Genomic DNA, 57,671 nt, shown 5'->3' on the forward strand with positions numbered 1-57,671 from the left:
GGTGCGCGTCCTGAACGAGGCCGGCGACGTCCTCCTGGAGCAGGCCGTCTCCACCGGTGACATCTTCCGGATGTGCCAGGCCAAGGACGCCCCGATCCGCGACTGGGTCAAGCTGGCCGTCAACCGCGCCCGCGCGACCGGCTCGCCCGCCGTGTTCTGGCTCGACGAGACCCGCGCGCACGACGCGCAGCTCATCGAGAAGGTCAAGGCGTACCTGCCCGAGCACGACACCGACGGTCTGCAGATCGAGATCATGTCGCCGGTGGACGCGACCGCGTTCTCCCTGGAGCGCATCCGCCGCGGCGAGGACACCATCTCGGTGACCGGCAACGTGCTCCGTGACTACCTCACCGACCTGTTCCCGATCCTGGAGCTCGGCACCAGCGCCAAGATGCTCTCGATCGTTCCGCTCATGAACGGCGGCGGCCTCTTCGAGACGGGCGCGGGCGGCTCCGCCCCCAAGCACGTCCAGCAGCTGGTCCGCGAGAACTACCTGCGCTGGGACAGCCTGGGTGAGTTCCTCGCGCTGGCCTCCAGCTTCGAGCACCTCGCGCAGACCACGGACAACGCCAGCGCCCAGGTCCTGGCCGACACCCTCGACCGCGCCACGGCGACGTTCCTGGAGAAGGACAAGTCGCCGACCCGTCGCCTCGGCGGCATCGACAACCGCGGCAGCCACTTCTACCTGGCCATGTACTGGGCCGAGGAGCTGGCCAAGCAGACCGCGGACGCGGAGCTCGCCAAGGAGTTCGCCCCGCTGGCCAAGACCCTGGTCGAGCAGGAGCAGACGATCGTCGACGAGTTGAACGGCGTCCAGGGCTCGCCCGCGGACATCGGCGGCTACTACCAGCCCGACGAGGCCAAGGCGGCGTCCGTCATGCGCCCGTCCGCCACGCTGAACAAGGCGCTGGGTCTTCTCGGCTGAGACGACCCCCGGCTGACACAGGCCCGCCCCGGCAGCGAACTCGCTGCCGGGGCGGGCCTGTTCGGGCTTCCCGGGGATCGATCCGGGAGGATCGGGATCATGTCGCGATCACCGAGTACGTTCCCCTGGCCCGCCACCCTCACCACGGACCGCCTCGTCCTGCGCCCGATCGAGGCGGGCGACGTCCCCGCCATGGCGCGGCTCTGGACGGACGAGGCCGTCCGCCGGCACCTCGGCGGACCGGTCGACAAGGAGACACTTCGCGTGCGTGAGCAGCACTGCGTCGGTGCACGCGGCGCCTTCAGCGTGACGCTGCGTACGGCCGGGGCGGTGATCGGCGTCGTACAGCTGGAACCCGACTCGCGGAGGGCCGGGCGGACCGAGGTGTCGTACCAACTGCTGCCCGAACACTGGGGGTTCGGATACGGCCGTGAGGCGGTGGCCGCCGCGGTCGCCTGGGTGCGCGAGGCGACCACCTCCTCCGAAGGTTCGGAGGAGGTGGTCGCGGTCACTCAGGAGGCCAATGCCCGCTCGCGTCGCCTGCTCGAGTCGATCGGCATGGAGCAGACGGAGACGTTCGTCGAATGGGGCGCGGCGCAGGTTCTGTACTCCGCGGGCGACCCGCGGGCCTAGCCGAGCGTGCTGGGCACGCTGCCGCCGGGCCGGACACCGAACCATCTGCCGCTCACGCACCCGCAGTGCACGACGCTTACGTCACCTCCATTCCCTATTTCTGCAACGCGTTCTACTGTGTGCGCCGTCAAGCCAAGCCCGGAGAGCGAGCCAGCGAAAGCAGGAGGGGCCGTGCACCTCGAATACACGCCTGAGCAGCGGCAGTTGCGCACCGAGCTGCGCACGTACTTCGCCGAGCTGGTGCCCGACAACGCGTACGCCCGATACGCCGACCCCGCCGCCCAGAAGCAGTTCTACCGGGAGACCATCCGCCGCCTCGGCTCCGACGGCTGGCTGGGCGTCGGCTGGCCCAAGGAGTTCGGCGGTCGCGGGCTCTCCCCGATGGAGCAGTTCATCTTCTTCGACGAGGCCGCGCAGGCCGGCGTCCCGCTGCCCCTGATGGCCCTGAACACCGTCGGGCCGACCTTGATGCAGTTCGGCACGGAGGAGCAGAAGGCGTACTTCCTGCCGAAGATCCTCTCCGGCGAACTCGACTTCGCGATCGGCTACAGCGAGCCGGACGCCGGCACGGACCTCGCGGCCCTCAAGACCAAGGCGGTGCGCGAAGGCGACGAGTATGTCGTCAACGGGCAGAAGATCTGGACCACCAACGGCGACACCGCCGACTGGGTCTGGCTCGCCGTCCGCACCGACCCGGACGCCCCGTCGCACAAGGGCATCACCATGCTCCTGGTGCCGACGAGTGACCCCGGCTACTCCTGCACCATCATCAACACCCTCGCCTCGCACGACACCACGGCGAGCTACTACGAGAACATCCGCGTCCCGGTGTCGCGCCGCGTGGGCGAGGAGAACAAGGGCTGGCGGCTCATCACCAACCAGCTCAACCACGAGCGCGTCACGCTCGCCGCGCACGGCACCATGGCGATCCGCGCCTTCCACAACGTGCAGCGCTGGGCCGCCGACACCAAGCTCGCCGACGGCCGCCGCGTCATCGACCTCGGCTGGGTCCGCCAACGTCTGGCCAGGACGCACACCAAGCTGGACGCGATGAAGCTCCTCAACTGGCAGATGGTGAACGCCGTCCAGGAGGGCACCCTCACTCCCCAGGACGCCTCCGCCGTGAAGGTGTACGGCTCCGAGGCGCGCAGGGACGCGTACGCCTGGCTCATGGAAGTCGTCGGCTCGGCGGGCTCGCTGAAGGAAGGCTCCGCGGGCGCGGTCCTCCACGGAGAACTGGAGCGCGGCTACCGCAGCGCCGTCATCTTCACCTTCGGCGGCGGCAACAACGAGATCCAGCGCGAGATCATTTCCTGGATCGGCCTCGGGATGCCGCGCGTGCGCCGCTGAGCCCGCGGCTGTGTGTGGGGGTGGCCCCGAGACCTCGCCGAGGTCTCGGGGCCACCCCCACAGCTGTTACCTCCAGATGTATTGACACGGCCCGAGGGGCGGGCGAGCATCACTGCCAAGTTAATTAACTATCTAGTGCGTTAACTACGTCCCCTCACAGCCTGCCCCTCCCGCAGGGCATGGCTGCTCTCCCCGAGGAGTTCACGTGTCCGCTCACCCGCAGGCAGACCAGCCTCCGGCTACCCCGCCCCAGGGCCGGCCACGCAAGGCCGCCTTCGCCGCCTGGATCGGCAGCGCGCTCGAGTACTACGACTTCTTCATCTACGGCAGCGCCGCGGCCCTCGTCTTCCCCAAGGTCTTCTTCGACCCGGACGACCCGGCCACCGCCACCCTCATCTCCCTCGCGACCTTCGGCGTCGCCTACGCGGCCCGCCCCCTCGGGGCTCTCGTCCTCGGCCACTTCGGTGACCGGCTCGGCCGCCGGAAGATCATGGTCTGGACGCTGATCCTGATGGGCCTCTCGACCTTCCTGATCGGCTGTCTGCCCACGTACGCGCAGGTCGGCACCGTCGCTCCGGTGCTCCTCGTCCTGATGCGGGTGTTCCAGGGCCTGTCCGCGGCCGGTGAGCAGGCCAGCGCCAACGCGATGACCCTCGAGCACGCGCCGGAACACCGACGCGGCTACTACACGAGCTTCACCCTCAACGGGACCCAGGCCGGTCAGCTCCTCGCGACCCTGGTGTTCCTGCCGGTCGCCGCCCTGCCGGACGAACAGCTCTACAGCTGGGGCTGGCGTATTCCGTTCCTGCTGAGCGCCGTCGTCGCGGTCGCCGGGTACGTCATCCGCCGCACCCTCGACGAGACCCCCGTCTTCCAACAGGTCTCCGCCGACCGGGAGGTGGCCAAGATGCCGCTCGCGGAGCTGCTCAGGGACCACTGGGCCGACGTACTGCGGGTGGTCGCCGCCGCGCTGATCGCGACCGTCAGCACCATCTTCTCCGTCTGGGCACTGTCGTTCGCCACGAGTGACGCGGTCGGCCTCGACAAGACCGGCATGCTCTGGGTCGCAGGCAGCGCCAACGCGGTCGCGCTGCTCGCCATCCCGCTCTGGGCCAGGCTCTCGGACCGGATCGGCCGCAAGCCCGTCTTCCTCGTCGGGGCGCTGGGCAGCGGGGCCATGATCTTCGTCTACCTCTGGGCGATCTCCACCGGCAGCTACCCGCTGGTCTTCGTGACCGGAGTGCTGCTCTTCGGTGTCGTCTACAGCGCGGCCAACGGCATCTGGCCCTCGTTCTACGGCGAGATGTTCCCCGCCAGGGTCCGCCTCTCCGGCATGGCCATCGGCACCCAGATCGGCTTCGCCATCGCGGGCTTCGCGGTCACCTTCGCGGCCCAGATCGACGGCCCCGAAGGCGACGGCTGGGTCGGCGTCGCGATCTTCACCGCCGCCTTCTGCGCGATCTGCGCGATCGCCGTGGCCACGGGGCGCGAGACGCACCGGGTGCCCACGGACGATCTCGGTGTGCGCGGCAGTGCGGCGAAGGCGCCGACGACCCGGCCCGAGGCCGCCGCTCTCTGAGACGTCCACCCCCGCAGCGACCTCGTGAACCACCCCGCCAAGCCGACCCACAGGAACTCTCGATGACCTCGTACCTCACCGGCCTGATCGGCTCCGGTATCGGCCCCTCCCTGAGCCCCGCACTGCACGAACGCGAGGCGGACCGGCACGGTGTGCGCCTGATCTACCGCACCCTCGACATCGACGTACTCGGCGTCGCTCCCGAGGCCGTCGGCGAGCTGGTGCACGCCGCCCGTCGCCTCGGCTTCGACGGGCTGAACATCACCCACCCCTGCAAACAGCTGGTCATCGAGCACCTGGACGAGCTCGCCCCCGACGCCGCCGAACTCGGCGCGGTGAACACCGTCGTCTTCAGGGACGGTCGCGCCATCGGCCACAACACCGATGCCGCCGGCTTCGCCCAGTCCTTCGCCCGCGGCCTCGCCGACGCGCCGACCGGTGACGTCGTACAGCTCGGCGCGGGCGGCGCCGGCGCCGCGGTGGCGCACGCCCTGCTGAACCTCGGGGTCGACCGGGTCACCCTGGTCGACACCGACCCGGCCCGCTCCGCCGCCCTCGCCGCCGGGCTCGCCTCGCGCTTCGGGCCGGGACGCGCCGTGTCCGCGCCGACCGACGAGATCGCGGGACGCGTCGCCGCGGCGGACGGTCTCGTCCACGCCACGCCGACCGGCATGCTCGCGCACCCGGGCCTGCCGTTGCCAGTCACGCTGCTCAGGCCCGGTCTGTGGGTGGCCGAAGTCGTCTACCGGCCGCTGGAGACCGAGCTGTTGCGCGAGGCGCGCGCCATCGGGTGCCGCACCCTCGACGGTGGAGGCATGGCCGTCTTCCAGGCTGCCGACGCCTTCCGGCTCTTCACCGGGCTCGAACCGCACACCGGACCGATGCTCGCCGACCTCGGCGATCTGGCCGCCTTCCCGGCGGCCTGACGTCCCGGCCCGACAGCCGAAGCCCGACAGGAGGACACCATGCGCACATCGATCGCCACCGTCTCGCTCAGCGGCCCGCTGTCCGAGAAACTCACCGCCGTCGCCACCGCCGGATTCGACGGCGTGGAGATCTTCGAGAACGACCTGCTCGGCGGCCCGCTCAGCCCCGAGGAGGTGCGCCTGCGCTGTGCGGATCTGGGGCTCGGCATCGACCTCTACCAGCCGTTCCGCGACTTCGAGGCCGTCCCCGCCGATGTACTCGCCCGCAATCTGCGGCGCGCGGAACGCAAGTTCGCCGTGATGGAGCGCCTCGGCGCGGACCTGCTCCTCGTCTGCTCCAGCGTCGCCCCCGAGTCGGTCGACGACGACGCGCTCGCCGCCGAACAGCTGCGGCTGCTCGCCGACCGGGCCGCGGCCCACGGCATCCGCATCGCCTACGAGGCCCTGGCCTGGGGGCGGCACGTCAGCACGTACGACCATGCCTGGCGGATCGTCGAACAGGCGGACCATCCGGCCCTCGGCACCTGCCTCGACAGCTTCCACATCCTCTCCCGCGGGTCCGACCCCAAGGGCATCGCGGACATCCCCGGCGAGAAGATCTTCTTCCTCCAGCTCGCGGACGCGCCCCTGATGGCGATGGACGTCCTCCAGTGGAGCAGGCACTACCGCTGCTTCCCCGGCCAGGGCGGCTTCGACCTCGCCCCTCTGGTGGCCGCCACCGTACGGGCCGGATACCAAGGGCCGCTCTCCCTCGAAGTGTTCAACGACGTCTTCCGGCAGGCGGGCGCCGCCTCCACCGCCGTCGACGCGCTCCGCTCCCTGCTCCTCCTGGAGGAGTCGGCCGGTCTGTCCGCGCTGCCCGCCGCCGCCGCGCCCTCCGGGTTCGCCTTCGCCGAGCTGACCGCGGCCGACACCGAACCGCTGCGCGGAGTCCTCAAGGCCCTCGGCTTCGCCCACACCGCACGGCACACCTGGAAGCCGGTCGAGCTGTGGGAGCAGGGGGGCGCCCGGATCCTGCTGAACACCGGTGTGGGCGTCGGCGCCAGTGTCGGCGACCGTCGTCAAGGCCCCGCGCTGACCGCGGTCGGCGTGGAGACCCCCGACCCGGAGCGGGCAGCACGGCGTGCCGAGGCGCTGCTCGCCCCCGTGGTGCCCAGGCGCAGGGGGCCGCGGGACGCGCCCCTGGACGCGGTGGCCGCGCCCGACGGCACGGAGTTCTTCTTCTGCCGCACGGAGCAGTCCGATCACCCGAGTTGGACGGGTGACTTCACCGGCGTCGGATCGCGCGCGCTGCCGGGGGAGGGGGCAGGTGAACCGGCCAATGCAGTCCGCCGCATCGACCACATCGCCCTCACCCAGCCCTGGCACCAGTTCGACGAGGCATCGCTGTTCCACCGGGGCGTGCTGGGCCTTGAGGCCGACGACAGCCACGATCTTGCCGACCCCTACGGCCTCGTCCGAAGCCGGGCCGTCGCGTCCCCAGACGGCGGTGTGCGCATGGTCCTCAACATCGCGCCGGCGCCGGACGCCGAGGGCAGCCGCTTTCAGCACATCGCGCTCGCGACGGACGACATCGTCGGCGCGGCCCGGCGCGTCCGGGAGCACGGCACGGGCCTGCTCCCGATCCCCGCCAACTACTACGACGACCTCGACGCCCGCTACGAGCTCGACCCCCAGCACCTGGCCACCCTCGCGGAGCTCGGCATCCTCTACGACCGCGACGAGAGGGGCGAGTTCCTCCACTGCTACACCGCCACGGTCGGCCGGGTCTTCTTCGAGTTGGTGCAACGCACGGGCGGATACCGGGGATACGGAGCGCAGAACGCAGCGGTCCGGCTCGCGGCCCAGCATCTTCACCAGCATTAGACTGACCGGCGCCGATGTATCCGCCCTGAGGAGCCGCATGGCCGCCGCTGTCCCCCCGCCGTCCCCGCCCGTCAAGCGCACCCGGGACGCGGCCCGTACGCGGGGGGAGATCCTCGACGTGGCCACCGAGGAGTTCGCCCGCATGGGATACGCGGGAGCCAGGGTGGACGAGATCGCCGCCCGCATGCGGACCACGAAGCGGATGATCTACTACTACTTCGGCAGCAAGGACCAGCTGTTCACCGCGGTCCTCGAGCGGGCGTACAAGGTCATCCGGCACGAGGAGCAGCAGCTCGACGTCGGGCATCTGGACCCGGTGTCCGCGATCAGGCGGCTGGCCGAGCTCACCTTCGACCACCACGAGGCGCACCCGGACTTCATCCGTCTCGTCAGCATCGAGAACATCCACGAGGCGAAGCACATCGGCGCCTCACCGAGTCTCGCCTCCCTCAGCTCCCCGGCGATCGACGTCATCGCCTCGATCCTCGAAACCGGGCGCGAGCAGGGCGTGTTCACGGCCGAGGTGGATGCCGTCGACCTGCACGCGATGATCAGCTCGTTCTGCTTCTTCCGGGTCTCCAACCGGCACACCTTCCGTACGCTCTTCGGCCGCGACCTCACCGAGGCGCCGCGCCGTGAGCACTACCGGACGATGCTGGGGGACATGGTCATCTCCTACCTGACATCGGATCTCCCTCGTACGGGCCGGAGTTGACCCTTCAGCGCTATCGGACCGGCACCACCATCACCTCGGTGCCGGACGCCCGGATCGCCCGTACCTGATCCGCCGCCAGGCCGTCGTCCACGATCAGCAGATCGAAGTCGGTCAGCGGCGCGAGCGCGTACAGACCGTCCTTGCAGAACTTGGTGTGGTCCGCGACGAGCACCCGCCGCGCCGCGCACTCCATCATCGCCCGCTTGACCTGCACCGTCTCCGGCGAGGTGTGGTAGCAACGGCCGTTGGTGACGGCCGTCGTGGACATGAAGAGGACATCGGCGCGAAAGGCACGGACCGCGTCCGCGGTGTGCAGGCCCATGAACGCGTCGTACGCCGGGAAGTACGCGCCGCCCAGCGTGATCAGTGAGATGCCGGGTTCCTTCGCGAGGGTGGTGATGGCCGGCAGTGAGTTGGTGAGCACCGTCAGCGGGGTGTGGTCGGTGACCTGGTGGGCGAGGAGCAGACAGGTCGTGCTGTCGTCGAGCAGCACCGTCTGGCCGGGCACGAGCAGCGTCGCCGCTGCCCGCGCCAGGAGCTGTTTGGTCTGCGCCATGGTGGCCATCCGCTCCGCGACGCTGCCGTGGAACTGCGCCGACGGCAGCCCGGTCGCGCCGCCTCGGACCTTGCGCAGCCAGCCCTGGGCCTGAAGGGCGTCCAGATCGCGATGAGCGGTCATCAGGCTGATGCGGAACTCCTCGGCGAGATCGGCGGTGCGTACGAAGCCGCGGCCGATGACGGCCTCACGCATCTGCCGTCGTCGGTCCTCCTGGGCCTCGACCCGGTCCATCGCAGCGCTCCTTCCGGTGTCCGCGCCGTGGGCTGTACGCGGCACGTGTGTGAACTCGCCGCGTTATGTTCGCACGAATTTAACGCGCCTCCGCCGAGGAGAGCGGCGTCCGCGACTGGCTCCGGTACGACGCAACACGGCAGGTCGCCGCCCCGATGGGAAGATTCCGGCCGCCATTGACTCGCCTTTCCGGCCAGCTGTTCCATCGGCTCGTCCGTCCCTTACGTCCCCGCCGCAGAATCCTGCCCCCGCCGCAGAAAGGGGAGAGTCGATGCCGACCCCTCCGTCCCCTGCTCCGCGTTCGCCGATCACACGCCTTGGCATCCCGCCGACCCTCGCCTGGGGCTACCTCGGGCTGCTTCTCTTCATGATCGGGGACGGGGTCGAGTCCGGCTATCTCTCGCCGTACCTGATCGACGAGGGCATCTCGCAGCCCCGCGTCGCACTCCTGTTCACCGTCTACGGAGGCGCCGCGGCCATCGCGGCCTGGCTCTCCGGAGTGCTGTCCGACCTGTGGGGTCCGCGCCGCGTCATGTGGACCGGTCTGGGCATCTGGGCCGTCTTCCAGCTCCTCTTCCTGGTCCTGGCCATCCCCATGACCAGCTATCCGCTGATGATGCTCGGGTACGGCCTGCGCGGCCTCGGCTACCCGCTGTTCGCCTACGGGTTCCTGGTCTGGATCGCCTCGGTGGCACCGCGCGCCCGGCTCGGCACGGCCATGGGCTGGTACTGGTTCGCCTTCACCGGCGGACTGCCCACCTTGGGTTCACTGGTCGCGAGCGGGCTCATCCCGCGGATCGGCGCCTACGCCACGCTGTGGTCCGCGCTGGTCCTCGTGGCGGCGGGTGGTCTCATCGCCCTGCTGCTCGTCCGCGACGACCGGGGCGGGAAGCAGCCGCGCGGTGCGGGGGAGGGGCCGCTCGCCACGCTCGTCGGCAGCGTCACGGTCCTGTGGCGCAATCCCCGGGTCGGCGCGGGCTCGCTCGCGCGGGTCATCAACACGGCATCGCAGTTCGGCTTCTTCGTGATCATGCCGATCCACTTCACGAAGACGGTCGGCTTCAGCCTCACCGAGTGGCTGCATCTGCTCAGTGCCATGTTCGCCACCAACATCTTCGCCAACCTGCTGTTCGGGGTGGTGGGCGACCGGGTCGGCTGGCGCAGGACCATCGCCTGGTTCGGCGGCGCAGGATGCACCGTCAGTACGTTGCTGCTCTTCTACGTCCCGGAGGCGGCCGGCGACAACTTCCCGCTCGCACTGGCCGCTGCCGCCCTCTACGGGGCTACGCTGGCCGGATATGTACCGCTTTCGGCGCTGGTGCCCTCGCTGGAGCCGCGGCACAAGGGGCAGGCGCTCGCCGCGCTCAACCTGGGCGCGGGCGCCAGCACCTTCGTCGGGCCCGCGGTCGTCACCGTCTTCGTCGGGCCGCTCGGTGTCACAGGGGTGGTGTGGATTTTCGCGGGGATGCATGCGGTGAGCACCGTGCTCGCACTCTTCCTGAAGCTGCCGGACGACGCGGACGGAACAGCGCCGGCCCCCACCTCGGGCGTAGTGACCACCGCCTCGGCCCCGGCGTCACTCCGGCGTGACTCCGGCGTGAAAGGACTGACCTGATGTCCGTACTGACCATCGACGTCGGCACCACGATGATCAAGTCGGTCGTCTTCGACGACCAGGGCAGGGAGATCGCGGTCTCCCGGCTCGTCACCGAAGTGCTCCGGCCCCACCCCGGCTGGGCCGAACAAGATATGGACGCCGTCTGGAACGCCGTGGTCCACACCGTCCGCAGCGTGCTGTCCGGACTCGCCGACCCCGTCTGGCTGGTGTCCTTCACCGCCCAGGGCGACGGAGCCTGGCTCGTCGACGCGGACGGGCGCCCCACCGGGCCCGCGATCCTGTGGTCCGACGGCCGGGCCGGTGACCTGCTCACCGCCTGGGAGCGGGAGGGCGTCCTCGAAGCGGCCTTCCGCCGCAACGGCTCGCTGACCTGCGCGGGCATGCCGAACGCGCTCTTCAGCTGGCTCGCCGCCCACGACCCGGACCGCCTCGCGCGCTCCCACACCTCGCTCACCGCCGCGGGCTGGCTCTTCCTGCGCCTCACCGGCGTCCTCGCCTGCGACGAGTCCGACGCCTCCGCCCCGTTCCTGGACCACACCACCGGGGACTACGACCCGCAGATCCTCGACCTGTTCGGCCTGAGCGCCTACCGCAGGCTCCTGCCGACCGTCCTCGGCGAGTCGGAGCGGATCGCCGAGATCACCGGCGACGCCGCGGGTCAACTGGGTCTCCCGGCCGGCCTTCCCGTCGTGATGTCCCCGTACGACATCGCCGCCACCGCCCGCGGCGTCGGCGTGGTCAACCCCGGGCAGGCGTGCAGCATCCTCGGCACCACCCTGTGCACGGAGATCGTGCGCACGGACGTGGACACCAGCGGGGAACCCTCCGGCATCAACATCGCCTACCGGGGCCGCGAGCGCGTACTGCGTGCCTTCCCGACCCTCAACGGCGCCGAGGTGCTGGGCTGGGCCGCGCGGATGCTGGGGCTTCCCGGGCCGCCGGACCTCGCACGCCTGGCCTTCGAATCGGAGCCGGGCGCCCGCGGGTTGCTGTTCCTGCCCTATCTCTCCCCGGCAGGCGAACGCGCCCCGTTCCTCGACCCGCACGCCCGCGGCTCCTTCTGGGGGCTTTCCCTTGAGCACTCGCGCGCCGACATGGCCCGCGCCGTCTTCGACGGCCTCTCGCTGGTCCTGCGCGACTCGCTCGCCGCGGCCCGCACGGACGTGAGCGAGCTGCGGCTGTGCGGCGGCGGCGCCAACAGCGACGCGTGGTGCGCACTGATCGCCGACGCGACGGGCGTGCCCACCGCCCGCTCCGGCGACACCGAACTGGGCGCCAAGGGCGCCTTCCTCACCGGTCTCGTCCGCTCCGGCGCCGAGAGCAGCATGCACACGGCAGCCGCCAAGTACGTCCACATACAGACCAGTTGGGACCCAGACCCGGAACGCGCCCAGTTCTACGCCGCCTTGTACGAGGATTTCACCGGCCGCCGGTCCATCGTGCGCGAGGCGGGCTGGAGCGGTGGTGCGGTCTGGCGGGGGAGCGACACCCCGGGGCGGGGCGATACCACGCACGACACCTCGCACGACGCTGACAGCATCTCCGCCGACCTGGGAGAAGACCATGTCTGAGGCCCGCCCCACCGAGCACGCCCCCGACCCCCTCGACGGCATCTGGCTCGGCCTCGACCTCGGCACCCAGAGCGCCCGTTGCGTGGCCGTCGACGGCACCGGGCAACTCCTCGCCGCCGCCTCCCGGCCGCTGACCAGCCACCGGGACGGCGTGCGCCACGAGCAGGACCCTGAGGAGTGGTGGACCGCCCTGTCCGCCGCCTGCCGCGAGGCCCTGGCCGGGCTCGACGTGACGCGCATCCGCGGGCTCGCGATCGACGGCACCTCCGGCACGATCCTCCTCGCCGACACGGAGGGACGCCCGCTCACCCCGGGCCTGATGTACGACGACGGGCGCGCCGCCGACCAGGCGGTGACCGTCAACGAAGCCGGGGCAGCGGTCTGGCGGGAGCTCGGCTACCGCAGCATGCAGCCGTCCTGGGCGCTGCCCAAACTGCGCTGGCTCCTCGACCATGAGCCCGCGGCATCCGGTGCGGGCTGCCGGCTGCTGCATCAAGTCGACCTGGTCACCTGGCGTCTCGCCGGGCATCAGGTCGCCGCCGACGCGAGCCACGCCCTCAAGACCGGCTACCACCTGGTCGAAGAGCGCTGGCCGGACAAGGTCATGGCCGAACTCGGTGTGCCGGAAGGCCTGTTGCCCGACGTCGTACGTCCCGGCAGCGTGCTCGGCGCCGTGTGCGCCGCCGCGGCGGAGGCCACCGGCATCCCCGAAGGCACCACCCTGGTCGCCGGAATGACCGACGGCTGCGCCGCCCAGATCGGCGCCGGAGCCCTGGAACCCGGCGCATGGAACTCGGTGCTCGGCACCACCCTCGTGCTCAAGGGCAGCAGCCCGCATCTGGTACGCGACCCGGCGGGCGTCGTGTACTGCCATAGAGGGCCCGGCGAGAGCTGGCTGCCAGGTGGCGCCTCCAGCAGCGGCGCGGGCGTCATCTCCCGGCACTTCGCGGGTGAGGACCTGGACGACCTCACCGAGAGGGCCGCGGCGCTCGACCCCGACGCGGTCACCTACCCCCTGGTCTCCACCGGAGGCGAGCGCTTCCCCTTCCGGGCCCCGGAGGCAGAGCCCTTCACCCTCGGCCACGTCCCCACCCGAGCCGCGGAGTTCCACGCCCAGCTGCTCGGCGTCGCCTGCCTGGAACGGCTCTGCCTCGACTATCTCGACCACCTCGGCGCCCCCGTCGACGGACCACTCACCCTCACCGGGGGCGGCGCCCGCAACCGCTACTGGTGCCGCCTGCGCGCCGAGGTCGTCGGACGTCCCGTACGCCTGCCGGAACAGGCCGAGGGCGCCATCGGCATGGCGGTCCTCGCCGCCACATCCTCCGGTGCGAGCCTCCGGGAAGCGGCAACGGCCATGGTCCGGATCGGGGAGGAGATCCACCCGTCGCCTGCCCGCACCGCCCGCTACCTCCCCCTCTACCTCCGCTTCATCGACGAACTCACCCGCCGTGGCTGGCTCGACCAGGCCGTGGCCGACCACGCCCGCAGGAGGGCAGCGCGATGACCGACTTCATCCTCGTACGCCATGGCGAAACCGTCTGGCACGCCGAGAACCGTTACGCGGGACGCACCGACGTCCCCCTCACTCCGCACGGGCTCGAGCAGGCCGCCGCGCTCGCCGAATGGGCCCAGGGTGCGGGGCTCACGGCAGTGTGGAGCTCCCCCCTCTCCCGCGCCCGGCTCACCGCCGCCCCCGCAGCCGAAGCCTGCGGCCTCACCCCGCGCGTCGACGAGCGGCTCTACGAACTCGACTTCGGCGAGGGCGACGGTCTGACCAGGGACGAGATGCGACAGCGCTTCCCGGAACAGCTCGCGGCCTTCCTCGACGACCCGGTGGAGCACCATCTGCCCGGCGGCGAGGACCCGCGCAAGGCAGCCGCACGCGCCGCCGAATGCCTGGCCGACATCTCCCGCGAACAGCCGCACGGCAGAGTCCTGATCGTCGCCCACTCCACGCTCGTACGCGTTCTGCTCTGCCACCTCATCGGCATCCCCCTCGCCGACTACCGCCGCGTCTTCCCCCACCTGCTCAACGGCGCCCTCACAGAGATCCGCGTCGAAGGCGGGCAGACCGCACTGCTGCGTCTGAACACCCCCGCGCTCCACTGACCTGCCGCCCTCCACCCACACCGCCCGCACCACCCGCGTCACCCCTCAGGAGACACCACCCATGAGCACCACCGTCCTCGCCGCCGGCAACCACTTCATCCGCCCGAGCCTGTTCGCCGAGGCCGTGCGCACGGCCGCCGGGCAGCTGCCGCTGGACGTCCGCGAGCTCCAGTTCCCCTGGCCGCACACGCCGTTCGGGCCGGTGGCCGAGGTCATCGAGGCATCCGGCAGCGAGGACGAGATGATCGAGGCGCTCCAGGGAGTGGACATCTGCCTCACCGAGCACGGCCCGCTCACCGAACGCATCCTCGCCAACTGCCCCGACCTGAAGCTGTTCTGCACCAGCCGCGGCGGCCCGGTCAACGCCAACCTCGAAGCCGCGACCCGGCACGGCGTGGCGGTCTGCTACGCCCCCGGTCGCAACGCCACCGCCACCGCGGAGCACACCCTCACCCTCCTGCTCGCCGCCGCACGCGGCGTCGGCGACACCCACACCGACCTGCGCGAGGGCACCTGGCGCGGCGACTACTACGACTACGACAACTGCGGCATCGAGATCGACGGAGCGACCGTCGGCCTGATTGGCTACGGCGCCATCGGCAGCCGGGTCGCCCGCGTCCTGCGCGCGATGGGCGCCGAGGTCCTGGTGCACGACCCGTACGTACGACCCGAGACGCTCGCCGGTGTGGCGGAACAGGTCTCCCTCGCCGAACTGCTGCGCCGCTCACGCATCGTCTCCCTGCACGCCCGGGTCACCGAAGAGACCAAGGGCATGATCGGACGCGCCCAGATCGCCGCCATGCCCCGCGGTTCGATCCTGGTCAACTGCGCCCGCGGCGCGCTCCTCGACTACGAAGCGGCCTGCGACGCCCTGGAGTCCGGCCACCTCGCGGGCGCCGGCTTCGACGTCTTCCCCGAGGAGCCGCTGCCCGCAGGATCCCGGCTGCTCACCGCCCCCGGCGCCGTCCTCACCCCGCACATCGCGGGCGGCAGCCAGCAGGTCGCGCACAAGGCCGCGCGCATCGTGGCCGCCGAGGCCGGCTGCTTCCTGCGCGGCGAGCCGCTGGAGCACTGCGCCAACCCCGAGGTGCTCAAGGCCGGTTGAGACGGGCTATGCGGCGTAGCCTGCGTCCAGGAGGTGGTTGTATGGCCGACCCGGGACTCTTCGGACCCTCGTCCGTGACCTGGCAGATGCACGGCGACCCGATGATGTGGGTCGCCGGGATCCGCGCCCTGTATCTGCAGGCCCTGCACCCCCGCGCGGTCCGCGGCGTCATGCAGAACTCGGACTTCCGCAAGGACGCCTGGGGCCGCCTCATGCGTACCGCGAACTTCGTGGGCACCATCACGTACGGCACCACCGACGTCGCCGAACACGCGGGCGCGCGCGTGCGGAAGATCCACACGATGCTCAAGGCCACCGACCCCGACACGGGGGAGCGGTACGGCGTCGACGAGCCCGAGCTGCTGATGTGGGTGCACTGCGCCGAGATCGACTCCTATCTGCACGTCGCACGCCGGTCGGGGTTCCGGCTCACGGACGAGCTCGCCGACCGATACGTCGCCGAGCACCGCGAGAGTGGCCGGCTCGTCGGCCTCGACCCCGCCGACATACCGGCGTCGACCGCCGAGCTCGCCGCGTACTTCCAGCGGGTGCGGCCCGAACTGGCCGCCGGGCCGGAGGCGCGCGACGTCGACGACTTCCTCCAACGCCCGCCGACCCACCCGCTGTTGATCCCGGCACGCGCCCTGCTGTGGCGGCGCGTGGCGAATCTGGCGTACGCCTCGCTGCCGCCGTACGCTCACGAGTTGTACGGCAGGACGGCCCCGCCGCCCGCCACCGTGACCCGGCGGCTCGTCACCACCGGCACCATCCTGCGCACCGTTCCCGCACGTCTACGCTGGCAACTTCCCCCGAAGCACATTCTGCGCGCCATGGCCAGGCTCGGGCCCGGCGCCCGGCCTGCCCCGTACAAACTCGACAGGCGGGCAGCCATACTGGACGGGCCGGGGAGGGCGAAGCGAAGCAACGGGGGCGACGGCGGGAGATGGCGGACACCAGGCTGATCCAGGGCCGGTACCGGCTACTGGACCTGATCGGACGCGGCGGCATGGGCGAGGTGTGGCGTGCCCGCGACGAGTCGCTCGGGCGCAGGGTCGCAGTGAAATGCCTCAAGCCGATGGGGCCCCAGCACGACCAGTCCTTCACCCGCGTGCTGCGTGAGCGGTTCCGTCGCGAGGCGCGCGTCGCCGCCGCGCTGCAACACCGCGGGGTGACCGTCGTCCATGACTTCGGGGAGCACGACGGCGTCCTGTATCTGGTCATGGAGCTGCTCGAAGGACGCAACCTCAGCCAGCTCCTGGAGGAGAACAAACAGCATCCGCTGCCCGTCGCGGACGTCGTGGAGATCGCCGACCAGGTCTCCGCCGCGCTCGCGTACACCCACGAACAGGGCATCGTGCACCGGGACCTGAAGCCCGCGAACATCATGCGGCTCACGGACGGCACGGTGAAGATCTGCGACTTCGGGATCGCCAGGCTCGGCCACGACATCGGCTTCACCTCACGCCTGACCGGCACGGGCATCGCGATGGGCACCCCGCACTACATGTCGCCCGAGCAGATCAGTGGCGCCCAGGTCGACCAGCGCAGCGACCTGTACTCCTTCGGATGCGTGCTGTACGAGATCGCCACCGGCGCGCCGCCGTTCGACCTGGAGGACGCCTGGGCGGTGCTCGTCGGCCACCGTGACACGCCGCCCGAGCCGCCGCGCACGCACCGCGACGAGCTGCCCGAGTACTTCGAGAAGATCGTCCTCGACCTGCTCGCCAAGGAACCGGACGAGCGGCCGAGCGACGCACGCGAACTGGGGCGCCGCATCGTCACCGGCCGCACCGTGCCCGCGTACGTCCCGACCGTCGTCACCCCGCCCGTCCGGCGCCCCGAGCAGCCGCCGTCGCGCGAGCCGCGGCTGCCCTCGTGGACCCGCGGCATGACGACCGGGCACAAGGCGAACGGCGCCTCCGAGCTGCGGACGACGCCGCCGGACGCGGCGGCGGGCCTGACCGGCGAGTGGATCCCGCGCACCGACGCGCGCCGGGCCGCGACCCCGCGCAGGCCCGAACGGCCCACGCCCTCACCCGAGGTGGTCGCCACCCTCGTCAGCAGGCACAACGCGGGCCTGAGCCTGGGCCGCCTCGGCCGCTGGGCCGAAGCGGGGGAGGTGCACCGCGCGGTGGCCGCCGAGCGGGAGCACGCGCTCGGCCCCGACCACCAGGACACCCTCGCCAGCCGCTACGAAGTGGGCTTCACGCTCAGCCGCACCGGGCGCGCTGCCGACGCCCTGCGCGAGTACGGGCGCGTCGCCCAGGGCCGGGAGCGCACCCTGGGCCCCGAGCATCCGGACACGCTGGCCGCGCGGCAGGAAATGGCGTACGTCATGGGGCAGTTGGGGCGGCACTTCGAGGCCCACCAGATGTACACCTCCGTGCTCGCCGTCCGGGAGCGGACCGCGGGCGCCGACCACCCCGACACCCTGCGCTGCCGGCACAACCTCGCGTACAACCTCAGCAGGCTCGGCCGCCTGGAGGACTCCTACCAGCTGGCACGCGAAGTGGCGCTGGCGCGGGCGCGCGTCCTCGGCGCCACGCACCCCGACACCCTCGTGACCCGCTACGAAGTCGCGTACGCGCTCGGTCAGTTGGGCCGCTGGCCCGAGGCGCTCCAGACGTACCGCGAGGTCGCCGACGCGCGGGTGCGGGCGCTCGGCGCCGACCACCCCGACACCCTCGCCGCCCGCTACGAGGTGGGCATCAGCCTCGGCAGGCTCGGCCGCAGCGGCGAGGCCCTGGAGCTGTACCGCGACCTGATCGACGACCGCACCCGCGTGAGCGGCCCCGCCGACCCCGAGACCCTGCGCGCCCGGCACGGCCTCGGCGTCAACCTCGGCCGCCAGGGCCGCTGGGAGGAAGCCCTTGCCGAGGCCCGTGACGTCTGCGCGATACGCGAACGCGTCCTCGGCGGTGACCACCCGGACACCCTGGTCAGCCGCCGCGAGGTGGCCGTGGGGCTCGGCTGGCTCGGCCGCTGGGCGGACGCCCTGACCGAGTACCGCCGCGTCGCCGCCGCCCGCGAACAGGTCCTCGGCGTTGACCACCCCGACGCCCTGGCCAGCCGCAACGACGAGGCGCACTGCCTGGAACAGCTGGGCCGCGGCACGGAGGCGGTCGAGCTGTACCGCCGGGTGGCGGCGCTGCGCCAGCGTCGGGCTACCGGAGGGCATTGACTCGCGGGGCGCCGTTCGCTGCGCGACTTCGGTGGATGGCCGACTGCTGACGCGTCGTGGCTGGTCGCGCAGTTCCCCGCGCCCCTTTGGGGCGCGTCTCGCCCGGTGGATGGTCGACTGGCGGCACCTCGTTGCTGGTCGCGTCGCTCCTCGCACCCCTTTGGGGCGCTCCGCGTGTTACCAAGGGCTATGCCTCCTCGCGATCGATACGACGCAGTCATCGTCGGCGGTGGTCACAACGGACTCGTGGCCGCCGCCTATCTCGCCCGCGCCGGACGCTCCGTCCTGGTCCTGGAGCGGCTCTCCGGGACCGGCGGCGCCGCCGTGTCCAGCCGGCCCTTCGCCGGCGTCGACGCCCGGCTCTCGCGCTACTCCTACCTGGTCAGCCTGCTCCCGCGGAAGATCGTCCGGGACCTCGACCTGGACTTCCGTGTGCGCACCCGCAACGTCTCCTCCTACACGCCGACCGAACGCGAGGGGCGTCCGACCGGACTGCTCGTCGGCGGGGGCGACGCGCGCACCAGGGAAGCGTTCGAGCGGCTGACCGGCGGCCCGCGCGAGTACGAGGCCTGGCGGGAGTTCTACGCCATGACGGGGAACGTCGCCGAGCAGGTGTTCCCCACGCTCACCGAGCCCCTGCCCACACGCGAGGCCCTGCGCGAACGGATCGGTGACGAGACTGCCTGGCGCGCGCTGTTCGAGGAGCCGATCGGCGCCGCCATCGAGGAGCGCTTCGCGGACGACCTGGTGCGCGGCGTGGTGCTCACCGACGCCCTCATCGGAACGTTCGCCGACGCCCACGACCCGTCCCTGCGGCAGAACCGCTGCTTCCTCTACCACGTCATCGGCGGCGGCACCGGCGACTGGAACGTGCCCGTCGGCGGCATGGGCGCCCTCACCGGCGCTCTCGCGGCATCGGCCCGCGCCGCGGGCGCCGAACTCGCCACCGGCCACGAGGTCACCCGCATCGAGTCCGACGGACAGAGCGCCGAGGTCACGTACCGCACCCCCGAGCGCGAGGCCACTGTCGCCGCCCGGCACGTCCTGGTCAACGCCTCACCGCAGGAGCTCGCCGCCCTGGTCGGCGACGCGCCGCCCGCCCCGGCCGAAGGCGCCCAGCTCAAGGTCAACATGCTGCTCGAACGGCTCCCGAGGCTGCGCGACACCTCGGTCGACCCGCACGAGGCGTTCGCCGGCACCTTCCACATCGGGGAGGGCTACGGGGAGTTGGGAGCCGCGTACGCCCAGGCCGCGTCCGGGGAGCTGCCCGCCGCGCCGCCCTCCGAGATCTACTGCCACTCCCTGACCGATCCCAGCATCCTCGCCCCCGAACTCGTGGAGCGCGGCTGCCAGACCCTCACCCTCTTCGGCCTGCACACGCCTGCCCGGCTCTTCGCCCACGACAACGACACGGTACGGGCAGAACTCCTGAAGTCGACCCTGGCGCAGCTGGACGCGCACCTGGCCGAGCCGCTCGCCGACTGCCTCGCCACCGACGCCGAAGGGCGCCCCTGCATCGAGGCCAAGACGCCGCTGGACCTGGAACGCGACCTGCGCCTGCCCGGCGGCAACATCTTCCACCGCGACCTCGCCTTCCCCTACGCCCAGGACGGCACCGGCCGCTGGGGCGTGGAGACACGGCACGCGAACGTCCTGCTGTGCGGCGCGGGCGCCGTGCGCGGCGGTGGGGTCAGCGGCATCCCCGGGCACAACGCGGCGATGGCCGCGCTGGAGGAGTAGGGCGGCTGCCCCGGCGGCCTCTGCCCCGGCGGCCTGTCCTCAGTCGGCCGACGGGGCCCACCCCACCGCCTCGATGCGGGCCGCGTCGGCGGGCCGTGCCTCGTCGAACGCGGTAGGCCCGCCGTCCTCGACCCGCAGCCCGTCGGCGTACGCGCCGCGCCCCACGTAGAGCTGATCCGTCGCGTACCGCCACCGCAGCCGCACCTGCTCGCCCCGCAGACCCGAGAGGTCCGCGGTGAGGCGGTGCCAGACGCGCCCCGACCAACCGGAGGCTGTGCCGTCGGGGTGCCTGCGGGGATCCGAGCCCCTGTGCTGCGTCGTGAACGGCACCGGCTGCCACGTCGTGCCGTCGTCCCGCGAGGATTCCAGGCGCAGCTGGTCCGAGCCGGGCTCGGTGTCCCACCACAGCTCGCAGCGCAGTCTCGCCCGGTCCGTGGTGAGGGAGAGCGGCGGCAGGGTCAGGGTGGCCGTGGTGGCGTTCGTCATGCCGGAGAACCAGGCGGTGCGTCCGCGCGCGGGACGCACCGGCACGGCGCGTGCCATGCGGTTCGCCGCCGCCACCCTCGGGGCCGATCCGGAGCGCCAACTGCGTACCGGGTGCACCGAGTTGCCGAGGACGACCAGGAACGAGTCGGTCGTCGGGTCCAGGACGAGGGACGTGCCGGTGAACCCCGTGTGGCCCGCGGTGCGCGGTGTCGCCATGGCGCCCATGTACCAGTGCTGGTAGAGCTCGAAGCCCAGGCCGTGCTCGTCACCGGGGAAGGCGGTGTTGAAGTCGGTGAACATCAGCTGCACGGACTCGGCGGAGAGGATGCGGGAGCGTCCGTAGACCCCGCCGTTGAGGAGCGTACGGCCGAGGACCGCGAGGTCCCAGGCGCACGAGAAGATCCCCGCGTGGCCCGCGACCCCGCCGAAGCCGAAGGCGTTCTCGTCGTGCACCTCGCCCCACACCATGCCGCGGTCGAGGCCCGACCAGGGCAGGCGGGCGTCCTCGGTCGCGGCGGTCTTCGGCTGCCAGGACGCGGGCGGGTTGAAGCGGGTGCGGTGCATCCCGAGTGGAGCAGTGATCTCGTCGTGGAGCAGTGTGTCCAACTGACGGCCCGTGATCTCTTCGAGGACCAGTTGGAGCGAGATCAGGTTCAGGTCCGAGTAGAGGTACTTGGTGCCGGGCGCGTTGAGCGGTGCTTCGTTCCAGATGAGACGCAGCTGACCCTCGCGCGTGGGTTCCTTGAAGAGGGGGATCCAGGCACGGAACCCGGAGGTGTGCGTGAGGAGCTGTCGGATGGTGACGTCCTGCTTGCCGCCGCCCCCGAAATCCGGGAGATACGAGGCGACCTTCGCCTCAAGCTCCAGCTTGCCCCGCTCGATCTGCTGCACCGCGAGCAGCGAGGTGAACAGCTTCGAGACGGAGGCGAGGTCGAACACCGTGTCCTTGGCCATCGGGATCTGCCGGTCGGCCGGCAGCTCGACCCCTGTGTCGGTCTTCTCGTCGTACGCCGCGTAGCGCACCGCCTTGCCGATGGGATGGTGCAGGGCGACCGTGCCGCCGCGGCCCGCGAGCAGGACGGCGCCCGCGTACCAGGGGTGCTTGGGGGAGGGGCCGAGGAACTGCTCCGCGTCGGCCACCAGCTGGCGCAGGTGCCCGGCGAGCAGCCCCGCCCGCTCGGGACTGCCGGGCCGCAGCGTCGGATGCTTGGCTCCGGTCGCGGCCCCCGCCGCCGCGGCCGGACCCGCGGGGAAGGGCACCAGCGCGAGCGCGCCACCCAAGGCGACTGCCCGCGCGCCCAGTTGGCGGCGGCTCAGCCCGCCACCCGCTCTGTCCGACGCCGCCCCGCTGTCCTCGGCCATGACCGTGCCCCCTCCTGGAACGCTCCTGGGCTGAAATTATCTTTCGGGATCACAAGAGACTGCTGAAACTTTCATGTCAGTGCCCCGCCCTGTCAACCACGGGCGCCCGGCAAAGATCTGACACTGCATCAGAAAATCTCTTCCGTCGTCCGGACGGCTGCGGCATCCTGCGCCCATGCAGACAGACCTGAGCAGGAAACTGGGGATCGAGCACGCCATCTTCGGCTTCACGCCCTTCCCGGCGGTGGCGGCCGCCATCAGCAGGGCGGGCGGATTCGGTGTGCTCGGGGCGGTCCGCTACACGGCCCCCGACGAGCTCGCCCGGGATCTCGACTGGATGCAGGAGCATGTAGGCGACCGGCCCTACGGACTCGATGTCGTGATGCCGGCGAAGAAGGTCGAGGGGGTGAGCGAGGCCGACGTCGAGGCGATGATCCCCGAAGGCCACCGCGAGTTCGTCAAGGACACCCTCGGCAAGCACGGCGTACCCGAACTCGCCGAAGGGGAGGCATCCGGCTGGCGCATCACCGGCTGGATGGAACAGGTCGCCCGCAATCAGCTCGACGTGGCCTTCGACTACCCGATCAAACTGCTGGCGAACGCGCTCGGCTCCCCGCCGGCCGACGTCATCCAGCGCGCCCACGAGAACGACGTACTCGTCGCCGCCCTTGCCGGCAGCGCCCGGCACGCACGCAAACACGCTGAGGCGGGCATCGACATCGTCGTCGCGCAGGGCTACGAGGCGGGCGGCCACACCGGCGAGATCGCCTCCATGGTCCTGACGCCCGAGGCCGTCGAGGCCGTCGCGCCGCTGCCGGTCCTCGCGGCGGGCGGCATCGGCAGCGGGGAACAGATAGCGGCCGCGTTCGCCCTCGGCGCGCAGGGCGTGTGGCTCGGCTCCCTCTGGCTCACCACGACGGAGGCCGACATGCACTCGCGGGCGCTCACCGAGAAGCTCCTGGCTGCGGGCTCGGGCGACACGGTCCGCTCACGCGCCCTGACCGGCAAGCCCGCACGCCAGTTGCGCACGGAGTGGACCGACGCCTGGGACGACCCGGCCGGACCCGGCACGCTGCCCATGCCGCTGCAAGGGCTCCTGGTCGCCGAGGCGGTGTCGCGCATCCAGAAGTACGAGGTCCAGGCGCTGCTCGGCACACCCGTCGGGCAGATCGTCGGCCGGATGAACAGCGAACGCAGCGTCCAGGCGGTCTTCGACGACCTGACCAGCGGTTTCGAGCGTGCCATCGACCGGGTGAACCGCATCGCCGGACGCGACTGACGAGACGACTCAGGAGAGGTCCCTATGAGCAGCATGCCGGGCAGCACGCCCCCCAACGGCTTCTGGGCACAGGCCGAAGCCGACCCGGACCGCACGGTCCTGACCGCGCCCGACGGCGAGCGGTGGACCGCGCGGCGCCTGCACGCGGCGACCAACCAACTCGTCCACGGACTGCGCGCCGCGGGCCTGGAGCGCGGCGACGCCTTCGCCGTCGTGCTGCCGAACGGCGTCGAGTTCCTCACCGCGTATCTCGCGGCTTCGCAGGCCGGCTTCTACCTGGTCCCGGTTAACCACCACCTGGTCGGGCCCGAGATCGCCTGGATCGTCGCCGACTCCGGCGCGAAGGTACTGATCGCCCACGAACGGTTCACGCAGGCGGCCACCGACGCCGCCGACGAGGCGAAGCTCCCGGCAACGCACCGGTACTCCGTGGGCGATGTCCCCGGCTTCCGCCCGTACACCGAACTCCTCACCGGGCAGCAGGAGTCGGCCCCGGCCGACCGCACCCTCGGCTGGGTCATGAACTACACCTCGGGCACGACGGGACGTCCGCGCGGCATCAGGCGCCCCCTCTCCGGCAAGCTCCCCGAGGAGTCGTACCTCGGCGGCTTCCTCGGCATCTTCGGCGTCAAGCCCTTCGACGGCAACGTGCACCTCGTCTGCTCGCCGCTCTACCACACGGCGGTACTCCAGTTCGCGGGCGCCGCCCTGCACATCGGCCACCCGCTGGTCCTGATGGACAAGTGGACACCAGAGGAGATGCTGCGCCTCATCGACACGTACAAGTGCACGCACACCCACATGGTGCCGACCCAGTTCCACCGCCTCCTCGCGCTGCCGGACGCGACGAAGGCGGCGTACGACGTGTCGTCGATGCGCCATGCCATCCATGGCGCCGCGCCCTGCCCGGACCACGTCAAGCGGGCCATGATCGAGTGGTGGGGCGAGTGCGTCGAGGAGTACTACGCGGCCAGCGAGGGCGGCGGCGCCTTCGCCACCGCACAGGACTGGCTGAAGCGGCCCGGCACCGTCGGCAAGGCCTGGCCCATCAGTGAACTGGCGGTCTTCGACGACGACGGCAACCGTCTGCCGCCCGGTGAACTCGGCACCGTCTACATGAAGATGAGCACAGGCGGCTTCTCGTACCACAAGGACGAGTCCAAGACGAAGAAGAACCGCATCGGCGACTTCTTCACGGTCGGCGACCTCGGCCTCCTGGACGAGGACGGGTATCTCTACCTCCGCGACCGCAAGATCGACATGATCATCTCGGGTGGGGTCAACATCTACCCCGCCGAGATCGAGTCCGCCCTGCTCACCCACCCCGCCGTCGCGGACGCGGCAGCCTTCGGCATCCCGCACGACGAGTGGGGCGAGCAGGTCAAGGCGGTCGTCGAGGTGGCGGAGGGGCACACGGCGGGCGATGCCCTGGCCACCGAGATCCTCGACCACTGCGCACGCCAACTGGCGGGCTACAAACGCCCGAAGAGCGTCGACTTCATCGAGGTCATGCCCCGCGACCCGAACGGCAAGCTCTACAAGCGACGGCTGCGAGAGCCGTACTGGGAGGGACGGGAACGCGCGCTGTAACCAGCAGGGACACCCCGCGCCGAGCTCGGCGCGGGGTGGCCCCGCACCACTCAGCGTTGGCGGACCTTCACCACCTTCAGCTTCGGATCGCCCAGGATGTCCTTCTCACAGAAACGTGACGTCACCCAGCGCTCATCGGAGTACAGCCGCGTCTGATCGCTGTAGTGCGGAGAGTTGGGGTTGGAGGACTGCGAGTACGTGAGGAGTGTGCGCGCCTTCGGGCAGCGGCTCTTGTCCCAGCCGACCGCCTGGATGTGGCTCGAACCATGCGCGACCTCGGTGTAACCGCCGCCCTTCGCGTCCCAGACCGGCTCGACCTTGTTCCACACGCCGATCGACTCCGTGCCGCCATGGATGGGCAGCCGATCCGAACCGCGTACGACGAACTGGTTCCTGCCGAGCGGCGCGTCGAGCGCGATGCCCGCGCCCTTCAGCTCGGCCACCGTGTCGGCGAGGGCGGTCGAGAAGCCCGGCGCGGCCGTGTTGAGGGTGTTCGGGGTACGCACCGGGTCGGCGGCCGAGAACGGCACCTTCCACAGCTCGGCGTTGGGCACGGCGGCGACCAGCTTGCGCCAGAACCGGTCGAAGAGCAGCGCGCCCTTGCTGTCCGTGTCCATGCCGTGGTCCCAGGCCTTGAGGGCGGCGCAGGCCTTGCGTACGTCAACCACCTTGCCGTCACTGCTGGTTGCGGTGCCACCTGGCAGCGCGGCACACGCACGCGCCGCGTCGTCGGCGGCCAGGTCACCCGCCGGGGCGCGGTTCGCGAACTGCTGCTTCTGCAGATCCTTGACCGTCAGGCCGCCCTTCTTCGCCATCGCCGCGACATCCTCGATGGCACCGCGCGTCCGCATGGAGCGCTGCGTGCCGATCGTCCCGAAGATCCGCTCGTACCCCGTGATCGGCCGGTCGGCGTTGGTGAGCCAGGCGCTGTCGTTGGAGTTCTCCGCGTACGGGGCGTTCTTGAGCGTGGGCATCTTCGACGGGCCGAAGATGCCCGGCTGGACGGCGTCCTTGTCCGAGCCGATCGCGCACGCACCGCGCGAACCGTCGAGCACGGCCACGCCCGACGCCGGATACGTCACCTTGCCCAGGTCCGTGGAGCACCGCTGCGCGAGGTCGTCGGTGATGCGGGGCAGCACCTGCGACTGGCTGAGCAGCGAGTGGCCCTCGCGGTCGGCGGCCACGGTGTTGACCCAGGGAAGCCCCTGCGTGTCACGCAGCGCCTTCAACACCCCTCCGGTGGAGCGGGCCTTGCCGAAGCCGAGGTCGGTGTCGCTGCCGCGCATGTTCGTGGCGTTGGGGTCGTTCAGGGCGTACGCCGTCTTCGCCGACCAGGGCAGCGGAAGCTGTGCGCCGAGGCCGGTGGTGACCGGGCCGTACCGGGTCCACCACTGGGTGCGGGTCACCGGGGGGCCGCCCTTGACCGGCACCTCGACCGTCCGCTGCGTCATCTTTTCCCGCTTGCCGTCCACCAGATAGGTGGTCGGATCGCCCGGAGCCAGGGTGAGTTGATGCAGATTGAGGGTCACGCCGGTCGCCACCGTGTGGCTCCACGCCACATCGCCGTTGAAACCGATGTTGACGACGCTCGTGCCGAGCAGCGAACCACCCGAGACGTTCAGCTCACCGGGGATGGTCTGCTGGGACTGCCAGAAGCGCCGACCGCCCTGCCAGGGGTAGTGCGGATTGCCGAGCAGCAGGCCCTTGCCGTTCGCGGTGGTCCTCCCGCTGAACGCGACGGCGTTGGACCCCATGACGGCTTCCTCGGCGGAGAAGAGCTCGCGGGCCTCCTTCGCGGTGCGCTCGGGGTCGGGCGCGCGGTCCCGGTCCTTCACGCTCGGCGGCTGCGCGGCGGTGATGCCGTCGATGCCGCGTCCCTGACCGCCGAGGACCTGGACGGCGAAGCCCTGCCGGGCCACGTCCAGGGAGGTGATCGGGCGCAGCCACTTGGCGCCCTTGCACGCGGGGTCCGTCACGCGGTTCTGCTTCAGCCACGCGTTGTAGCCCGCCGCGAAACCGCGCATCAGCTTCTTCGACGTGGCGCTCGGCCCGGCGGGGGCGGGCTGCTCGAGGAGCTTCTCCACCGTGTGCGTGTCGCGGACGCCGCCGAAGTAGAGGTCACTGGAGAGGTTGGTGGTCGCCGACGACAGCGAGCCGTCGGGCTTGCCGTCGGCGCCGAAGTAGCGTGACCGCTCTCCGCGTACGGTCACATACCCCTCGGCGAGCGTGCACACCTGGTCGGCGGCCTGCGCCCAGCCGGTGCCGAAGCCGAGGTTCTCGTAGTCCTTGGCGAGGATGTGCGGGATGCCGTACTGGGTGTAGCGGACGGTCGCGGACAGACCGCCGCCCGACGGCCCGGCGTCGCGCGCGTCCGCCGCGCCGGCGGTGGCGGCGGACGAGGGCAGAAGGGCCGTGGCGGTCAACAGGCTGATGCCGAGGGCCGTCAGCCGTCTGGAGCGGGATCGCATACTGCCTCCCAACTGATGCAACTGGTGCGATTGATGCAACTGGTCTCAGGGCAAGGGCGGTTGAGCGTACCAATCGGTATGTCAGTTGATCGAGTACCGGGACCGGCCAGGTTTCGCGCCCCGTCCGGAGCCTTGACCGCCGCGATGCGCGCGGCACAGGATCACGCACATGACGGGTCTACGCAGCAACACGGTCGACGGGGTCCTTCGACGGAGCGCGCGGCGCGTGCCGGGGCGAGTGGCTCTGCGCTATGGGGAGCGGGTCTGGACGTACGCGGAGCTGGACACGGCCGTGTCGCGGGCCGCTCAGGTGCTGCGTGCGGAGGGCCTTGGCCACGGTGACCGAGTCGGTGCCTATGCCCATAACTCCGACGCCTACCTCATCGGGTTCCTGGCCTGCTCGCGGGCGGGCCTGGTTCATGTGCCGGTCAACCAGAACCTCGTCGGTGACGACCTGGCGTACATCGTGGGCCAGTCGGGCTGCTCGCTGGTCCTCGCCGACCCGGACCTCACCCCGCGCCTCCCCGGCGACGTTCGCGTGCTCGCCCTTCGTGACGCGGACGACTCACTGCTCGCGCGGCTCACGGCCGCACCGGCGTACGACGGCGAAGAGCCCGGCGCGGAAGACCTCGCCCAGCTGCTCTACACGTCAGGGACGACCGCCGCGCCGCGCGGCGCGATGATGACGCACCGCGCCCTCGTCCACGAGTACGTCAGCGCCATCACCGCCCTCGACCTCAAGGAGACCGACAAACCCGTCCACTCGCTGCCGCTCTACCACTCGGCGCAGATGCACGTCTTCCTGCTGCCGTACCTCGCGGTGGGTGCCGAGAACACGATCATCGACGCGCCCGACGCCGAGCGGATCTTCGAACTGGTCGAGGCCGGCCGCGCCGACAGCCTTTTCGCGCCGCCCACCGTGTGGATCGGCCTCTCGAACCACCCCGGCTTCGCCACCCGTGACCTCGGCGCCCTGCGCAAGGCGTACTACGGGGCGTCGATCATGCCCGTTCCCGTCCTGGAGCGGCTGCGCGAACGGCTGCCGTCGCTCGGCTTCTACAACTGCTTCGGGCAGAGCGAGATCGGCCCGCTCGCCACGGTCCTCGGGCCCGACGAGCACGAAGGGCGGATGGACTCCTGCGGGCGCCCCGTTCTCTTCGTCGAGGCACGGGTCGTGGACGAACGTGGCGTGGAGGTACCCGACGGCACCAGGGGCGAAGTCGTCTACCGCTCACCGCAGTTGTGCGAGGGCTACTGGGACAAGCCCGAGGAGACCAAAGAGGCTTTCCGTGGCGGGTGGTTCCACTCCGGGGACCTCGCCGTGCGGGACGACGAGGGCTACTTCACCGTCGTCGACCGCGTGAAGGACGTCATCAACTCCGGCGGCGTCCTCGTCGCCTCGCGCCAGGTCGAGGACGCGCTCTACACCCACGCACGCGTCGCGGAGACGGCGGTGATCGGGCTGCCGGACGAGCGCTGGATCGAAGCGGTCACCGCCGTCGTCGTACGCAACGGAGAGGTGACCGAGGCCGAACTCATCGACCACGCACGCGAGAAGCTCGCCCACTTCAAAGCACCCAAGAGGGTCCTGTTCGTGGACGAGCTGCCGCGCAACGCGAGCGGGAAGATCCTCAAGCGGGAGCTGCGGGACCGCTTCGGCGCGTCGTAAGCCTTACGGGGTGCGCAGGTCCACGATCCGCTTGATCTTTCCCACCGACCGCTCGATCGTCTCCGGGGCGACGATCTCGACCGCCACCGAGACGCCGATGCCGTCCTTCACGGCGGCCGCGATCTCCCGTGCCGCCGCCTCGCGCCGCTCGGGAGTGGTGTCCGCGCGGGACTCGGCCCGGACCGTCAGCGCGTCCATGCGGCCCTCGCGGGTCAGGCGCAGCTGGAAGTACGGGGCGACGCCCGGTGTCCGCAGGACGATCTCCTCCACCTGCGTGGGGAAGAGGTTCACGCCGCGCAGGATCACCATGTCGTCCGACCGGCCCGTGATCTTCTCCATCCGGCGGAACGTCCGCGCGGTGCCGGGCAGGAGGCGGGTCAGGTCGCGCGTGCGGTAACGGATGACAGGCATGGCCTCCTTGGTGAGGGAGGTGAAGACGAGTTCGCCGCGCTCGCCGTCCGGAAGTACCTCACCGGTGATCGGATCGACCACCTCCGGATAGAAGTGGTCCTCCCAGATGTGCAGGCCGTCCTTGGTCTCCACGCACTCCTGGGCGACGCCGGGGCCGATGACTTCCGAGAGCCCGTATATGTCGACCGCGTCGATCGCGAACCGCTCCTCGATCTCGCGGCGCATCTCCTCCGTCCACGGCTCGGCGCCGAAGATACCGACCTTGAGTGACGTCGTACGCGGGTCGACGCCCTGACGCTCGAACTCCTCGAGAAGGGTGAGCATGTAGGAGGGCGTGACCATGATGATCTCGGGGCGGAAGTCCTGGATCAGCCGGACCTGGCGCGCCGTCATGCCACCGGACGCGGGAATCACCGTGCAGCCGAGCCGCTCGGCCCCGTAGTGCGCGCCCAGGCCGCCGGTGAACAGGCCGTAGCCGTACGCCACATGGACCTTGTCCCCGGGACGGCCGCCCGCCGCGCGGATCGAGCGGGCGACGACGTCCGCCCACATCGACAGGTCCTGTTCGGTGTAGCCGACGACCGTCGGCAGGCCCGTCGTGCCACTGGACGCGTGCAGGCGCCGGACCTCGGACTGCTCGACCGCGAACATCCCGAAGGGGTAGTTGTCCCGCAGATCGGTCTTGGCCGTGAACGGGAAGCGGGCCAGGTCGGAGAGTGCGCGGCAGTCGTCGGGGCGCAGGCCCGCCTTGTCGAACGCCGCCCGGTAGAAGGGCACGTTCTCATAGGCGTGCAGCAAGGTGTCCTGGAGGCGCTCCAGCTGCAGCGCCTCGAGCTCCTGGCGCCCGAGGCGCTCCGTCGCGTCCAGCATGGCCGTCATATGGCGTTTCTCCCGTCCCAAACGGGCGACCGATCATTCGGTCGTCGATCTTCCGTCAAGGTCAGTAATCCAGCCCCGGAGGCGGCCGTCAAGAGATCGCGCAGGGCGGCCTCGAGCTGGGGTGCCATGGCCGAGCGGCATTGTCCGGGTGCGACGCGAGATGTGATGATCACCCTCATGCCGACCTTCACCTTCACCGCGTACGACGGGACCGAGCTGGCCTATCACGAGAGGGGAGAGGGCGAGCCGCTGCTCTGCGTGCCGGGCGGCCCGATGCGCGCCTCCGCCTACTTCGGCGATCTCGGTGGCCTGACGGCGCACCGCCGCCTGGTCCTGCTCGACCTGCGCGGCACGGGCGAATCCGCGGTGCCGGCCGACCCGGCGTCGTACCGCTGCGACCGGCTCGTGGACGACGTCGAGGCGCTGCGCGAGCACCTGGGGCTCGACGAAGTCGACCTGCTCGGCCATTCGGCGGCCGGGAACATCGCCACGCTGTACGCGGCACGCCACCCGAAGCGGATTCGCCGCCTCGTCCTGATCACCCCGGCCACCCAGTCGCTCGGCCTCACGCCGGGCGCGCGGGATCATCTTGACGCGGCGCTGGCGCACAAGGACGAGCCCTGGTACCCGGCCGCCGAGGCCGCACTGAAGGAGATCGCGGCCGGGCGCAACCCTCTTGAGGTGTGGGACGCGATAGCGCCCCTCGGCTACGGGCGCTGGGACGACGCGGCGCGGGCGCACCAGGCGGCGAGCGCGCGCGAGAAGAACGCCGAGGCCGCCGCCCTCTTCTACGGCGACGGCGCACTCGACCCACCCGCGACACGCGCCGCCCTCGCCGGCCTGACGGCACCGGTGCTGGTCCTCGCGGGAGAGTACGACGGTGTTCCCAATCCGGCGCACGCGGCGGAGTTCGCCGGGTTCTTCCCCGGAGGCGTGCGTCAAGTGCAGCCGGGTGGCGGACACTTCCCGTGGCTCGACGATCCGGAGTGGTTCGCGCGGCGCGTGGCAGGATTCCTCGCGCAGGACTAGGGATACCAGAGGAGTCAGTGTGCGTCTTACTTCGTCCGCGGGGCGTCTGTTCATTGCCGGGGCCGCGAGCGTGGCCCTGCTGGCCGGAAGCGGGGGCATCGCTGTCGCCGCTCCGGCGCAGCGGCCGGCGGCCGTCGCCCCCGATTCCGCGTACGCCCGGCTCCATCCGCTGGTCGATCTCGCCGCCCAGCGCCTTGCCACCGCCGATCTCGTCGCCGCTGCGAAGTACGGCACGGGCAGTCCGATCGACGACCCGGCGCGCGAGAAGCAGGTGCTCGACGATGTCGCGGGGCAGGCGAGGGATCTCGGCGCCGATCCTGAGGCGACCGTGCGGATCTTCCGGGACCAGATCGAGGCCAACAAGGTGGTGCAGCGGGAGCTGCACCGTCGGTGGGACGCGGACCCTGCGCAGGTGCCTGCGGAGAAGCCGGACCTCGGGGAGGTCCGCAAGGAGATCAATCGCGTGAACGGTGAGTTGGTGCGGGGCATCGCCGACTCTCCGTCGGCGAGGTCCATGCCCTCCTGTCGGGGGCTTGTGACGGTGGCGGGCGTACGGGTGCGGGGTGAGCGGCAGCTGGACGTTCTGCACGCCGTGGCTCTGGGGCGGGCGCTTCGGTCCGTCTGCTCCGGCTGACGGGACATGGCTGTTGCGGGTGGGGCTCTCTCCGTCTCTTCGTCTCCCCGAGCGCCGGCTTCACACCCTCAGCGATCCGCCCCCGCCGCCACCGCCTTCGCCCACCGGTAGTCCGCCTTCCCGCTCGGGGAGCGCTGGATGTTGTCCGTGACGACCAGCGCTCGCGGGATCTTGTAACCGGCCAGGTGGGTTCGGCAGTGGGTCTGGATCGACTCCAGGTCCAACGCGGGTGCTCCATCACGCAGTTGGACCACCGCGGCCACGCGGTTGCCCCAGCGCTCGTCAGGGACTCCGGCGACCAGGGCGTCGTACACGTCCGGATGGGACTTGAGGGCCTGCTCGACCTCCTCCGGATACACCTTCTCGCCACCGGTGTTGATGCACTGCGAGCCCCGGCCCAGGACGGTGACGATGCCCTCCTCGTCGACCGTCGCCATGTCACCGAGCAGCACCCAGCGCTCCTCGCCCTTCTGGAAGAACGTCTCGGCGGTCTTGGCCGGGTCGTTGTAGTAGCCGAGCGGAACATGGCCGCGCTGGGCCAGGCGGCCCACGACTCCTACCGGAACCGGGTCATGCGTGACCAGGTCCACCACCTGCGTACGTTCGTTGACCTCCAGGCGGAAGCCCTTCTCCGGGCCCGAGTCATCCGTCGCCTTGCCGTTGGAACCGGACTCCGACGAGCCGAAGTTGTTCAGGAGCAGGACGTTCGGGGCCAGCTTCTGAAACTGGGCGCGGACCGTCTCCGACATGATCGCCCCGGAGGACGAGACGCTGAAGAGGGACGACAGGTCGGTGCCCTTGAGCGGTCCGTGCAGGGCGTCGATGAGCGGCCTGAGCATCGCGTCGCCCACCAGCGACACACTGGAGACCTTCTCCCGCTCTATGGTGCGCAGCACCTCTTCGGGCACGTACTTGCGGTGAATGGCCACCCGCTGGCCGTAGTTGAAGGCGATGAACGACGTCAGGGTCGAGGTGCCGTGCATCAGCGGGGGAGCGGGGAAGAACGTGATGCCGGGGCCGCCGGCGGCGACGCGCTCCGCCAGCTCATCGGGCCGCTTCACCGGCTCACCCGCGGGCTCACCGCCGAACAGCCCGGCGAAGAACAGGTCCTCCTGGCGCCACATGACACCCTTGGGCATGCCGGTGGTGCCGCCGGTGTAGATGATGAAAAGGTCGTCGGCCGAGCGCGCCCCGAACCCGCGCTCCGGCGAACCCGCCTCCTCCGCGTCGCCGAAATCCACCACGTCGAGCGCGGGGGCATCGGCTGGCGGCGTCCCCACGCGCACCAGATGCCGAAGCTTCTCCGTGCGCGGCAGCGCGGCCGAGACCCGCTCGGTGAACTCCGCGTCGAAGACGAGCGCGGCCAGGTCGGCGTCGCGGTAGAGGTAGACCAACTCCTCTTCCACGTAGCGGTAGTTGACGTTGACCGGGACGAGGCGTGCCTTGAGGCAGGCGAGCACGGTCTGGAGATACTCGACGCCGTTGTAGAGGTGGAGCCCCAGATGTTCGCCGGGCTCCAGGCCGCTGTCGATCAGGTGGTGCGCGATGCGGTTGGCGGCCCGGTCGAGTTCGGCGTACGTCAGCCTGCGTTCCGCCCCGGTGCCGGGGTGATCGATGTACACGAGCGCCTCGCGGTCGGGGACCACGTCGACGACCGACTCGAACAGGTCGGCAAGGTTGTACTCCACCGCTCCTCCTGACCCCGGCGTCATCTCTTCTGGCGGTCATCAGAGCAGAGGCGCTCACAAGTGGGAAGGGCCCTCGTTCAAGAAATCTGACTGCCTGTCAGAAAACTATTGAACTGGCTCCCCACCTACTGCAACCTGTTCCAGGTCCGAAGCCGACAGCAGAGGGAGCACGGCTATGGGTGGGACGGAACATCTGGCTGTGCGGCGCGAAGGCGCCACACTGATACTCACGCTCAACCGGCCCGAGGCGAAGAACGCGCTCTCGCTGCCGATGCTGGTGGGCCTCTACGACGGCTGGGTCGCCGCCGACGAGGACGACGCGATCCGCTCCGTCGTCCTCACCGGAGCGGGCGGCGCCTTCTGCGCGGGCATGGACCTCAAGGCCCTCGCGGGCAAGGGGATGGACGGTGACCAGTACCGGGACCGGATGAAGGCCGACCCCGACCTGCACTGGAAGGCGATGCTGCGCCACCACCGCCCCCGCAAACCGGTCATCGCAGCGGTCGAGGGCTACTGCGTCGCCGGCGGCACGGAGATCCTCCAGGGCACGGACATCCGCGTCGCCGGCGAGTCCGCGACGTTCGGGCTCTTCGAGGTCAAGCGGGGCCTGTTCCCCATCGGCGGCTCGACCGTGCGGCTGCCGCGGCAGATTCCCCGTACGCACGCCCTGGAGATGCTGCTCACCGGGCGGCCCTACTCGGCCGCAGAGGCCGCGTCGATCGGCCTCGTCGGCCACGTCGTCCCGGACGGCACCGCCCTGGACAAGGCCCTCGCCATCGCCGAGCAGATCAACGCGTGCGGGCCGCTCGCCGTCGAGGCGGTCAAGGCGTCCGTGTACGAGGCCGCCGAGATGTCCGAGGCGGACGGCCTGGCTGCGGAGTTGAAGCGGGGGTGGCCGATCTTCGACACCGCCGATGCGAAGGAGGGCTCCAGAGCCTTTGCGGAGAAACGTGACCCGGTGTTTCGGCGGGCCTAGGTCTTGTCTCGTCTGCGGGGCCGTCGTGGCTGGTCGCGCAGTTCCCCGCGCCCCTTCGGGGCGCCCCCGTGAAACGGAGTTCTGCTCATGGCATCCGCTCCCTCCCCCGAAGTGCTGCGTGCGCCTCTCGTCGTCGAGTTTCCCTTCACCCGGTCCCTCGGGCCCGTGCAGAGTGCCTTTCTCACCGGGCTGCGTGAGCGCACCGTGCTCGGCGTGAAGGCCACCGACGGGCGCACGCTCGTCCCGCCCGTCGAGTACGACCCCGTCACCGCCGACGAGATACGCGACCTGGTCGAGGTCGCCGCCACCGGCACCGTCACCACCTGGGCCTGGAACCACGAACCCCGCAGGGGGCAGCCCCTGGACCGCCCGTTCGCCTGGGTCCTGGTGAAGCTCGACGGCGCTGACACCGCCCTGCTGCACGCTCTGGACGCGCCGGGCCCCGACGCCGTGAGCACCGGCATGCGCGTCCGGATCCGCTGGGCCGAAGACCGCATCGGCGCCATCACCGACATCGCCTGCTTCGAGCCGTACGACGGGGCAGTAGGTGGTGAAGTCGGGCCGCACGACGGGGAGTTCAGCGAGCCCGTCACCGGCATCGTCGCCGCCGCGCGCCTCGACTACACCTACGCACCCGGCCGCGCGCAGACCGCCTACATCAAGGCGCTCTCCGATCGGAAGACCGTCGGCGAGCGCTGCCCCTCCTGCCACAAGGTCTACGTGCCGCCCCGCGGCGCCTGCCCCACCTGCGGCGTCGCCACCACCGAGCGGGTCGAGGTCGGGCCCCGCGGCACCGTCACCACGTACTGCATCGTCAACATCAAGGCGAAGAACCTCGACATCGAAGTGCCCTACGTCTACGCGCACATCGCCCTCGACGGCGCCGACCTCGCCCTGCACGCCCGCATCGCGGGCATCCCCTACGACCAGGTGCGGATGGGCCTTCGCGTCGAACCGGTGTGGACCGAGGGCGCCCGCTTCCCCGATCACTACCGGCCCACGGGCGAGCCGGACGCCGACTACGACACGTACAAGGAGCTGGTGTAGATGCCGCCCGCCAAGCCGTCCGCGCAGCCCGCCGTGATGCGGCCCGTCCGGGACATCGCCATCGTGGCCTTCGGGCAGACCGACCACCTGCGCTCCACCGACGAGCTCTCCGAGGTGGAGATGCTCATGCCGGTGCTGCACGAGGTCCTCGCCGCCACCGGCCTGAAGACCAGCGACATCGGCTTCACCTGCTCGGGATCGTCGGACTATCTCGCCGGGCGCGCCTTCTCCTTCACGATGGCGCTGGACGGGGTCGGTGCCTGGCCGCCGATCTCCGAGTCGCACGTCGAGATGGACGGTGCCTGGGCGTTGTACGAGGCGTGGACCAAGCTGCTCACCGGTGAGGCCGACACCGCGCTCGTGTACTCCTACGGCAAGTCGTCCCCCGGATCGGTGCGTGACGTGCTGACCCGGCAGCTCGACCCGTACTACGTAGCGCCCCTGTGGCCGGACTCGGTCGCACTCGCCGCCCTCCAGGCGCAAGCCCTGATCGACGCGGGGGAGACCGACGAGCCCGCCCTCGCCGGGGTCGCCGCCCGCAGCCGGGAAAGCGCGGCCACCAACTCCCATGCGCAGCTGAGCGGTTCGGTGCCACAGGGCGACTACCTCGTACGTCCGCTGCGCACCGGCGACTGCCCGCCCATCGGGGACGGTGCCGCCGCCGTGATCCTCGCGGCGGGGGACCGGGCGCGGGAGCTCTGCGAGCGGCCCGCGTGGATCCGTGGCATCGACCACCGCATCGAAGCGCACAGCCTCGGCGTGCGCGACCTCACCGACTCGCCGTCGAGCCGGCTGGCCGCCGAGCGTGCCGGTGCCTTCGAACGGCCCGTGGACACCGCCGAGTTGCACGCGCCGTTCACCTCCCAGGAGGTCGTCCTGCGCAAGGCGCTGAAGCTGGGCGACGACGTGGCGGTGAACCAGTCCGGGGGCGCGCTCGCCGCGAACCCCATGATGGCCGCCGGTCTGATCCGGCTCGGCGAGGCCGCAGCCCGCATCCACCGGGGCGAGTCGGACCGTGCCATCGCCCACGCCACATCCGGCCCCTGCCTGCAGCAGAACCTGGTCGCCGTCCTCGAAGGAGAGCCGTCATGAGTGGGGTGAGCAGCGGGGTGGGCAAGGAGCCCGTGGCCGTCGTAGGGATCGGCCAGACCAAGCACGTCGCCGCCCGGCGGGACGTCTCGATCGCGGGCCTCGTCCGCGAGGCCGCCCGAGCCGCCCTGAAAGACGCGGAGTTGACCTGGGCCGACATCGACGCCGTGGTCATCGGCAAGGCGCCGGACTTCTTCGAGGGCGTCATGATGCCCGAGCTGTACCTCGCCGACGCGCTCGGCGCCGTGGGCAAGCCGATGCTGCGCGTCCACACGGCGGGCTCCGTCGGCGGCTCCACCGCGCTGGTCGCGTCGAACCTCGTCGCGGGCCGCGTCCACGGCACCGTACTGACCCTCGCCTTCGAAAAGCAGTCGGAATCCAACGCGATGTGGGGGCTCTCCCTCCCCATCCCCTTCCAGCAGCCGCTCCTCGCGGGCGCGGGCGGCTTCTTCGCCCCGCACGTGCGCGCGTACATGCGGCGCACCGGCGCCCCCGACACGGTCGGCTCGCTCGTCGCCTACAAGGACCGGCGCAACGCCCTCAAGAACCCCTATGCCCATCTGCACGAGCAGGACATCACCCTGGAGAAGGTCCAGGCATCGCCCATGCTGTGGGACCCGATCCGCTACTCCGAGACCTGCCCGTCATCCGACGGGGCCTGCGCGATGATCCTCACCGACCGTACGGGCGCGGCCCGTTCACCCCGCCCGCCCGCCTGGATGCACGGCGGTGCGATGCGCAGCGAGCCGACCCTGCACGCGGGCAAGGACTTCGTGTCGCCGCAGGCGGGCAAGGACTGCGCCGCCGATGTCTACCGGCAGGCGGGGGTCACGGACCCGCGGCGCGAGATCGACGCCGTAGAGATGTACGTGCCGTTCTCCTGGTACGAGCCGATGTGGCTTGAGAACCTGGGCTTCGCCGATGAGGGCGAGGGCTGGAAGCTCACCGAGTCGGGCGTGACGGAGCTGGACGGTGATCTCCCCGTCAACATGTCGGGCGGTGTCCTGTCCACCAATCCCATCGGCGCCTCGGGCATGATCCGGTTCGCCGAGGCGGCACTTCAGGTGCGCGGCCAGGCCGGCGAGCACCAGATCGACGGGGCCCGCAGGGCGCTCGGGCACGCCTACGGCGGCGGTTCGCAGTTCTTCTCCATGTGGCTGGTCGGCGCGGAGCCGCCCACGACGTGACGGGTGTGCCGTGCCGGACGGGCGGCCCTCCTCCTTCCGTGGCCTGTCCGGCACCGGAACCGAAAGCTAGGCTGGCGGGCGGACGACGCATCGGGAGGAGCACGGACGTGGCCGAAGGCACCATTCAGCAGCATCCGCTCGCAGGTCAGCAGCGCCCGCTCGCGGGCTGGGACAAGCCGGAGCTCGACCTCAGCACAGCGGACTGGCAATCGAGCAGCGAGGGGCGGGGTGATGTGGAGATCGCCTTTGTCGAGGGCTTCATCGCGATGCGCAACGCCGGCCGCCCCGAGAGCCCGTCCCTCATCTTCACACCGGCGGAGTGGGGAGCGTTCGTGCACGGCGCGCGTGCGGGGGAGTTCGATCTGACGTAGGCCGTGCGGGGCGTTGTGGACCCTCGTCCCCGGCTGTCGTGGCCGCTCGCGGCTTGTGCCGTGCTGACCTGGTGACGTCGGACTCCGCCTCCGGCCGGCCTCCCGTACGGGGCCGGGGCCGGAAGCGGGGCCGGCCCACCTTGGCCTTGCGCCGGAGACGAGGAAGCCATGAGTGACGACGCGCCCGTTGACCCCGCCCCGGCCGGGCCCGCCCCGGACCGTGACGCACCTGTCGTGGTGGCCGTCGACGGCTCGGCCGGCAGCGACCACGCCCTGGAATGGGCCCTGACCGCCGCACGCCTGCGGAACGCGCGGCTGCGGATCGTGCACGTGCGGCAGTACGCGATGCCGCTGGCCGACGGCCCGCACATGCCCACCATCGACCACCGCCCGGACGCCGACCCGGTCGTCGAGCGGGTGCGCGGCGCCCTGGAGCGGCGCGCCGATCTGCCTCCGCTGACGGTCGAGATCGTGGAGGGCGCCCCGGGGCGGGACATCGCACCGCTGGGCGACGAGGCGCAGCTGCTGGTGCTCGGATCACGCGGTCGCGGCGGCTTCGCCAGTCTGCTCCTCGGCTCGAACGGCCTCGCGTGCGCACGGGAGGCGGCGTGCCCCGTCGTCGTGGTGCGGCCGGACGAGGAGCTCACGGCGGGGGCCGAGCCGTGCGTGGTGCTCGGGCTCGACCCGCTGTCCCCGCACGACGACACGATCGGCTTCGCCTTCGTGGAAGCGGCCCTGCGAGGCGCGGTGCTGCGGGTCGTCTGCGCGTATCCCGGGCCCGTGCTCGTCTACACGTCCACCGGCGACTTCGTGACCTCGGCGGAGGCGGACGCGGCGACCGCCGCCCGGTACACGGAGCTCGCGGGCGAGCAGCTCGCGCCCTTCCAGGAGCGCAATCCGCAGGTGAGCGTCGAGAAGGAGGTCCTGCCCGGGGACGCGGCGGGACTCCTGGTGGACGCGTCACGGGAGGCGGAGCTCGTGGTGGTGGGGCGCCACCAGAGCCGGATGCCGCTGGGCAGGCTGATGGGGTCGGTGACCAACGCGGTGCTGCTGCATGCGAAGGGTGCGGTGGCCGTGGTGCCTCCGGAGCACCGGTAGGAACCGCCCGCACGGGCCGGGACGCTGTCCGGGCCTCACCGCAGCACCACGCACCCCCGCCCCTCCAGCCTCCACAGCAGGTCCCGCGGCACGGCGACGTCGTTCCAGCGGAGGTCGAGCTTCTCCAGGGCGGGCAGATCGCCGAGCCACGACGGGAGCTCCCGCAGGCGGTTGGCCCGCAGATCGAGCCTGCGCAGCAGGGGCAGCCCACGCAGGGCCTCGGGCACCGTCAGGAACTCGTTCTCCCGCAGCTCCAGTTCACGCAGTTCGCCAAGGCGGTCCACCGAGGCGGGCAGCGACGAGAGGAGGTTGCCGCGCAGCCACAGTTCACGCAGGGACGTCAGGGCGCCGAGTGACGAAGGCACCGAGGTCAGGCGGTTGTGCTGGGCGCGCAGCTCCACCAAGGCGTCGAGTGAGCCCAGCGTGTCCGGCAGCGCGGTCAGCCGGTTCTCGCCCACGTTGAGGTACGTCAGCCGCTTCAGGTTGCCCAGGGAGTCCGGCAGCGACGTGAGGCGGTTGTCGTGGACGTAGAGGAAGCGGCTCAGGCCCGTCAGGTCGCCCAGCTCGGGCGGCAGCTCGGTCAGGCGGTTGTGGCCCAGGTCCAGTGTGTGCAGCGAGGCCAAGGTGCCGATCCGGGCGGGGAGCCGCGTGAGCGCGTTGTCGGGAAGGAGCAAAGCCTCCAGGGACGGGTGGCGCCACACCTCGTCGGGCACGCCGCTGAGGCCGCCGTGCCAGTAGTTGAGTACGTTCTCGGCGTCGACCGCCACGTGCGGGTCCCTTCGTCGGAGTGGAACCGTAACGCGCGGCGGTCGAACAGGCGTTGAGCGAGCTGTGCGGTCCGGTACGGGAAAGCTCCGGGCCCCCGCACCGTCGCCACGGGCTCCACGGTGGCTCCGACCCGCGAGCAGTCGGTACGCCACCGTCGGCACTGCTCTGGGGCTCTGCGCGCCGCCGGACGACGCGCCCCCCGGCCGGCGGTCGGGCAGGCGCTGCGGATCACCGCCGCAGCCGGGCGGGCGAACTCGCCTGTCCACTTGGTATGCCTGGACGCCGAGCTGCACCACGCCGACCGCCAAGTGCGGAGCCGAGGGCCTGGTCGAGCGGGGGGCGCGACGAGCCGGCGGCGGCAGGACTGCGCCCCCGTCCGCTGCACAGCACCGAGACGGACACGCTCACCCCGCGGGGAGCGCTCCGCCCCGGCGAGGTGGGCGTCGTGCGGATGCTGTCCCGCGGGTGCCGGAAAGTGGGAATGGATCACTCCGGCCTTGGCGCCGCACCCGGTGTCCCCTCACCCCCGCTGACCTCGCGCTGAACGCCGGGCCACCCGCGCGTCACCCCGCGCGGACCGGCGCCGCCCCCGCGCCGACAAGCGCCGCGGGCCACGTACCATTGGCGCATGTCCTTCCTCCGCCGCCGCAGCTCCGCCACTCCCGCTGGCCCGGACTTCGATGTCCTCGCCATGGACCCGGGTGACTGGCCCGGCAATCTCGGCGCGGGCCTGCTGCCCGCCCCCGACGGCAGCTGCCAGGGCGTCTTCCTGCGCTACGACCTCTTCGGCGGGCGCGGCCCCGCGATGATCATCGGCAATCTGCCCGAGGGCTCACCGGCGCGCGAGATCGCCGAGGACGAGGTGCCCTTCGAGGTGGCCCAGCTGCTGCTCGCGCTGGAGAACGACGAGGAAATCACCGTCGTCACCACCGAGGACATGCCGGTGATGCAGGGCGACAACCTCCTCATCGTGCGCCGTCTCAAGCTCTCCGAAAGCCGCATCTCCTGCGTGCAGTTCGACCGCAGCGACGGCGTCCTGGTCACCATCGCCGCCTGGGACCGGCCGATCACCGACGATCTGTACGCCCTCCTGAAGCCGCTGCCCGCGGAACTCTTCCAGCAGGGCTGACCCGCCCGGCACCAGCGCAGGCCCGTGCCCACCCTTCTGCCGGAGGGGTGGGTTTTGTCATGTGCCTTGCCAGGCCAGTCATCGGACTTTTAACGTGGCGGGTCATGACTCCCGGGATCTCACGACGAAGCACGATGAAGTCCGCCGTTGGCGGAGCAGCCGTACTGGCATCGAGTGGAGGCGTCTTCGCCGGTGCCGCGAGCGCAGCCGAGCGGCGCTCCAGTGAGCGTGATACCTCCGATGAATCGCTGCTCTGGTATGGGAAGCCCGCCGCCGACTGGGAGCGCGAGGCTCTCCCCATCGGCAATGGCGCACTCGGCGCCATGGTCTTCGGCACCCTCGCCTCCGAGCGCCTCCAGTTCAACGAGAAGACCCTGTGGACCGGCGGCCCCGGCTCCCGCGAGGGCTACGACCACGGCAACTGGCGCGAGGCCAGACCCGGCGCCCTCGACGCGGTGCGCGCGGAACTGGACGAGCAGGGCGGGCTCACCCCCGAGGCCGTCGCCGCCGACCTCGGCCAGCCCCGCCGCGGCTACGGCGCCCACCAGACCTTCGGCGACCTGCACCTCGACATGCCGGGCGCCCCGGACGCGCCCGACGCCACCTATCGCCGGGCCCTCGATCTCCGCACAGGCCTCGCGACCGTCACGTACACCCACCAACAGGTGCGCCACGAGCGGGAGTTCTTCGCCTCATATCCCGACGGTGTGCTGGTCGGGCGCCTCACCGCCGACCGCCCCGAGAGCGTCACCTGCACCCTGCGTCACACCTCGCCCCGCGCCGACTTCGCCGCGAAGGCCGACGGTGACCGGATCGCCGTACGCGGTGAACTCGTCGACAACGGGCTGAAGTTCGAGGCGCAGCTGCGTGTCGTGCACCAAGGCGGCACGCGCACCGCGAACGCCGACGGCAGCATCACCGTCAGCGGCGCCGACCACGTCTGGTTCGCGCTCGCCGCGGGGACCGCCTACGCCGACACCTACCCCGACTACCGCGGCGACGACCCGCACGCGCGCGTCACCCGCACCGTCGACGAAGCCGTCGGGCGCGGCCACGGCGAGCTCCGCGCCCGCCATCTGAGCGACCACGGCGACCTGTTCGGCCGGGTCACCCTCGACATCGGCCAGAGCGCACCCGCGGACGTCCCGACCGACCAGCTGCTCAAGGGATACGGGGGAGGCGCGAGCGCCGCCGACCGCGCCCTCGAAGCCCTCTTCTTCCAGTACGGGCGCTACCTCCTCATCGCCTCCTCCCGCGCGGGCTCGCTGCCAGCGAACCTCCAGGGCGTGTGGAACAACAGCACCACCCCGCCCTGGTCGGCCGACTACCACACCAACATCAACCTGCAGATGAACTACTGGCTCGCCGAGGCCGCCAACCTCGCCGAGACCACCGCCCCCTACGACCGCTTCGTCGAGGCACTGCGCGCGCCGGGCCGGCGCACGGCGAAGGAGATGTTCGGCTCGCGGGGCTGGGTGGTGCACAACGAGACCAACCCCTACGGCTTCACCGGCGTCCACGACTGGGCTACCTCCTTCTGGTTCCCCGAGGCCGCCGCCTGGCTCACCGCGCAGCTCTACGAGCATTACCGCTTCGGCGGCTCCACGCAGTACCTCCGCTCCACCGCCTATCCGGCGATGAAGGAAGCCGCCGAGTTCTGGCTCGACAACCTCCGCACCGACCCCCGCGACGGCACCCTCGTCGTCACCCCCAGCTACTCACCCGAGCACGGCGACTTCACCGCGGGCGACTCCATGGCCCAGCAGATCGTGCACGACCTGCTCACCAACACCCTGGAGGCCGCCCGCGTCCTCGGCGACTCGGCAGCCTTCCGCACCGAGCTGGAGAACACCCTCGGCAAGCTCGATCCCGGACTGCGCGTCGGATCCTGGGGTCAGCTCCAGGAGTGGAAGGCGGACCTCGACTCCAGGACCGACGACCACCGGCACGTCTCCCACCTCTACGCCCTGCACCCCGGACGCCAGATCGAGCCGGGCAGCAAGTGGGCCGACGCCGCGGAGGTCTCCCTCACCGCGCGCGGCGACGGCGGCACCGGCTGGTCCAAGGCGTGGAAGGTCAACTTCTGGGCTCGCCTTCGCGACGGCGACCACGCGCACAAGATGCTCGGCGAGCAGCTCAAGTCCTCCACGCTGCCCAACCTCTGGGACACCCACCCGCCGTTCCAGATCGACGGCAACTTCGGGGCGACGTCCGGCGTCGTGGAGATGCTTCTGCAGAGCCAGTTCGACGTCATCGAGGTGCTGCCCGCGCTGCCCGCGAGCTGGCCCGAGGGCTCGGTGCGCGGCCTGCGGGCACGCGGCGGGGCCGGCCTGGACATCGAGTGGTCGGGGGGACGGGCCACGCGCATCGTGCTCACCGCGACGCGTACCCGTGAACTCACCGTGCGCAGCGCCCTGTTGAAGGGTGGCGAGAAGACCTTCAAGGCGCGGGCCGGCCAGCGGTACGTCTTCGACTGAGCGCCTCCCACCGGGACGTCAGGGCCGGGCCCGCCCCCACGCGAACCCGGCCCCGACCGTCCTCGGCGTCTATGAACCCGAGGGCGCCACTCGCACGTCGGCCGCCCGGACATACGCCACGCGGTGCCCGAACTGGACCTCGTAGTACATGTCCTTGCCGCGCACCACCTTGTGCGGTGCCGTGTCGAACGTCGGCGCGTAGAAGTACTCGCCCGGCACCTTGTCGCCGATCGCGTACTTCTGACCCGCGAGGAGCTTGTACGGCAGCGGCGTGACGGCCTGCACCGGAACGCCCGCCGGGTACGCCTCCTTCTCCGGGTAGGCGCGTCCGTACACCGGGACCTCGGTGGCGCCGCTCTTCGGCGTCACCACGAGGCCCTTCGCGTCGACGGCCGTCGGCTGCTTCTTCGGATTCTTGAACCAGGCCTTCTGACCGAGGTACCAGACGGCGGTCCAGTCGCCCTTGCGTTCGGCGACCGCGTACTGCTGGCCGGTGGACAGGCGGGCGCCGGTGTCGTTCACGCCGGTCGTCGATTCGCCGCCACCGGGCCGCAGGCCGATGTCCTTGATGAGGGGCGCGTCGTCACGCGGCTCGGTGTGGACGCGCACCGCGGTGGAACCGTGCGGCTCGCACTTGTCGCCGGGCTTGACGCAACCGGTGTACTCCGGCCGGTTCTTGGAGTAGTCCGGAGCCACCGTCACCAGACCGCCGTTCGGGCCCGCCGTCCGCTTGAACGGCTTGCCCAGCAGCGTGAAGTAGTGCTGCCAGTCCCAGTAGGGGCCGGGGTCGGTGTGCATGCCCGCGATGGTCGATGGCAGTGTGCCGGGGACGTTGTCGTGGCCGATGATGTGCTGGCGGTCCAGCGGAATGTCGTACTTCTTGGCGAGATACTTCACGAGGCGGGCCGACGAGCGGTACATCGCCTCCGTGTACCAGGTGTCGGGCGCCGTCAGGAAGCCCTCGTGCTCCAGACCGATGGACTTGGAGTTCACGTACCAGTTCCCCGCGTGCCAGGCGACGTCCTTGGCCTTCACGTGCTGGGCGATGTGACCGTCGGTGGAGCGCAGGGTGTACTGCCAGGACACGTACGTGGGGTCCTGCACCATGTTCAGGACGCCTTCCCAGCGCCCCTCGGTGTCATGGATGACGATGGTGTCGATGCTCTGGCTCTTGGGCCGGTCCGCCAGATCGTGGTTGCCGTAGTCGTCGTTGCCGTTCGGGTCCTTGAACTCCTCGTACGGAGCGGGGATCCACTCGCACGAGACGGTGGACGGACACTCGGTCTCGCCCTTGGGGGCCTTCCGCAGACCCATGCCCCGCACCTGCGCGGCATCCGGCTTCAGGCCGCCGACGGCCGGGAGCGCCACGCGCTGCCCGGAGTCCGTGGTGCGCTGCTGGCCGTCGTGGATGACGGCGAAGACGTCGTTGGCGTAGGTCGCCGCTGTGGCCTGGTCGTCCGCCCCGGAGAAGCGGGCGATCGCGCCGTACCAGTCGGCGGGGTCGTCGCTCAGAGGCTTGCCGAGCTTCTTCTGCGCGGCGGCGAGCAGGGCCGCGCCGCCGCGTACGTTGGCGGCCGGATCGGTGCGCAGCTTCTCGGCGGACTGCCCGCTGAGGTCGGCGGCGCGGGGCAGGGTCTTGAGCCGCGCGGGCAGTTCGGAGTTCTCCGGCACCTTGGCCGTGAACTCCTTGGGCTTGAGGACGCCGCGCGACGCGTCGCCGCGCGGATCCTCGTCGCCTTCGCTGTGGTGCGGGGCGCCGGCGACGGCGGTGCGCGCGTCGGTGAGGTGCATCGGGCCGTAGCCGCCGGTCACGCTCGGCGCGCCGCCGTGCGCGTCCCAGCGGGACTGCAGATAGGACACTCCCAACAGCACGCTCTGCGGTACGCGGTACTCGGCGGCCGCGGCCGCGAAGGCGCCCTGCAGCTCATCGCCCGCACCGGGAGCGCCCGGCGACGAGGCGGACGGGGCGGCACCGAGCAGCGGAAGCAGCAGGCCGGCGGAGACAAGGGCGCCCGCGGTCCTGACGGCGCGTCTGCGCGTGGCAGGGGTGCGGGCGGTGGCGGATCCTCGCAATGCAGCCTCCTGGGACGGTGAACGTGATGGGGCGTGCGGGGCCGGGCGTGCGTCAGTGGTACCGGCTCTCCGACGATCCGTCAATCATGCCCAGGGCGCGGGATTCCCCATGTCAGCGCCGGTCCCGGAAGGTTTACCCCCGGGAGGCCGCACGGCCTGCGGCGCGTCAGTGGATTGGACCAATGAGCAGCACGAAAGCCGCACGGGCCGCCAGGCGAACCGGCCGCGATATCAGAGGTCCGGTCCACCTGTTCGGGGGATGCCCACGGCGCAGGGATGCCCACGGCGCAGGGATGCCCACGGCGCAGGGATGCCGATGCCCACGGCGTAGGGGGCGCCCACGGCGTCCGCGGCCGGCTTCAGGGCCGCAACGTCGCGAACGCCCGGTCGACAAGGGCACCACGGTCCGCCGTACCGCCCGAGCGCAACCACTCCCGATCCGCCGCGTCGAGCGCCGCGGTGGCCGCCGCGGTGAGGAGGTCGGCGCCGAACATGTCCAGCTTCGCGTCCCGCCGTTCCGCGAGGGCTTCGGCCACCTGGGCCCGCATGGCGTCCCGCTTCTGATGCAGCCGCGCGCGCAGCGACGGCGTCGCGTCGATGAGGGCGAGCTCGGCCAACTGCCGTCCGGATGCGTGGATCCGCTCCTGCCAGGCGCGCAGCACGTGATGGAGGCAGTCCCAGGGTTCCTCACCGTCGGGCCGCCGGCGTACCTCGTCGGCGACCTCGTCCGCCATCGACTCCACGGCGCCGAAGACGACGTCCTCCTTGGACGGGAAGTACCGGAAGAAGCTGCGCTTCGACAGGCCCGCCGCGTGCGCGATGTCCTCCACGGTCGTCTCGTCGAAGCCCCGCTCGGCAAACAACTCCAGGGCCAGTGACGCGAGTTCAGCTCGCATGGCCCGCCGGGCGCGGGCGCGCAGCCCACCGGTCTCCGCATGCTCCGCGCTCTCTCCGCTTCCCATGCACCGGAGTTTACTTTGCTTCACCTGGTGCCTAACGTGTCACCGAGTGACGTGTTCTGAGCGCACACCTCATCCAGGAGGCGGTATGACGTCCTTACGCGGCAAGACGGCACTGGTCACCGGCGGCACGGGAGGGATCGGCAAGGAAACCGCCCGGGGACTCGCCCGGCGCGGAGCCGACGTGATCCTCGTCGGCCGTGACCCCGAACGGGCCGCTCGGGCGGCGCGCGAGATCGCGCACGAGGCCGGGAGCGGTTCCGTGGAGACGGTCGCGGCGGACCTCACGCTGCGCGAGGGGCTGCACCGCGTGGTCGCCGAGGTGACCGCCCGGCACGACCAACTCGACGTCCTCGTCAACAACTTCGGCATGAACCCGCCCGCTCGTCGACTGACCGCCGACGGAGTGGAGACGGCCTTCGCCGCCAACGTCCTCGCGCCTTTCGTCCTCACCCGGCGCCTCATGCCCCAGCTGGAGAAGGCGCCCGCCGCCCGGGTCATCAACCTCACCGGCGGCATCCCGCGCGGCCCGGTCGACCCCGGCAACCTCCAGGCGCAGAAGACCTTCGTCGGCTGGACCTTCGGCCAGTACAACCACACCAAGGCCGCGCTCATGGCGATGAGTTACGAACACGCCCGGCGGACCGAGGGCGGCACGGTCACGATCAACGTGGCCTATCCCGGCCACGCCTACACCCCGGGCAACAAGGCCACCCCGATGAGCGCGTTCCCCTGGGCCTACCGCCCCGCCGCGCCCCTTGTCCGGCTGCTGGGCCCGATCCTGCTCGCGGATCTCGCCAAGCCCGCAAGGTCCAGCATCCACCTGGCCACGAGCCCGGAGGTCGCGCGCGTCACCGGCGCCTACTTCAACGCCAAGTGCCGCCGGGTCCCGTGGCCCGGCTTCGCCGAGGACCCCCGTACGCGCGAAGCGGTCTGGGCGCTGTGCGAGGAGCTCACCGCGGAGGACAGGATCTGAGGGGCACCTCGCTCGTCCGATCCTCGCGGGCCGGGGTACGCGGCCGTGCGCCGGTGGGCTTCAGCGGGCCGCGCCCGACAGGGCCCGGTCCACCTGGCGTGGGGACAGTGCGTGTTCGACCGCGAGGATGCCCGCGCCGATCGCCGCCGCGTTCTCGCCGGTGCGGCTCGGCTCGATGCGGAGTACGTGGGTGGCCAAGGGGTGTGAGCGGCGGTAGACCGCCTCCCGGACGCCCGCGAGGAGTTGGTCGTGGACAGCGGCCATCGCGCCGCCGACCACCACCGTGTCCGGGTTGAAGAAGTTCACCAGGCCCGCGAGCACCTCGCCCACCGCGCGGCCCGCCTCGCGCACCATGCGGACGGCGTCGCGGTTGCCGGACTTCACCAGGCGTACGACATCGCTGCCCGAGGTGGCCCGCAGTCCGAGCTCGGACAGCTTGCGGGCGATGGCCGCGCCACCCGCAACCGCCTCCAGGCAGCCCGAGTTACCGCACCGGCAGGGGTCCTCGGTGTCACCGACCCGGATGTGCCCGATGTCGCCCGCGCTGCCCTGCGCACCCCGGTGCAGCCGGCCGTCGGCGACGATGCCGCAGCCGATGCCGGTGCCCACCTTGATGTAGAGCAGATAGCGCGTGTCGGGGAAGGCGCGGCGCTGCTCGGCGAGCGCCATCACGTTCACGTCGTTGTCGACGAGGGCCCGCGGTCCGAACCGCTCGGCGAAGAACTCCGGAATGGGGTACTGGTGCCAGCCCGGCATGATCGGCGGATCCACCGGCCGGCCCGTCGAGAACTCAACGGGGCCCGGCACCCCGACCCCGATGGACTGCAGCGACGCGGGGTCGCGTGCCGCCTCCTTGAGCAGGGTGTGCAGTGTCCGTTCGACATGGCCGAGCACCTCCTGTGGGCCGTCCGCGATGGAGAGCGGATCCTCCCGCAGCGCGAGCATCTCGCCGCCGATGTCCATCAGGGCGACCCGGCAGTGTGATGCGCCCAAGTCGACGCCTGCCACCGCGTGTTCGCGCGTGCGTAGCCGCAGCCGCCGCGGAGGCCTGCCGCCCGTCGACCCCCCGTCCGCCTCCTCCGTGACGAAGCCGTGCGCGATCAGCGCGTCCACCCGCTGCGAAACCGTCGACCGTGCGAGCCCCGTCAGGCGGGCGATGTCGGCGCGGGTCTCCACCGCCCCCGTACGGAGCAGGGCGAGGACCTCGCCGGGTGTGGACGGTGCGGACGGTACGGAATCGGGGTGATCCGGCGCTCCAGACATGGCAGTCACCTTAGGGACGAGTTTCGCTGCTCACAAGGCCGATGTCGTTCGGTTGTCGACCTAAGTCTCCGTCAACTCGCTTGTATTGAAAGCTGCTTGGACTCTTGACAGGTCAAAGCTCCCTCATCACATTGCTCTGCAGACCGCTGCCGAAGGAGCCGAGGGTGCAGGCGATGCAGGCGACGCAAGAGATGTTGGCGATGCGCGGGGTGTCCAAGAGCTTTCTCGGAGTGCGTGTGCTGCACGGCGTATCGCTCGACCTCGCCGCCGGCGAGGTGCACGCGCTGGTCGGCGAGAACGGCGCCGGCAAGTCCACCCTGATGAAGGTCCTCGCGGGCGAACACGTCCCGGACGAGGGCAGCATCACGCTCGACGGAACGGAGCATTCCTTCAGCCACCCCGCGCAGGCCCAGGCCGCCGGGATCGGCATCATCCACCAGGAGTTCGCGCTTCTCGCGCACCGCACGGTGGCCGAGAACGTCTTCCTCGGCCGCGAGCCGACCCGCTACGGCCTCGTCGACCGCCGCACGATGGAAGCCCGTACGGCCGAACTCCTCGCCGAGGTCGGCGTATCGGGCATCACCCCGCGCACGTACATCCGTGATCTGTCCGTCGCGCGCCAGCAGACCGTCGAGATCGTCAAGGCCCTCGCATCCGACGTCCGCGTCCTGGTCATGGACGAGCCGACCGCGCCACTCGCCGATCACGAGGCGGGCCTCCTGCACGACCTCGTGCGCCGCCTCGCGGGCCGGGGCCTCGGCATCCTGTACATCTCGCACCGCCTGCGCGAAGTCTTCGAACTGTCCCAGCGGGTCACCGTGTTGAAGGACGGCCGCCACGTCACCACGGTGCGGACCCGCGACACGGACACCGACCAGGTCGTACGCGCCATGGTGGGCCGGGAGCTGAGCGCCTACTACCCGCCGCGCGCCGCCCCTGACGACATCGGCGAGGTCCGCCTCACCGTCACCGGCGGCGCCAACGCACGGCTGAGCGGCATCGACCTGACCCTGCGCGCCGGCGAGGTCACCGGCATCGCCGGCCTGGAGGGATCGGGCCGAACGTCCCTCGCACGGGCCCTGTTCGGAGCCGCCCCGTTCACCGGCGGGACCATGACGGTGGGCGGCGAGAACCTGCGGCCCACCACCCCGCGGCAGGCCATCCGCGCCGGGATCGCCCTGGTGACCGAGGACCGCAAGGCCGAGGGCCTCGCCCTGCGCCAGTCCGTGCGCGACAACGCGCTGCTCGTGACGCGCGCGGTACCGGCCCGGGGGGAGCCACCGGCCGCCCGCGAACTCACCGGGCTCCTGGAGCGCGTGCGGCTCCAGGCGCGGGGCGAGGACCAGGAGGCCCGCTTCCTCTCCGGCGGCAACCAGCAGAAAGTCGTCATCGCCAAGTGGCTCGCCGCCCGCCCCCGCGTCCTGCTCTTCGACGAACCCACCCGAGGCGTCGACGTGGGCGCCAAGGCCGCCATCCACACTCTCGTCCGCGAACTGGCCCGCGAGGGCATCGCCGTCCTGATCGTCTCCTCGGAACTGCCCGAACTCATCGGCATGAGCGACCGCATCCTCGTCATGTCCGAAGGCCACATCGCCGGCGAACTGCCGCCGGGGGCAGCCGAGGAGGACGTAATGCACCTCGCCACGACGGGGCCGCCGGGGGGCGTGAGTGGCCCGCCGGGGGGTGTGAACGGTCCGCCGGGAGGCGTGACCGGCCCGTCTGGAGAGATGACCGGCTTGCCGGGAGACGTGACCGGCCCACCCGGGCACGTGGACGGCCCGCCGGAAGACATAACCGCCCCGCCGGGAGGCGTGACCGCCCCGCCGGGAGCCCCGACCGCCCCGCCCGGAGGCGTGACCGCCCCGCCGGGAGACAGGGCCGCCCCACCCGGAGACCCGACCGCCCCGCCCAGAGCCCCAAGCGCCCAGACCGGAAAGGATTCCCTCGCGTGAGCGGTACCACCGGAGCCACGGAAGCCAGCGGTACCACCGGCACCTCCCTCGCCCCACCGCCCGCCTCCCTGAGGACCCGCGCCCCCAGGCGTAGCAGGCTCACCGACCCCGCCGTCGGCGTCTGGATCGCCGCCGGGGTCGTCACCGTGCTCGGCTGGATCGTGGTCGCCGCGCGCGGCGGTGACTTCCTCACGCTCTCGAACGTCGTCGGCATCCTGCAGAACTGCGTCGCCCTCGGCCTGGTCGCCGTCGGCCAGACCGCCGTCATCCTCACCGGCTCCCTCGACCTGTCGGTGGCGTACCTGATCAGCCTCGGCACGCTCGTCGCCGCCACCACCATGGAGGACGGCAGCGTCGTCACCGCGGTGCTCACCGTCCTCGCCCTCTCGGCGGCCGTCGGCCTCGCCAACGGCCTCATCGTCACCGGGCTCAAGGTCAACGCGTTCATCGCGACACTCGGCACCGCCTTCATCCTGCGCGGCTGGATCGAGGACAACTACACGGGCCCGGCGGGCAAGGTCCCGGCCTCCTTCCAGCACCTGGGCTACGACCGGATGGGGCCGATCCCCGTCTCACTCTTCCTGCTCGCCGCCGTCGCCGCCGCGATGTGGGTGATCACGCGACGCACCCGCTTCGGGCACCATCTGTACGCCACGGGCGGCGACGAGCACGCCGCCCGGCTCTCCGGCGTCCGCACCCGCCGCACGATCATCGCCGCCCACGTCCTGTGCTCGCTCTGCGTGGGCGCAGCCGCCCTCTTCCTCGCATCGCGGCTCGGAGCGGGCGCCCCCTGGGCAGGCACGGAAGCCCGCTACGACCTGGAGTCGATCGCCGCCGTCGTGCTCGGCGGCACCGTACTCGCGGGTGGCCGCGGGGGAGTGGCGGGCACGCTCGGCGGTGTCCTCGTGCTCGCCGTGCTCGACTCCGTCTTCAACCAGCTCAGCGTCGACCCGTTCTTCAAGAACGTGGTCCGCGGCGTCGTCATCATCGCTGCCGTCGCGATCTACGCCCGGCGCGGCACCAGGAGGTCCGCATGAGCAACCAGACGGCCCCCACGGCGGCAAAGGCCCCAACACCGCATCCGTACAAGCGTTTTGTTCGCGCGCTCGGCACCGGAGCGCCCGTCTACGCGCTCCTGGTCGTGCTGCTCGTGGCGCTCGCCGCCACCGACCCCGGCTTCTACGAACCCGACCGCTTCCTCGCCTTCGTGAAGCGTGCCGCGCCCCTGGTGATCCTCGCCGCCGGGCAGTATCTGGTCATCGTCTGCGGCGAGTTCGACCTGTCCGTCGGGGCGATCGTCACCGCGGGCGTCGTCGCGGCAGCCGAGGTGTACGGCTCGTTCCCGGACGCCCCCTGGCCGCTCATCACGGCAGGACTGCTACTCGCCGGGGCGGTCACGGGCCTCGTCAGCGGGCTGATCACCACCCGCCTGAGAGTGCCCTCCTTCATCACCACGCTCGGCATGATGCTGATCCTGGAGGGCGCCGTCTTCTTCTGGACGGGCGGCTCCCCGCACGGTCAACTCTCCGAGGGATTCCGCCAGATGGGGCGCGGCACGGCCATGGGCTGGCTGCCCTGGGCGGTCCTCGCCTGCCTGGCCGCGGGCGTCGTCGCCGCCGTCCTGATGCGCTCCGACTTCGGCCGTACGTTGATCGCGACCGGGGACAGCGAACGCGCCGCCGCCCTGGCGGGAGTGCGCGTGCACCGCGCCCGCGTCATCGCCTTCGTGCTCTCCGGCACGGCGGCAGCCCTCGCCGCCGTCCTCGTCGGCGGTTTCTCCGGGGTCTCCGCGCAGGCGGGCCGCGGCTACGAGTTCGAGGCGATCACCGCCGTGGTCCTCGGCGGCGTCGTGCTCGGCGGCGGCCGGGGCAGTGTGGTCGCCGCGATGGCGGGCGCCTTCTCGCTGCAGGCCCTGTTCACGCTGCTCAACCTGCAGGGCGTATCGGGCGCCCTGGAGTCCACCGTCCAGGGCGTCATCGTCATCGCCGCGGTCGGGCTGGGGGCCGCCGACTGGTCCCGGCTGCGCCGCCGTCGTACCCACTCCTCGGGAGGCAGACCCTCGTGATGCACACCCCTCTGAACCGCCTGAACCGCCTGAACCGCAGGCCCGGGGATCTGCGGCGTGGACGTGCGCTCGCACCCGCCACCGCGCTCCTCGCGGTCACCGCCCTGCTCACCGCCTGCTCCAGTGACACGCCGCCCGACGCGCCCGCGGGGGCATCACAGACCGCCGGCTCCGACAAGGACGGCGACAAACCCTCCAAGTTCTTCGAACAGGCCGAGTACGAGCGCCAGTTGAAGCTCGGCAAGGAGACCCCCGAGGGCCCGGACGCCAAGCCCTGGGAGCAGATGCTCGAACCGGAGATGACCGACACGGCCCAGTACAAGAAGAAGGGCTCGGACGCCACCCACCTCTGCTTCTCCAACGCCGGCGTCTTCAACCCCTGGCGCCAGGTCGGCCTGAAGAACATGAAGGCCGAGGTGAAGCTCCACAAGGAGATCGGCGACTTCACGGTCCTCGACGCCCAGGGCAAGGACGACAAACAGATCTCCGACATCCAGGAGCTCGCGGGCAACAAGGACTGCGACGCGCTCATCGTCTCGCCGAACACCACCGCCACCCTCACCCCCGCGGTGAAGGAGGCTTGCGGCAAGCTCCCCGTGATCGTCTTCGACCGTGGCGTGGAGACCGACTGCGCCGTCACCTTCGTCAACCCCATCGGGGGCTACGGATACGGCGCCGTCGCCGCGGACTTCCTCGTCGACAAGGTCAAGCCCAAGGGCAAGATCCTCGCCCTGCGCATCTCCCCCGGCGTGGACGTCCTGGAGACGCGCTGGTCGGCGGCGAAGCTGGCCTTCGACAAGAGTGAACTCGACGTCGTGGACGCCAAGTTCACCGATGGAGACCCCGCCAAGACCAAGTCGATCGTCTCCGACGCGATCTCCCGGCACGGTTCCATCGACGGCGTCTGGATGGACTCCGGCGCCACGGCCGTCGCCGCCGTCGAGGCTTTCGAGGACGCGGGAGTCGACGTCCCGCCGATCTCCGGCGAGGACCAGCAGGACTTCCTCCAGGCGTGGAAGGACAAGGACCTCACCGCGATCGCCCCCACCTATCCGACCTTCCAGTGGCGCACCCCGGTCATCGCGGCCCTGCGCATCCTGGACGGCAAGCAGGTGCCCAAGGAGTGGAAGCTGCCGCAGCCCACGGTCACGCAGGACAACCTGGACGAGTACCTCCAGGAGGGCATGCCGCCCCTGCACTACGCGATGTGCGGCTGCCAGAAACTGCCGGGCTTCCCCGAGGACTGGGGAGGCAAGAAGTGACGTACACCGCCTGGCAGTTGGGTGCGAACCCGTGGATCTGGCACTCGCCGGTCACCACCGAGGCACTCGGCGAGACCCTGCCCCGCCTCGCGGCCTGGGGCTTCGACTGCGTGGAGCTGCCCCTGGAGCAGCCCGACGACTGGGAGCCCGCGGCGGCGGTCAAGCTCCTCGACGCCACGGGCCTGACACCCGCGGCCGTCGTCGCCGTGATGCCCGACGAGCGGAACCTCGTCCGCGCGGACCAGGGCACCCTGCGCGCCACGCAGGACTACCTCCGCCGCTGCGTCGACGCGGCCCACGCGATCGGCGCTCCCGCGGTCGCGGGCCCGGTGTACGCGGCGGTCGGACGTACGTGGCGGATGGACCGGGCCGCGCGCGAGGCGGCGTACGAGGAGTGGCGCGAGCACATCGCGCCGGTCGTCGAGTACGCGGCTCGCGCCGGTGTCCGTATCGCCGTCGAGCCCCTCAACCGCTACGAGACGAGCCTGTTCAACACCGTCGCGCAGACCCTGGAGGGCCTCGCGGGGCTGCCCGAGGAGTGGATCGGGATCGCCCTGGACACCTACCACCAGAACATCGAGGAGCGATCCCTGCCGGAAGCGGTCCGTACGGCGGCGGGCCGTATCGCCCACGTCCAGGTGTGCGCCAACGACCGCGGCGCCCCCGGCGCCGACCACCTCGACTGGCCCGGCTTCCTGCGCGCCCTGGGCGAGTCCGGCTACCTAGGGCCGCTCTGCATCGAGTCGTTCACGGCTCACAACGACGCCATCGCCGTAGCCGCGTCCGTCTGGCGGCCCCTCGCGCCCACCCAGGACGCGCTCGCCACCGACGGGCTGGGCTTTCTGCGCCGGGCCGCGGCTGCCCTATGAGCAACGGCGATCCCTGAGACATCCGGCAATCCCGCACGTCCGTCCGTCCTTCCCAGCAGATTCCCAGCAGAGAGGACCACCCCCCGTGGACTGTCATGTGCGCGACACAAGACGACTGCGCGATCCGAGAAGCGTACGAAGCGCGGTGCTCGCCATCGTGGCGGCGCTGCTGCTCGCGGTCGGCTTCCTGCCCGCCACCTCGAGCGCCGCGGACAAGGCGCCCGCCTTCCGCGCGCTGCTCTTCACCAAGGCCGTCGGATACGTCCACGACTCCATCCCGGCCGGCGTCAAGATGGTCGAGGAGCAGGCGGCGGCGAACAACTTCGAGCTCGTCACCACCGACGACGCGACGATCTTCGACGACGCGAAGCTCAAGGACTTCGACGTCATCATCATGCTGCAGAACTCCGGCATGGTCTGGGACACCGACGCCCAGCGCGACGCCATGAAGACGTACGTGAAGAGCGGCAAGGGAGTCGTCGCCCTGCACAACACACTCGACATGGGCGTCGAGGACTCCTTCCCCTGGTGGGACGACCTCATCAACGCCGGTGCCCACATGCCCGCCCACTCACCGGGCGTCCTCAAGGGCACCGCCAAGGTCGCCGACCGCGTGCACCCCTCCACCAAGGGCCTTCCCGAGCGCTGGGAGCGGCCCGAGGAGTGGTACAACTTCGACAAGAACCCCCGTGGCGACGTGCACGTCCTGGTCACCGCCGACGAGACCACGTACGACCCGGGCGGCTCCAAGATGGGCGCCGACCACCCCATCTCCTGGTGCCGCAACGCCGAGGGCGGCAAGCTCTGGGCCACCGCCATGGGCCACGACAAGGCGTCGTACACCGAGCCCGCCTTCCGTGAGCACGTGCTCGGCGGCATCGAGTGGGCCGCGGGCAACAAGCCCGGCGACTGCGGCGGCACCGTCTGGTCCGGCTACGAGAAGACCGCACTGGACGACAACACCGCCGACCCGATGGAGCTGGACGTCGCCAAGGACGGCAAGGTCTTCTACGTCCAGCGCAGCGGCGAGGTGAAGATCTTCGACCCGAAGAGCCACTCCACATCCACCGCGGGCAAGCTTGACGTCTACACCGGCGGCGAGGACGGCCTCGTCGGCATGGAACTCGACCCGAAGTTCGCCACCAACCGCTGGATCTACCTCTATTACGCGCCGGCCAAGGCGACGGACGACGTCAACCGCCTCTCCCGCTTCACGGTCAAGCCGGACAACACCCTCGACCTCGCCAGCGAGAAGAAGCTCCTGGACGTCCCCGCCTACCGCGACCGCACCTTCCCCGAGCCCGGACACACCGGCGGCGCCGTCGAGTTCGGCCCGAACCGCACGCTCTACCTCGGCGTCGGCGACGACGTCCCGCCCAACCTCGACCCCAACTGGCAGGGCTACGCCCCGCTCGACTGGCGCGCGGGCAAGCAGATGCTGGACGCCGCGCGCACCGCGGGCAACACCAACGACCTGCGCGGCAAGATCCTGCGCATCAAGCCCACGGACAAGGGCGGTTACAGCATCCCCAAGGGCAACCTCTTCGCCAAGGGCACCGCGAAGACCCGCCCCGAGATCTACGCCATGGGCTTCCGCAACCCCTTCCGCTTCACCGTCGACCCCAAGACGGGCTACGTCCACGCATCCGACTACGGCCCCGACCGCGGCGCCCCCGAGACCAACCGCGGCCCCGAAGGCCTCGTCGAGTACAACGTCATCAAGAAGGCCGGCAACTTCGGCTGGCCCTTCTGCCACGGCAACAACCAGGCGTACGCCCCCTACAACCCCGACACCCAGGAAGTCGGCGCCAAGTTCGACTGCGCCAAGCCCACCAACCCCTCGCCGAACAACACCGGTCTGAAGGACCTCCCGACGATCCAGCAGCCGGAGATCTGGTACGGCTACGGCGCGTCCAAGGAGTTCCCGGAGATGGGCGAGGGCGGCTCGGCGCCGATGAGCGGTCCCGTCTACCACTACGACCCCAAGAACCCCTCCAAGACCAAGTTCCCCGCCTACTTCGAGGGCGCGAGCTTCTTCTACGAGTGGGCCCGCGACTCCGTCAAGGAGATCCGCTTCGACAAGGACGGGAAGCTCCTGAAGATCAACGACTTCCTGAAGTCGGCCAAGTTCGCCAAGCCGATGGACATGACCTTCGGGCCCGACGGCTCGTTGTACGTCCTGGAGTGGGGCAGCGAGTTCGGCGGCGGCAACAACGACTCCGGCCTCTACCGCATCGACTACGCCCAGGGCCAGCGCACCCCGCTCGCCCAGGCCAAGGCGTCAGCTACCAACGGCCCGGTCCCGCTGAAGGTCGACTTCTCCAGCGAGGGCAGCAAGGACCCGGACGGCGATCCGCTCACCTTCGCCTGGGACTTCGACGGAGACGGCACCTACGACTCCACCGACGCCAACCCCTCCCACACGTATGACACCAAGGGAGACTTCAACGCCCAGCTGAAGGTCACCGACGCCTCCGGCAAGTCCGGCTTCGCCAACGTGCCCG

General features: G+C 71.0%; 44 protein-coding genes (2 of these 44 cut by a window edge). 35 read left to right on the forward strand and 9 right to left on the reverse strand.

The features are described from left to right. The 7 genes from ACIBCK_RS08455 to ACIBCK_RS08485 all read left to right on the forward strand — a co-directional run. A protein-coding gene (locus ACIBCK_RS08455) for an NADP-dependent isocitrate dehydrogenase (protein WP_399387980.1) crosses the window boundary here: on the forward strand, positions 1 to 925 show its end. It extends 1,295 nt beyond the left edge of the window; 925 of the gene's 2,220 nt are visible here — the last part of the coding sequence; its start codon lies off the left edge, out of view; its stop codon occupies positions 923 to 925. 99 nt (positions 926 to 1,024) lie between these two features. After that, positions 1,025 to 1,558, forward strand: a complete 534-nt coding sequence (locus ACIBCK_RS08460; protein ID WP_399387982.1) for a GNAT family N-acetyltransferase — start codon at positions 1,025 to 1,027, stop codon at positions 1,556 to 1,558. Positions 1,559 to 1,729: 171 nt separating this feature from the next. Further along, the gene (locus tag ACIBCK_RS08465; RefSeq protein WP_399387984.1) at positions 1,730 to 2,908 is read left to right on the forward strand and encodes an acyl-CoA dehydrogenase family protein; all 1,179 of its coding nucleotides are present in this window, start codon (positions 1,730 to 1,732) and stop codon (positions 2,906 to 2,908) included. 205 nt (positions 2,909 to 3,113) lie between these two features. Further along, a complete protein-coding gene (locus tag ACIBCK_RS08470) occupies positions 3,114 to 4,487 on the forward strand; it encodes an MFS transporter (protein ID WP_399387986.1) in 1,374 nt (457 codons plus the stop codon). A 62-nt stretch (positions 4,488 to 4,549) separates the two neighbouring features. Further along, positions 4,550 to 5,413: a shikimate dehydrogenase gene (locus ACIBCK_RS08475; protein WP_399387989.1), complete on the forward strand. Its 864-nt coding sequence runs from the start codon at positions 4,550 to 4,552 to the stop codon at positions 5,411 to 5,413. Positions 5,414 to 5,452: 39 nt separating this feature from the next. Next, the gene (locus tag ACIBCK_RS08480; protein ID WP_399387991.1) at positions 5,453 to 7,279 is read left to right on the forward strand and encodes a bifunctional sugar phosphate isomerase/epimerase/4-hydroxyphenylpyruvate dioxygenase family protein; all 1,827 of its coding nucleotides are present in this window, start codon (positions 5,453 to 5,455) and stop codon (positions 7,277 to 7,279) included. Positions 7,280 to 7,316: 37 nt separating this feature from the next. After that, positions 7,317 to 7,994, forward strand: coding sequence for a TetR family transcriptional regulator (locus ACIBCK_RS08485; protein WP_399387993.1), 678 nt, complete (start codon positions 7,317 to 7,319; stop codon positions 7,992 to 7,994). A gap of 10 nt (positions 7,995 to 8,004) precedes the next feature. On the opposite strand, the gene ACIBCK_RS08490 is transcribed toward ACIBCK_RS08485, so the two are convergent. Next, positions 8,005 to 8,784 (reverse strand): DeoR/GlpR family DNA-binding transcription regulator, encoded by a 780-nt coding sequence (locus tag ACIBCK_RS08490; protein WP_399387995.1) that lies wholly within the window; start codon positions 8,782 to 8,784, stop codon positions 8,005 to 8,007. Positions 8,785 to 9,055: 271 nt separating this feature from the next. Here ACIBCK_RS08490 and ACIBCK_RS08495 point away from each other — a divergent pair, with 271 nt between their 5' ends. The 8 genes from ACIBCK_RS08495 (at position 9,056) to ACIBCK_RS08530 (ending at position 20,111) form a co-directional block, all read left to right on the forward strand. Further along, a complete protein-coding gene (locus ACIBCK_RS08495; protein ID WP_399387997.1) occupies positions 9,056 to 10,399 on the forward strand; it encodes an MFS transporter in 1,344 nt (447 codons plus the stop codon). Beyond that, entirely contained in the window at positions 10,399 to 11,973 is a 1,575-nt protein-coding gene (locus ACIBCK_RS08500) for an FGGY-family carbohydrate kinase (protein ID WP_399387999.1), read from the forward strand. The genes ACIBCK_RS08495 and ACIBCK_RS08500 overlap by 1 nt, the downstream gene beginning before the upstream one ends. After that, positions 11,966 to 13,480: an FGGY-family carbohydrate kinase gene (locus ACIBCK_RS08505; RefSeq protein ID WP_399388001.1), complete on the forward strand. Its 1,515-nt coding sequence runs from the start codon at positions 11,966 to 11,968 to the stop codon at positions 13,478 to 13,480. The genes ACIBCK_RS08500 and ACIBCK_RS08505 overlap by 8 nt, the downstream gene beginning before the upstream one ends. Next, a complete protein-coding gene (locus ACIBCK_RS08510; protein WP_399388002.1) occupies positions 13,477 to 14,085 on the forward strand; it encodes a histidine phosphatase family protein in 609 nt (202 codons plus the stop codon). Before ACIBCK_RS08505 ends, ACIBCK_RS08510 begins: the two co-directional genes overlap by 4 nt. Positions 14,086 to 14,146: 61 nt before the next feature. After that, a complete protein-coding gene (locus ACIBCK_RS08515; RefSeq protein WP_399388004.1) occupies positions 14,147 to 15,190 on the forward strand; it encodes a 2-hydroxyacid dehydrogenase in 1,044 nt (347 codons plus the stop codon). A gap of 41 nt (positions 15,191 to 15,231) precedes the next feature. Continuing rightward, a complete protein-coding gene (locus ACIBCK_RS08520; RefSeq protein ID WP_399388005.1) occupies positions 15,232 to 16,152 on the forward strand; it encodes an oxygenase MpaB family protein in 921 nt (306 codons plus the stop codon). Beyond that, positions 16,134 to 18,371, forward strand: a complete 2,238-nt coding sequence (locus ACIBCK_RS08525; RefSeq protein ID WP_399388006.1) for a tetratricopeptide repeat protein — start codon at positions 16,134 to 16,136, stop codon at positions 18,369 to 18,371. The genes ACIBCK_RS08520 and ACIBCK_RS08525 overlap by 19 nt, the downstream gene beginning before the upstream one ends. A gap of 189 nt (positions 18,372 to 18,560) precedes the next feature. Further along, entirely contained in the window at positions 18,561 to 20,111 is a 1,551-nt protein-coding gene (locus tag ACIBCK_RS08530) for a phytoene desaturase family protein (RefSeq protein ID WP_399388008.1), read from the forward strand. A 39-nt stretch (positions 20,112 to 20,150) separates the two neighbouring features. On the opposite strand, the gene ACIBCK_RS08535 is transcribed toward ACIBCK_RS08530, so the two are convergent. Beyond that, positions 20,151 to 21,959, reverse strand: a complete 1,809-nt coding sequence (locus ACIBCK_RS08535; protein ID WP_399388010.1) for a serine hydrolase — start codon at positions 21,957 to 21,959, stop codon at positions 20,151 to 20,153. A gap of 175 nt (positions 21,960 to 22,134) precedes the next feature. Here ACIBCK_RS08535 and ACIBCK_RS08540 point away from each other — a divergent pair, with 175 nt between their 5' ends. Beyond that, positions 22,135 to 23,238, forward strand: coding sequence for an NAD(P)H-dependent flavin oxidoreductase (locus tag ACIBCK_RS08540; protein ID WP_399388012.1), 1,104 nt, complete (start codon positions 22,135 to 22,137; stop codon positions 23,236 to 23,238). A 33-nt stretch (positions 23,239 to 23,271) separates the two neighbouring features. Further along, on the forward strand, positions 23,272 to 24,828 hold the full coding sequence (locus ACIBCK_RS08545; RefSeq protein ID WP_399388881.1) for an acyl-CoA synthetase: 1,557 nt from the start codon (positions 23,272 to 23,274) through the stop codon (positions 24,826 to 24,828). 50 nt (positions 24,829 to 24,878) lie between these two features. Here the strand turns inward: ACIBCK_RS08545 and ACIBCK_RS08550 are convergent, their stop codons facing one another. Beyond that, positions 24,879 to 27,296, reverse strand: a complete 2,418-nt coding sequence (locus ACIBCK_RS08550) for a penicillin acylase family protein (RefSeq protein ID WP_399388014.1) — start codon at positions 27,294 to 27,296, stop codon at positions 24,879 to 24,881. Between the two features lie 169 nt (positions 27,297 to 27,465). Here ACIBCK_RS08550 and ACIBCK_RS08555 point away from each other — a divergent pair, with 169 nt between their 5' ends. Continuing rightward, positions 27,466 to 28,965: an acyl-CoA synthetase gene (locus tag ACIBCK_RS08555; RefSeq protein ID WP_399388015.1), complete on the forward strand. Its 1,500-nt coding sequence runs from the start codon at positions 27,466 to 27,468 to the stop codon at positions 28,963 to 28,965. Positions 28,966 to 28,968: 3 nt separating this feature from the next. Here the strand turns inward: ACIBCK_RS08555 and paaK are convergent, their stop codons facing one another. After that, positions 28,969 to 30,255 (reverse strand): phenylacetate--CoA ligase PaaK, encoded by a 1,287-nt coding sequence (gene paaK, locus ACIBCK_RS08560; protein ID WP_399388017.1) that lies wholly within the window; start codon positions 30,253 to 30,255, stop codon positions 28,969 to 28,971. A 177-nt stretch (positions 30,256 to 30,432) separates the two neighbouring features. Here paaK and ACIBCK_RS08565 point away from each other — a divergent pair, with 177 nt between their 5' ends. Further along, positions 30,433 to 31,284: an alpha/beta fold hydrolase gene (locus ACIBCK_RS08565; protein ID WP_399388019.1), complete on the forward strand. Its 852-nt coding sequence runs from the start codon at positions 30,433 to 30,435 to the stop codon at positions 31,282 to 31,284. A gap of 19 nt (positions 31,285 to 31,303) precedes the next feature. Continuing rightward, positions 31,304 to 31,918 carry a chorismate mutase gene (locus ACIBCK_RS08570; protein WP_399388020.1) on the forward strand — a complete coding sequence of 205 codons (615 nt, stop codon included), beginning with the start codon at positions 31,304 to 31,306 and terminating at the stop codon, positions 31,916 to 31,918. Between the two features lie 68 nt (positions 31,919 to 31,986). On the opposite strand, the gene ACIBCK_RS08575 is transcribed toward ACIBCK_RS08570, so the two are convergent. Further along, entirely contained in the window at positions 31,987 to 33,606 is a 1,620-nt protein-coding gene (locus ACIBCK_RS08575) for an acyl-CoA synthetase (RefSeq protein ID WP_399388022.1), read from the reverse strand. A gap of 175 nt (positions 33,607 to 33,781) precedes the next feature. Here ACIBCK_RS08575 and ACIBCK_RS08580 point away from each other — a divergent pair, with 175 nt between their 5' ends. The 6 genes from ACIBCK_RS08580 to ACIBCK_RS08605 all read left to right on the forward strand — a co-directional run bounded on the left by ACIBCK_RS08580 (position 33,782) and on the right by ACIBCK_RS08605 (position 39,374). After that, positions 33,782 to 34,582 (forward strand): crotonase/enoyl-CoA hydratase family protein, encoded by an 801-nt coding sequence (locus ACIBCK_RS08580; RefSeq protein ID WP_399388024.1) that lies wholly within the window; start codon positions 33,782 to 33,784, stop codon positions 34,580 to 34,582. Positions 34,583 to 34,669: 87 nt separating this feature from the next. Next, the gene (locus ACIBCK_RS08585) at positions 34,670 to 35,629 is read left to right on the forward strand and encodes a Zn-ribbon domain-containing OB-fold protein (protein ID WP_399388026.1); all 960 of its coding nucleotides are present in this window, start codon (positions 34,670 to 34,672) and stop codon (positions 35,627 to 35,629) included. Beyond that, complete coding sequence (locus ACIBCK_RS08590; protein WP_399388028.1) at positions 35,630 to 36,721, forward strand: thiolase domain-containing protein; 1,092 nt, start codon at positions 35,630 to 35,632, stop codon at positions 36,719 to 36,721. Between the two features lie 17 nt (positions 36,722 to 36,738). Next, positions 36,739 to 37,905 carry a thiolase domain-containing protein gene (locus ACIBCK_RS08595; RefSeq protein WP_399388883.1) on the forward strand — a complete coding sequence of 389 codons (1,167 nt, stop codon included), beginning with the start codon at positions 36,739 to 36,741 and terminating at the stop codon, positions 37,903 to 37,905. A gap of 107 nt (positions 37,906 to 38,012) precedes the next feature. Beyond that, positions 38,013 to 38,276 carry a DUF397 domain-containing protein gene (locus tag ACIBCK_RS08600; RefSeq protein ID WP_336605706.1) on the forward strand — a complete coding sequence of 88 codons (264 nt, stop codon included), beginning with the start codon at positions 38,013 to 38,015 and terminating at the stop codon, positions 38,274 to 38,276. Between the two features lie 168 nt (positions 38,277 to 38,444). Beyond that, positions 38,445 to 39,374, forward strand: coding sequence for a universal stress protein (locus ACIBCK_RS08605; RefSeq protein WP_399388031.1), 930 nt, complete (start codon positions 38,445 to 38,447; stop codon positions 39,372 to 39,374). A 35-nt stretch (positions 39,375 to 39,409) separates the two neighbouring features. Here ACIBCK_RS08605 and ACIBCK_RS08610 read toward each other — a convergent pair whose 3' ends face one another. Next, positions 39,410 to 40,141, reverse strand: a complete 732-nt coding sequence (locus ACIBCK_RS08610; protein ID WP_399388033.1) for a leucine-rich repeat domain-containing protein — start codon at positions 40,139 to 40,141, stop codon at positions 39,410 to 39,412. A 629-nt stretch (positions 40,142 to 40,770) separates the two neighbouring features. Here ACIBCK_RS08610 and ACIBCK_RS08615 point away from each other — a divergent pair. After that, the gene (locus ACIBCK_RS08615; protein WP_399388034.1) at positions 40,771 to 41,271 is read left to right on the forward strand and encodes a hypothetical protein; all 501 of its coding nucleotides are present in this window, start codon (positions 40,771 to 40,773) and stop codon (positions 41,269 to 41,271) included. A 134-nt stretch (positions 41,272 to 41,405) separates the two neighbouring features. Continuing rightward, on the forward strand, positions 41,406 to 43,748 hold the full coding sequence (locus ACIBCK_RS08620) for a glycosyl hydrolase family 95 catalytic domain-containing protein (RefSeq protein WP_399388036.1): 2,343 nt from the start codon (positions 41,406 to 41,408) through the stop codon (positions 43,746 to 43,748). A 69-nt stretch (positions 43,749 to 43,817) separates the two neighbouring features. Here the strand turns inward: ACIBCK_RS08620 and ACIBCK_RS08625 are convergent, their stop codons facing one another. Beyond that, positions 43,818 to 45,821 (reverse strand): N-acetylmuramoyl-L-alanine amidase, encoded by a 2,004-nt coding sequence (locus tag ACIBCK_RS08625; RefSeq protein WP_399388039.1) that lies wholly within the window; start codon positions 45,819 to 45,821, stop codon positions 43,818 to 43,820. Positions 45,822 to 46,180: 359 nt separating this feature from the next. Next, positions 46,181 to 46,783 carry a TetR family transcriptional regulator gene (locus ACIBCK_RS08630; protein WP_399388041.1) on the reverse strand — a complete coding sequence of 201 codons (603 nt, stop codon included), beginning with the start codon at positions 46,781 to 46,783 and terminating at the stop codon, positions 46,181 to 46,183. A gap of 85 nt (positions 46,784 to 46,868) precedes the next feature. Here ACIBCK_RS08630 and ACIBCK_RS08635 point away from each other — a divergent pair, with 85 nt between their 5' ends. After that, complete coding sequence (locus ACIBCK_RS08635; protein WP_399388043.1) at positions 46,869 to 47,756, forward strand: SDR family NAD(P)-dependent oxidoreductase; 888 nt, start codon at positions 46,869 to 46,871, stop codon at positions 47,754 to 47,756. 60 nt (positions 47,757 to 47,816) lie between these two features. On the opposite strand, the gene ACIBCK_RS08640 is transcribed toward ACIBCK_RS08635, so the two are convergent. After that, positions 47,817 to 49,019, reverse strand: coding sequence for an ROK family protein (locus ACIBCK_RS08640; RefSeq protein ID WP_399388045.1), 1,203 nt, complete (start codon positions 49,017 to 49,019; stop codon positions 47,817 to 47,819). Positions 49,020 to 49,192: 173 nt separating this feature from the next. On the opposite strand from ACIBCK_RS08640, the gene ACIBCK_RS08645 reads away from it, so the two are divergent. The 6 genes from ACIBCK_RS08645 to ACIBCK_RS08670 all read left to right on the forward strand — a co-directional run. Further along, positions 49,193 to 50,971 carry a sugar ABC transporter ATP-binding protein gene (locus tag ACIBCK_RS08645; RefSeq protein WP_399388048.1) on the forward strand — a complete coding sequence of 593 codons (1,779 nt, stop codon included), beginning with the start codon at positions 49,193 to 49,195 and terminating at the stop codon, positions 50,969 to 50,971. Between the two features lie 68 nt (positions 50,972 to 51,039). After that, positions 51,040 to 52,008, forward strand: a complete 969-nt coding sequence (locus tag ACIBCK_RS08650) for an ABC transporter permease (protein WP_399388885.1) — start codon at positions 51,040 to 51,042, stop codon at positions 52,006 to 52,008. Beyond that, a complete protein-coding gene (locus ACIBCK_RS08655) occupies positions 52,005 to 53,036 on the forward strand; it encodes an ABC transporter permease (protein WP_399388050.1) in 1,032 nt (343 codons plus the stop codon). Before ACIBCK_RS08650 ends, ACIBCK_RS08655 begins: the two co-directional genes overlap by 4 nt. Further along, a complete protein-coding gene (locus tag ACIBCK_RS08660) occupies positions 53,036 to 54,298 on the forward strand; it encodes a substrate-binding domain-containing protein (protein WP_399388051.1) in 1,263 nt (420 codons plus the stop codon). The genes ACIBCK_RS08655 and ACIBCK_RS08660 overlap by 1 nt, the downstream gene beginning before the upstream one ends. Next, positions 54,295 to 55,167 carry a sugar phosphate isomerase/epimerase family protein gene (locus ACIBCK_RS08665; protein ID WP_399388053.1) on the forward strand — a complete coding sequence of 291 codons (873 nt, stop codon included), beginning with the start codon at positions 54,295 to 54,297 and terminating at the stop codon, positions 55,165 to 55,167. The genes ACIBCK_RS08660 and ACIBCK_RS08665 overlap by 4 nt, the downstream gene beginning before the upstream one ends. A gap of 115 nt (positions 55,168 to 55,282) precedes the next feature. Further along, a protein-coding gene (locus ACIBCK_RS08670; protein ID WP_399388886.1) for a ThuA domain-containing protein crosses the window boundary here: on the forward strand, positions 55,283 to 57,671 show its 5' portion. 728 nt of this gene lie beyond the right edge of the window; only the first 2,389 of its 3,117 coding nucleotides appear in the window; it begins with the start codon at positions 55,283 to 55,285; its stop codon lies off the right edge, out of view.

This window comes from Streptomyces sp. NPDC051218 (assembly GCF_044455475.1).
In the GTDB taxonomy this organism is placed as follows: Bacteria; Actinomycetota; Actinomycetes; order Streptomycetales; family Streptomycetaceae; genus Streptomyces.

Coding starts and splice junctions, on each gene's coding strand:
- ACIBCK_RS08460 (WP_399387982.1), top strand. CDS start 1,025: ATGTCGCGATCACCGAGTACGTTCCCCTGGCCCGCCACCCTCACCACG.
- ACIBCK_RS08475 (WP_399387989.1), top strand. CDS start 4,550: ATGACCTCGTACCTCACCGGCCTGATCGGCTCCGGTATCGGCCCCTCC.
- ACIBCK_RS08480 (WP_399387991.1), top strand. CDS start 5,453: ATGCGCACATCGATCGCCACCGTCTCGCTCAGCGGCCCGCTGTCCGAG.
- ACIBCK_RS08485 (WP_399387993.1), top strand. CDS start 7,317: ATGGCCGCCGCTGTCCCCCCGCCGTCCCCGCCCGTCAAGCGCACCCGG.
- ACIBCK_RS08490 (WP_399387995.1), bottom strand. CDS start 8,784: ATGGACCGGGTCGAGGCCCAGGAGGACCGACGACGGCAGATGCGTGAG.
- ACIBCK_RS08495 (WP_399387997.1), top strand. CDS start 9,056: ATGCCGACCCCTCCGTCCCCTGCTCCGCGTTCGCCGATCACACGCCTT.
- ACIBCK_RS08500 (WP_399387999.1), top strand. CDS start 10,399: ATGTCCGTACTGACCATCGACGTCGGCACCACGATGATCAAGTCGGTC.
- ACIBCK_RS08505 (WP_399388001.1), top strand. CDS start 11,966: ATGTCTGAGGCCCGCCCCACCGAGCACGCCCCCGACCCCCTCGACGGC.
- ACIBCK_RS08510 (WP_399388002.1), top strand. CDS start 13,477: ATGACCGACTTCATCCTCGTACGCCATGGCGAAACCGTCTGGCACGCC.
- ACIBCK_RS08515 (WP_399388004.1), top strand. CDS start 14,147: ATGAGCACCACCGTCCTCGCCGCCGGCAACCACTTCATCCGCCCGAGC.
- ACIBCK_RS08520 (WP_399388005.1), top strand. CDS start 15,232: ATGGCCGACCCGGGACTCTTCGGACCCTCGTCCGTGACCTGGCAGATG.
- ACIBCK_RS08525 (WP_399388006.1), top strand. CDS start 16,134: ATGGCGGACACCAGGCTGATCCAGGGCCGGTACCGGCTACTGGACCTG.
- ACIBCK_RS08530 (WP_399388008.1), top strand. CDS start 18,561: ATGCCTCCTCGCGATCGATACGACGCAGTCATCGTCGGCGGTGGTCAC.
- ACIBCK_RS08535 (WP_399388010.1), bottom strand. CDS start 21,959: ATGGCCGAGGACAGCGGGGCGGCGTCGGACAGAGCGGGTGGCGGGCTG.
- ACIBCK_RS08540 (WP_399388012.1), top strand. CDS start 22,135: ATGCAGACAGACCTGAGCAGGAAACTGGGGATCGAGCACGCCATCTTC.
- ACIBCK_RS08545 (WP_399388881.1), top strand. CDS start 23,272: ATGCCGGGCAGCACGCCCCCCAACGGCTTCTGGGCACAGGCCGAAGCC.
- ACIBCK_RS08550 (WP_399388014.1), bottom strand. CDS start 27,296: ATGCGATCCCGCTCCAGACGGCTGACGGCCCTCGGCATCAGCCTGTTG.
- ACIBCK_RS08555 (WP_399388015.1), top strand. CDS start 27,466: ATGACGGGTCTACGCAGCAACACGGTCGACGGGGTCCTTCGACGGAGC.
- paaK (WP_399388017.1), bottom strand. CDS start 30,255: ATGACGGCCATGCTGGACGCGACGGAGCGCCTCGGGCGCCAGGAGCTC.
- ACIBCK_RS08565 (WP_399388019.1), top strand. CDS start 30,433: ATGCCGACCTTCACCTTCACCGCGTACGACGGGACCGAGCTGGCCTAT.
- ACIBCK_RS08580 (WP_399388024.1), top strand. CDS start 33,782: ATGGGTGGGACGGAACATCTGGCTGTGCGGCGCGAAGGCGCCACACTG.
- ACIBCK_RS08585 (WP_399388026.1), top strand. CDS start 34,670: ATGGCATCCGCTCCCTCCCCCGAAGTGCTGCGTGCGCCTCTCGTCGTC.
- ACIBCK_RS08590 (WP_399388028.1), top strand. CDS start 35,630: ATGCCGCCCGCCAAGCCGTCCGCGCAGCCCGCCGTGATGCGGCCCGTC.
- ACIBCK_RS08605 (WP_399388031.1), top strand. CDS start 38,445: ATGAGTGACGACGCGCCCGTTGACCCCGCCCCGGCCGGGCCCGCCCCG.
- ACIBCK_RS08615 (WP_399388034.1), top strand. CDS start 40,771: ATGTCCTTCCTCCGCCGCCGCAGCTCCGCCACTCCCGCTGGCCCGGAC.
- ACIBCK_RS08620 (WP_399388036.1), top strand. CDS start 41,406: ATGAAGTCCGCCGTTGGCGGAGCAGCCGTACTGGCATCGAGTGGAGGC.
- ACIBCK_RS08630 (WP_399388041.1), bottom strand. CDS start 46,783: ATGGGAAGCGGAGAGAGCGCGGAGCATGCGGAGACCGGTGGGCTGCGC.
- ACIBCK_RS08635 (WP_399388043.1), top strand. CDS start 46,869: ATGACGTCCTTACGCGGCAAGACGGCACTGGTCACCGGCGGCACGGGA.
- ACIBCK_RS08640 (WP_399388045.1), bottom strand. CDS start 49,019: ATGTCTGGAGCGCCGGATCACCCCGATTCCGTACCGTCCGCACCGTCC.
- ACIBCK_RS08645 (WP_399388048.1), top strand. CDS start 49,193: ATGCAGGCGACGCAAGAGATGTTGGCGATGCGCGGGGTGTCCAAGAGC.
- ACIBCK_RS08655 (WP_399388050.1), top strand. CDS start 52,005: ATGAGCAACCAGACGGCCCCCACGGCGGCAAAGGCCCCAACACCGCAT.
- ACIBCK_RS08660 (WP_399388051.1), top strand. CDS start 53,036: ATGCACACCCCTCTGAACCGCCTGAACCGCCTGAACCGCAGGCCCGGG.